The organism is Brevundimonas sp. UBA2503 (assembly GCF_002341485.1).
Taxonomy (GTDB): domain Bacteria; phylum Pseudomonadota; class Alphaproteobacteria; order Caulobacterales; family Caulobacteraceae; genus Brevundimonas; species Brevundimonas halotolerans.
Window position 1 is genome coordinate 37072 of record NZ_DDOD01000002.1, and the last position, 55304, is coordinate 92375.

The 55304-nt window shown below is 66.8% G+C and carries 53 protein-coding genes, 1 tRNA gene and 1 pseudogene (1 of these 55 running past the window's edge); 26 read left to right on the top strand and 29 right to left on the bottom strand.

Annotated features, from left to right (window positions below):
* A partial coding sequence (gene acnA, locus B4K74_RS00380) for an aconitate hydratase AcnA (protein ID WP_286691277.1) occupies nt 1–2052 on the top strand: 2052 nt, incomplete at its 5' end.
* Between the two features lie 52 nt (nt 2053–2104).
* Here acnA and B4K74_RS00385 read toward each other — a convergent pair.
* The 3 genes from B4K74_RS00385 to B4K74_RS00395 form a co-directional block, all read right to left on the bottom strand.
* Complete coding sequence (locus B4K74_RS00385; RefSeq protein ID WP_286691278.1) at nt 2105–2578, bottom strand: hypothetical protein; 474 nt, start codon at nt 2576–2578, stop codon at nt 2105–2107.
* Nucleotides 2578–3111 carry a hypothetical protein gene (locus tag B4K74_RS00390; RefSeq protein WP_123286270.1) on the bottom strand — a complete coding sequence of 178 codons (534 nt, stop codon included), beginning with the start codon at nt 3109–3111 and terminating at the stop codon, nt 2578–2580. The genes B4K74_RS00385 and B4K74_RS00390 overlap by 1 nt, the downstream gene beginning before the upstream one ends.
* Before the next feature lie 60 nt (nt 3112–3171).
* Nucleotides 3172–3938, bottom strand: a protein-coding gene (locus B4K74_RS00395) for an IS5 family transposase (protein WP_123286916.1) whose coding sequence is annotated in 2 segments (ribosomal slippage) — nt 3172–3626 and nt 3626–3938 — 768 coding nt in all. Because the reading frame shifts where the segments join, the coding sequence is not laid out codon by codon here.
* Nucleotides 3939–4028: 90 nt separating this feature from the next.
* On the opposite strand from B4K74_RS00395, the gene B4K74_RS00400 reads away from it, so the two are divergent.
* Nucleotides 4029–4310 carry a hypothetical protein gene (locus tag B4K74_RS00400; protein WP_164461895.1) on the top strand — a complete coding sequence of 94 codons (282 nt, stop codon included), beginning with the start codon at nt 4029–4031 and terminating at the stop codon, nt 4308–4310.
* A gap of 72 nt (nt 4311–4382) precedes the next feature.
* On the opposite strand, the gene B4K74_RS00405 is transcribed toward B4K74_RS00400, so the two are convergent.
* A complete protein-coding gene (locus tag B4K74_RS00405) occupies nt 4383–5270 on the bottom strand; it encodes a hydrogen peroxide-inducible genes activator (RefSeq protein WP_286691279.1) in 888 nt (295 codons plus the stop codon).
* Between the two features lie 174 nt (nt 5271–5444).
* On the opposite strand from B4K74_RS00405, the gene B4K74_RS00410 reads away from it, so the two are divergent.
* Nucleotides 5445–5999 carry a peroxiredoxin gene (locus B4K74_RS00410; RefSeq protein WP_123286223.1) on the top strand — a complete coding sequence of 185 codons (555 nt, stop codon included), beginning with the start codon at nt 5445–5447 and terminating at the stop codon, nt 5997–5999.
* A gap of 201 nt (nt 6000–6200) precedes the next feature.
* Nucleotides 6201–6734: a carboxymuconolactone decarboxylase family protein gene (locus tag B4K74_RS00415; RefSeq protein ID WP_286691280.1), complete on the top strand. Its 534-nt coding sequence runs from the start codon at nt 6201–6203 to the stop codon at nt 6732–6734.
* Here B4K74_RS00415 and B4K74_RS00420 read toward each other — a convergent pair whose 3' ends face one another.
* Nucleotides 6735–7268: a hypothetical protein gene (locus B4K74_RS00420; RefSeq protein ID WP_286691281.1), complete on the bottom strand. Its 534-nt coding sequence runs from the start codon at nt 7266–7268 to the stop codon at nt 6735–6737. It lies immediately after the preceding gene.
* Between the two features lie 44 nt (nt 7269–7312).
* Entirely contained in the window at nt 7313–8176 is an 864-nt protein-coding gene (locus B4K74_RS00425) for a glutamate racemase (RefSeq protein WP_123286228.1), read from the bottom strand.
* A 185-nt stretch (nt 8177–8361) separates the two neighbouring features.
* On the opposite strand from B4K74_RS00425, the gene B4K74_RS00430 reads away from it, so the two are divergent.
* Nucleotides 8362–10548 (top strand): M3 family metallopeptidase, encoded by a 2187-nt coding sequence (locus tag B4K74_RS00430; protein WP_286691282.1) that lies wholly within the window; start codon nt 8362–8364, stop codon nt 10546–10548.
* 72 nt (nt 10549–10620) lie between these two features.
* Here the strand turns inward: B4K74_RS00430 and ppc are convergent, their stop codons facing one another.
* The gene (gene ppc, locus B4K74_RS00435) at nt 10621–13344 is read right to left on the bottom strand and encodes a phosphoenolpyruvate carboxylase (RefSeq protein ID WP_286691283.1); all 2724 of its coding nucleotides are present in this window, start codon (nt 13342–13344) and stop codon (nt 10621–10623) included.
* A 307-nt stretch (nt 13345–13651) separates the two neighbouring features.
* Here ppc and ffh point away from each other — a divergent pair, with 307 nt between their 5' ends.
* From ffh to rimM, 3 genes are all read left to right on the top strand, one after another.
* Nucleotides 13652–15175, top strand: a complete 1524-nt coding sequence (ffh, locus tag B4K74_RS00440; RefSeq protein WP_123286219.1) for a signal recognition particle protein — start codon at nt 13652–13654, stop codon at nt 15173–15175.
* Nucleotides 15176–15204: 29 nt separating this feature from the next.
* Complete coding sequence (gene rpsP, locus B4K74_RS00445; RefSeq protein ID WP_123286218.1) at nt 15205–15789, top strand: 30S ribosomal protein S16; 585 nt, start codon at nt 15205–15207, stop codon at nt 15787–15789.
* Between the two features lie 191 nt (nt 15790–15980).
* A complete protein-coding gene (rimM, locus tag B4K74_RS00450; RefSeq protein WP_241153100.1) occupies nt 15981–16505 on the top strand; it encodes a ribosome maturation factor RimM in 525 nt (174 codons plus the stop codon).
* Here rimM and B4K74_RS00455 read toward each other — a convergent pair.
* The 3 genes from B4K74_RS00455 to B4K74_RS00465 form a co-directional block, all read right to left on the bottom strand.
* Complete coding sequence (locus B4K74_RS00455) at nt 16502–16678, bottom strand: YegP family protein (RefSeq protein WP_123286216.1); 177 nt, start codon at nt 16676–16678, stop codon at nt 16502–16504. The two genes, rimM and B4K74_RS00455, sit on opposite strands and share 4 nt — an antisense overlap.
* Nucleotides 16679–16788: 110 nt before the next feature.
* Entirely contained in the window at nt 16789–17607 is an 819-nt protein-coding gene (locus tag B4K74_RS00460; RefSeq protein WP_123286226.1) for an enoyl-ACP reductase FabI, read from the bottom strand.
* Between the two features lie 60 nt (nt 17608–17667).
* Nucleotides 17668–18849, bottom strand: a complete 1182-nt coding sequence (locus B4K74_RS00465) for a cation:proton antiporter (protein WP_286691319.1) — start codon at nt 18847–18849, stop codon at nt 17668–17670.
* A 175-nt stretch (nt 18850–19024) separates the two neighbouring features.
* Between B4K74_RS00465 and B4K74_RS00470 the strand changes: the two genes are divergently transcribed.
* Nucleotides 19025–19540 (top strand): hypothetical protein, encoded by a 516-nt coding sequence (locus B4K74_RS00470; RefSeq protein ID WP_286691284.1) that lies wholly within the window; start codon nt 19025–19027, stop codon nt 19538–19540.
* Nucleotides 19541–19544: 4 nt separating this feature from the next.
* Here B4K74_RS00470 and fabB read toward each other — a convergent pair whose 3' ends face one another.
* The 3 genes from fabB to B4K74_RS00485 all read right to left on the bottom strand — a co-directional run bounded on the left by fabB (nt 19545) and on the right by B4K74_RS00485 (nt 22040).
* A complete protein-coding gene (gene fabB / locus B4K74_RS00475; protein WP_286691285.1) occupies nt 19545–20762 on the bottom strand; it encodes a beta-ketoacyl-ACP synthase I in 1218 nt (405 codons plus the stop codon).
* Between the two features lie 80 nt (nt 20763–20842).
* Nucleotides 20843–21373 (bottom strand): 3-hydroxyacyl-[acyl-carrier-protein] dehydratase FabA, encoded by a 531-nt coding sequence (gene fabA, locus B4K74_RS00480; protein WP_286691286.1) that lies wholly within the window; start codon nt 21371–21373, stop codon nt 20843–20845.
* Nucleotides 21374–21452: 79 nt separating this feature from the next.
* The gene (locus B4K74_RS00485) at nt 21453–22040 is read right to left on the bottom strand and encodes an SH3 domain-containing protein (RefSeq protein WP_286691287.1); all 588 of its coding nucleotides are present in this window, start codon (nt 22038–22040) and stop codon (nt 21453–21455) included.
* A gap of 35 nt (nt 22041–22075) precedes the next feature.
* Between B4K74_RS00485 and B4K74_RS00490 the strand changes: the two genes are divergently transcribed.
* A complete protein-coding gene (locus B4K74_RS00490) occupies nt 22076–23062 on the top strand; it encodes a 2-hydroxyacid dehydrogenase (protein ID WP_286691288.1) in 987 nt (328 codons plus the stop codon).
* Nucleotides 23063–23123: 61 nt separating this feature from the next.
* Nucleotides 23124–25154: an alpha/beta hydrolase family protein gene (locus tag B4K74_RS00495; protein WP_286691289.1), complete on the top strand. Its 2031-nt coding sequence runs from the start codon at nt 23124–23126 to the stop codon at nt 25152–25154.
* Nucleotides 25155–25157: 3 nt separating this feature from the next.
* On the opposite strand, the gene B4K74_RS00500 is transcribed toward B4K74_RS00495, so the two are convergent.
* Together B4K74_RS00500 and B4K74_RS00505 are read right to left on the bottom strand one after the other, a co-directional pair.
* Nucleotides 25158–25892, bottom strand: a complete 735-nt coding sequence (locus B4K74_RS00500; RefSeq protein ID WP_286691290.1) for a HesA/MoeB/ThiF family protein — start codon at nt 25890–25892, stop codon at nt 25158–25160.
* A 49-nt stretch (nt 25893–25941) separates the two neighbouring features.
* Entirely contained in the window at nt 25942–26373 is a 432-nt protein-coding gene (locus B4K74_RS00505; RefSeq protein ID WP_286691291.1) for a BLUF domain-containing protein, read from the bottom strand.
* A 136-nt stretch (nt 26374–26509) separates the two neighbouring features.
* Here B4K74_RS00505 and hslV point away from each other — a divergent pair, with 136 nt between their 5' ends.
* The 7 genes from hslV (at nt 26510) to B4K74_RS00540 (ending at nt 31086) form a co-directional block, all read left to right on the top strand.
* The gene (gene hslV / locus B4K74_RS00510) at nt 26510–27091 is read left to right on the top strand and encodes an ATP-dependent protease subunit HslV (RefSeq protein ID WP_164461793.1); all 582 of its coding nucleotides are present in this window, start codon (nt 26510–26512) and stop codon (nt 27089–27091) included.
* Nucleotides 27092–27147: 56 nt separating this feature from the next.
* Entirely contained in the window at nt 27148–27555 is a 408-nt protein-coding gene (locus B4K74_RS00515) for a GxxExxY protein (protein WP_339784618.1), read from the top strand.
* Between the two features lie 87 nt (nt 27556–27642).
* The gene (gene hslU, locus B4K74_RS00520) at nt 27643–28953 is read left to right on the top strand and encodes an ATP-dependent protease ATPase subunit HslU (protein WP_286691293.1); all 1311 of its coding nucleotides are present in this window, start codon (nt 27643–27645) and stop codon (nt 28951–28953) included.
* A gap of 156 nt (nt 28954–29109) precedes the next feature.
* Nucleotides 29110–29820, top strand: coding sequence for a PAQR family membrane homeostasis protein TrhA (gene trhA, locus B4K74_RS00525; protein WP_286691294.1), 711 nt, complete (start codon nt 29110–29112; stop codon nt 29818–29820).
* Nucleotides 29821–29896: 76 nt separating this feature from the next.
* Nucleotides 29897–30547: a polyhydroxyalkanoate synthesis repressor PhaR gene (gene phaR, locus B4K74_RS00530; protein ID WP_286691295.1), complete on the top strand. Its 651-nt coding sequence runs from the start codon at nt 29897–29899 to the stop codon at nt 30545–30547.
* Nucleotides 30544–30933 carry a hypothetical protein gene (locus tag B4K74_RS00535; protein WP_123286203.1) on the top strand — a complete coding sequence of 130 codons (390 nt, stop codon included), beginning with the start codon at nt 30544–30546 and terminating at the stop codon, nt 30931–30933. Before phaR ends, B4K74_RS00535 begins: the two co-directional genes overlap by 4 nt.
* Before the next feature lie 27 nt (nt 30934–30960).
* Nucleotides 30961–31086, top strand: coding sequence for a hypothetical protein (locus tag B4K74_RS00540; RefSeq protein WP_260155554.1), 126 nt, complete (start codon nt 30961–30963; stop codon nt 31084–31086).
* On the opposite strand, the gene B4K74_RS00545 is transcribed toward B4K74_RS00540, so the two are convergent.
* Complete coding sequence (locus B4K74_RS00545) at nt 31087–31512, bottom strand: hypothetical protein (protein ID WP_123286202.1); 426 nt, start codon at nt 31510–31512, stop codon at nt 31087–31089.
* Between the two features lie 115 nt (nt 31513–31627).
* A complete protein-coding gene (locus B4K74_RS00550; protein WP_286691296.1) occupies nt 31628–32356 on the bottom strand; it encodes a glycosyltransferase family 2 protein in 729 nt (242 codons plus the stop codon).
* Between the two features lie 101 nt (nt 32357–32457).
* Here B4K74_RS00550 and B4K74_RS00555 point away from each other — a divergent pair, with 101 nt between their 5' ends.
* Genes B4K74_RS00555 through B4K74_RS00565 form a run of 3 tightly spaced genes read left to right on the top strand, consistent with a single transcriptional unit; the run spans nt 32458 to nt 35520 of the window.
* A complete protein-coding gene (locus B4K74_RS00555) occupies nt 32458–34137 on the top strand; it encodes an ArnT family glycosyltransferase (RefSeq protein ID WP_286691297.1) in 1680 nt (559 codons plus the stop codon).
* Nucleotides 34134–35084 carry a hydroxymethylglutaryl-CoA lyase gene (locus B4K74_RS00560; RefSeq protein ID WP_286691298.1) on the top strand — a complete coding sequence of 317 codons (951 nt, stop codon included), beginning with the start codon at nt 34134–34136 and terminating at the stop codon, nt 35082–35084. Before B4K74_RS00555 ends, B4K74_RS00560 begins: the two co-directional genes overlap by 4 nt.
* Before the next feature lie 31 nt (nt 35085–35115).
* On the top strand, nt 35116–35520 hold the full coding sequence (locus B4K74_RS00565; RefSeq protein ID WP_286691299.1) for a hypothetical protein: 405 nt from the start codon (nt 35116–35118) through the stop codon (nt 35518–35520).
* 50 nt (nt 35521–35570) lie between these two features.
* On the opposite strand, the gene putA is transcribed toward B4K74_RS00565, so the two are convergent.
* A complete protein-coding gene (gene putA, locus B4K74_RS00570; protein WP_286691300.1) occupies nt 35571–38729 on the bottom strand; it encodes a bifunctional proline dehydrogenase/L-glutamate gamma-semialdehyde dehydrogenase PutA in 3159 nt (1052 codons plus the stop codon).
* A 151-nt stretch (nt 38730–38880) separates the two neighbouring features.
* Between putA and B4K74_RS00575 the strand changes: the two genes are divergently transcribed.
* The gene (locus B4K74_RS00575; RefSeq protein WP_286691301.1) at nt 38881–39969 is read left to right on the top strand and encodes a glycosyltransferase family 4 protein; all 1089 of its coding nucleotides are present in this window, start codon (nt 38881–38883) and stop codon (nt 39967–39969) included.
* 5 nt (nt 39970–39974) lie between these two features.
* Nucleotides 39975–40595 (top strand): class I SAM-dependent methyltransferase, encoded by a 621-nt coding sequence (locus tag B4K74_RS00580; RefSeq protein ID WP_286691302.1) that lies wholly within the window; start codon nt 39975–39977, stop codon nt 40593–40595.
* A 12-nt stretch (nt 40596–40607) separates the two neighbouring features.
* Here B4K74_RS00580 and B4K74_RS00585 read toward each other — a convergent pair whose 3' ends face one another.
* The 7 genes and pseudogenes from B4K74_RS00585 to B4K74_RS00615 all read right to left on the bottom strand — a co-directional run bounded on the left by B4K74_RS00585 (nt 40608) and on the right by B4K74_RS00615 (nt 49993).
* On the bottom strand, nt 40608–41660 hold the full coding sequence (locus B4K74_RS00585; protein WP_286691303.1) for a substrate-binding domain-containing protein: 1053 nt from the start codon (nt 41658–41660) through the stop codon (nt 40608–40610).
* A gap of 37 nt (nt 41661–41697) precedes the next feature.
* On the bottom strand, nt 41698–42522 hold the full coding sequence (phnE, locus tag B4K74_RS00590; RefSeq protein WP_286691320.1) for a phosphonate ABC transporter, permease protein PhnE: 825 nt from the start codon (nt 42520–42522) through the stop codon (nt 41698–41700).
* Between the two features lie 174 nt (nt 42523–42696).
* Nucleotides 42697–43557, bottom strand: a pseudogene (phnD, locus tag B4K74_RS00595) (phosphate/phosphite/phosphonate ABC transporter substrate-binding protein); the annotation flags it as partial.
* Complete coding sequence (phnC, locus tag B4K74_RS00600) at nt 43554–44363, bottom strand: phosphonate ABC transporter ATP-binding protein (RefSeq protein ID WP_286691304.1); 810 nt, start codon at nt 44361–44363, stop codon at nt 43554–43556. The pseudogene phnD and the gene phnC, both read right to left, overlap by 4 nt.
* Before the next feature lie 108 nt (nt 44364–44471).
* Nucleotides 44472–45695 carry a DUF2254 domain-containing protein gene (locus B4K74_RS00605; RefSeq protein ID WP_286691305.1) on the bottom strand — a complete coding sequence of 408 codons (1224 nt, stop codon included), beginning with the start codon at nt 45693–45695 and terminating at the stop codon, nt 44472–44474.
* A gap of 24 nt (nt 45696–45719) precedes the next feature.
* Entirely contained in the window at nt 45720–47498 is a 1779-nt protein-coding gene (locus B4K74_RS00610; RefSeq protein ID WP_286691306.1) for a PAS domain-containing sensor histidine kinase, read from the bottom strand.
* Between the two features lie 221 nt (nt 47499–47719).
* Nucleotides 47720–49993: a TonB-dependent receptor plug domain-containing protein gene (locus tag B4K74_RS00615; RefSeq protein ID WP_286691307.1), complete on the bottom strand. Its 2274-nt coding sequence runs from the start codon at nt 49991–49993 to the stop codon at nt 47720–47722.
* A gap of 238 nt (nt 49994–50231) precedes the next feature.
* Between B4K74_RS00615 and B4K74_RS00620 the strand changes: the two genes are divergently transcribed.
* Nucleotides 50232–51299: a phytase gene (locus tag B4K74_RS00620; protein ID WP_286691308.1), complete on the top strand. Its 1068-nt coding sequence runs from the start codon at nt 50232–50234 to the stop codon at nt 51297–51299.
* Nucleotides 51300–51369: 70 nt separating this feature from the next.
* On the opposite strand, the gene B4K74_RS00625 is transcribed toward B4K74_RS00620, so the two are convergent.
* Both B4K74_RS00625 and B4K74_RS00630 read right to left on the bottom strand, forming a co-directional pair.
* Nucleotides 51370–51444: transfer RNA gene (locus B4K74_RS00625), tRNA-Gly, on the bottom strand.
* Between the two features lie 64 nt (nt 51445–51508).
* A complete protein-coding gene (locus B4K74_RS00630; RefSeq protein ID WP_123286187.1) occupies nt 51509–52291 on the bottom strand; it encodes an SDR family oxidoreductase in 783 nt (260 codons plus the stop codon).
* Between the two features lie 59 nt (nt 52292–52350).
* On the opposite strand from B4K74_RS00630, the gene B4K74_RS00635 reads away from it, so the two are divergent.
* Nucleotides 52351–52749, top strand: a complete 399-nt coding sequence (locus B4K74_RS00635; RefSeq protein WP_286691309.1) for a YkvA family protein — start codon at nt 52351–52353, stop codon at nt 52747–52749.
* Here B4K74_RS00635 and B4K74_RS00640 read toward each other — a convergent pair.
* Nucleotides 52746–53468, bottom strand: a complete 723-nt coding sequence (locus tag B4K74_RS00640; RefSeq protein ID WP_286691310.1) for a 2OG-Fe(II) oxygenase — start codon at nt 53466–53468, stop codon at nt 52746–52748. The genes B4K74_RS00635 and B4K74_RS00640 overlap by 4 nt on opposite strands.
* Nucleotides 53465–54466, bottom strand: a complete 1002-nt coding sequence (locus B4K74_RS00645) for an NADPH:quinone oxidoreductase family protein (RefSeq protein WP_286691311.1) — start codon at nt 54464–54466, stop codon at nt 53465–53467. The genes B4K74_RS00640 and B4K74_RS00645 overlap by 4 nt, the downstream gene beginning before the upstream one ends.
* Before the next feature lie 131 nt (nt 54467–54597).
* On the opposite strand from B4K74_RS00645, the gene B4K74_RS00650 reads away from it, so the two are divergent.
* A protein-coding gene (locus B4K74_RS00650) for an isoaspartyl peptidase/L-asparaginase family protein (protein WP_286691312.1) crosses the window boundary here: on the top strand, nt 54598–55304 show its 5' portion. It continues 169 nt past the right edge of the window; the window shows 707 of its 876 coding nt (coding positions 1–707); it begins with the start codon at nt 54598–54600; its stop codon lies off the right edge, out of view.

Here is a 55304-nt window from a genome sequence, read left to right on the forward strand (position 1 = left end):
CACACCACCATGATCAACGGCCTTTCGGTTCTGGGCTGGGGCGTGGGCGGTATCGAGGCCGAGGCCGCGATGCTGGGCCAGCCGATCCCGATGCTGATCCCGGAAGTGGTGGGCTTCAAGCTGACCGGTCGCCTGCCGGAAGGGGCCACGGCCACCGATCTGGTGCTGACCGTCACCCAGATGCTGCGCAAGCGCGGCGTGGTCGGCAAGTTCGTCGAATTCTTCGGCCCGGGCGTCAACGTCCTGACCATCGAAGACCAGGCCACCATCGCCAACATGGCCCCGGAATATGGCGCGACCTGCGGCTTCTTCCCTGTGTCGCAGGCGACGCTGGATTATCTGACCGCCACGGGGCGCGACAAGGCGCGCGTGGCGCTGGTCAAGGCTTATGCCGAAGCGCAGGGCCTGTGGATCGACGAAAGTTCCGAAGATCCGGTGTTCACCGATGTTCTGGAACTGGACATGGCCGAGGTCGTGCCGTCGCTGGCCGGACCCAAGCGTCCGCAGGACCGGGTCGAACTGACCAATGCTGCCCCGGCCTTCCAGACGGCGCTGGGCGAGGTGTTCAGCCGCGACGCCGACGCGCCGCGCGTCGCCGTCGAGGGTGAAAAATTTGACCTCGGCGACGGCGATGTGGTGATCGCCGCCATCACCAGCTGCACCAATACCTCCAACCCGTCGGTGCTGATCGCCGCCGGTCTGGTGGCCCGCAAGGCCAGGAAGCTGGGCCTGTCGGTCAAGCCGTGGGTGAAGACCTCGCTGGCCCCCGGCTCGCAGGTGGTCACCGACTATCTGACCGCCGCCGGTCTGCAGGACGACCTGAACGCCATGGGCTTCAACCTGGTCGGCTATGGCTGCACCACCTGTATCGGTAACTCGGGTCCGCTGGACCCGGCGATCTCGAAGGCCATCAATGACAATGGTCTGGTCGCCACCTCGGTGCTGTCGGGCAACCGCAATTTCGAGGGCCGCGTGAACCCCGATGTGCAGGCCAACTATCTGGCCAGCCCGCCGCTGGTCGTGGCCTATGCCCTGGCCGGTTCCATGCGCATCGACATCACGAAAGATCCGATCGGCAAGGACAAGAAGGGCAAGGACGTCTTCCTGAAAGACGTCTGGCCGACCAATCAGGAAATCGCCGACATCCAGAGGAAGTCGGTCACCCCGGCCATGTTCGCCAAACGCTATGCCGATGTCTTCAAGGGCGACCGGCACTGGCAGGGTATCGAGACCGCCGGTGGCCAGACCTATGCCTGGGACGACACCTCGACCTATGTGCAGAACCCGCCCTATTTCGACGGCATGACCATGGAGCCGGCGGCCGTCACGGATGTGGTCGAGGCGCGCATCCTGGGCATCTTCGGCGACTCGATCACCACCGACCACATCAGCCCGGCCGGTTCGATCAAGAAGAGCTCGCCCGCCGGGGCCTATCTGACCGATCATGGCGTCGATGCGCTGGACTTCAACTCGTACGGGGCCCGTCGCGGTAACCACGAGGTGATGATGCGCGGCACCTTTGCCAACATCCGCATCCGCAACAAGATCACGCCCGAGATCGAGGGCGGGGTGACCAAACACTTCCCGTCGGGCGACACCATGTCGATCTATGACGCGGCCATGCGCTATCAGTCCGAGGGCCGTCCGCTGGTGGTGTTCGCGGGCAAGGAATACGGCACCGGGTCGTCGCGCGACTGGGCGGCCAAGGGCACGCGCCTGCTGGGCGTCCGCGCCGTCATCGCCGAAAGCTATGAACGCATTCACCGGTCGAACCTGATCGGCATGGGCGTGGTGCCGCTGCAGTTCAAACAGGACGGCTGGACCCGTCTGGGCCTGACGGGCGAGGAGATCGTCACCATTCGCGGCCTGTCGGACGCCAATGTCGGCAAGCTGAAGCCACGTCAGGACCTGTGGGTCGAGCTGTTCCGCGCCGCAGATGGCAAGATGGCCCGCTTCCCGGTGCGCTGCCGCATCGATAATGCCACCGAGCTGGAGTATTTCAGCGCCGGCGGCGTGATGCCCTATGTGCTGCGGAACCTGGCCCGCGACTGACCTTTAGTCTGACCGCGATGGAAAAGGCCGGGGTTCGCTCCGGCCTTTTTCTTTATCCGCCGAACGCTTCGCGGCAGAGCTGGCGGCCGAACGCATCCCCCAGGGCGACGCGGCGGGCGCCGACGTCGTCTCTCCGGTCAGACAGGACCGCCGAGAGGGGGTAGCGCCCAACCACCCGTCCGCGCCGGTCGATCAGGTCGACACTGCCTGAGAGTTGCGCACGCCCATCCTCTCCGATCAAATCCGATCCGCGATCCAGCGCATGGATGAAGACCACAGCCCGCACACCTCGCTCGCCACGCGCGCAGGCCTCCGTCTGGCGACGAAACGCGGGAACGAACGCTTCGGAGAAATCATCCGCCGGGCTGTAGTAACTGCTCTTTACCTCGATCCGGTCGATACGCAGTCCGGTGGCAGTGAGAGGGTCGAGCGCAATATGGGTGTCAGGATCCCAATCCCAGAATTCGGACGTGCATCCGCCCAGAGCCAATGCTGTGACGATACCCGTCAGTCCCGCGTACCGCATCAGTTCGGCGTCGCGTTGTGCGGGCCGGGGCGGCGCGGGTTGCGGGAGAAGGCGGCGTCGCACAGGGCCCGACCGAAGGCCTCGGCCACGATCATCTGGCGGTCACCGAAGATGCCGGCGATGCGGCCCCCGGCGTCGACCTCGACGATCAGCGGGTAGCGACCCACGACCAGATTGTCCCGGCTGGGATCGACCAGTTCGGCCACGGCGCGGACCTGGTGCCGGCCTTCGCCGTTGAGGGCGACCTCCAGACGTCCGGCGCGGTGCACGTCCTCGACGTGAAGCCTGAGGTCGAGCGGCCAGGTGCCGTAGGCGCAGGTGCGCATCTCCTCTCCGACCTCGTCCACGAAGGTGTCGGAGAAATCGTCCTCGACCTGCAGCCAGTCGCTGGACATGTAGATGGTCCCGATCGAGGCGGTCTCGGCCAGGCCGGGCGGCAGGTCGAGCGGGGGGCCGCCCTCGACGACGGGAGCACAGGCGGCGCTGGCCAGAACGGCGAGCACCGAAGCGGAAACAAGGGCGGATCGGATCATTTCAGGAACCGGGGTTATGAAGGGCCTGAACCGCGTCATGACCCGGGATTTCGCCCGGACCTAGGCCGTAGACTCATAAACGCGCAGCCACAGTCGCATCGAGGCGAGTTGGACCATGGCGAGGAAGTTTTCGGCCAGCTTGTCGTAACGGGTTGCAACCCTGCGGAAGTGCTTCAGCTTGGAGAAGAAGCGCTCGATCAGGTTGCGCTCACGGTACAGCCATGTGCTGAAGTACGGTTTTGACCGGCGATTGGCCTTGGGCGGTATATTGGCGAACGCCCCTTTCTCGCGGAGAGATGCGCGGATGCGGTCGGCGTCGTAAGCCTTGTCCGCCAGCACGATTGTTCCTGCGCTGACATGATCGAGTAGATCGTCAGCCGCTTGCCCGTCGTGGCTTTGCCCAGCGGTCAGTCTAAGCCGGATCGGGAGACCTTGCCCGTCGACGACCGCATGGATTTTGGTCGTGAGCCCGCCTCGGGAACGACCGAGACAATGATCTCGATCCCCCTTTTTGCCGTCGCAGCCTGTTGGTGGGCGCGAACGGAAGTGCTGTCGATCATCTGAATGTCGCCGTCATGGGCGGCTGCGATGGTATCCATCATCCGGTCCCAAACGCCAGCCTTCCGCCACCGGATGAAGCGGTTATAGCAGGTAGTGCGCGGGCCATAACGCTCGGGCAGGTCACGCCAAGGCGCACCGGAACGCAGCACCCAGAAAATACCGTTCAGCACGCGCCGATCATCGACGCGCGGCACACCTCTAGGCTTGTTGGGCAGGAGCGGTTCGATCACGCGCCACTCAAAGTCGGTCAGGTCATATCGGCTCATATGGCCGCTGAATCAGAAACCTCAGCAAAAGAAAAGACAGAGCATTCCTGACTGAGATTGGTATGCTGCGACAACACCATGGATCACTCGATGCTGCCCGAACCTCTCAATACAGAACTCGCAAATCTGATGGATGAGTTGCAACGTCCCCCGAGCGGCGACGAACTGGCTGGCGGATGGCAACCGGCGCTAAAAACACGATGGGCAGACTGGTTTGTCGTATTGCGCAACAACCTCGAGGCGGGAGAAGAAACGCCTCCAGGGTGGGGTATTCTGCGAGCGATGGACTTCGATGGTGTATCAGATACCCCGCTGGCAAAGCGCGCAAGTCGGATTGGACGCCTCGTCGACGAATGGAAAAGCGCGAGGTAGCAGACCCATCAGTTTATGAGTTCACGGCCTAGTGTATTTTCAGCAATGAAACCGGTCGCTGAGCCCCGGAAGTCAGTCCAGTTTCAGGGCCTCGGCCAGCAGGCGGGCTTCGGCGGCGCGGCTGGAGCCGGTACGCCAGGCCACGACGATTTCGCGCGTCGGGGCGTCGGCGCTGATGGGGCGGACGACCACGCCCGGGTCATCGGCAAGACCGGCGCGCACGGCCATCTGGGGCAGGAAGCTGACCCCGAGGCCGGATGAGACCATCTGCACCAGCGTATGCAGGGAGGTCGCGGCGAAGACGTCCTCGCCGCGGGGGGCCTCGATATCGAACGCGGCGAGCGCCTGGTCGCGCAGGCAGTGGCCGTCTTCCAGCAGGATCAGGTCATCGGCGCGGAGCGACCCGGGCGGGATCGGCCCGGTGCCCGCCAACCGGTGGCCGATGGGGGCGGCGGCGAGGATCTCGTCATCGCCGATCCGGGCGTGGTCGATGCCAGGGGCATTATAGGGCAGGGCGATGACGGCAGCATCCAGCTGTCCCGCCTTCAGACCGGCGACCAGACGTGGGGTCAGGTCCTCGCGGATGAACAGGCGCAGGGCCGGATAGGCGACCTTCAACCCCGGCAGCTTGGCGGGCAGCAGGAAGGGGGCGACGGTCGGGATGAGCCCGAGACGGAACCGGCCGGACAGGGGCTTGCCCGCATTGCGCGCGGCCTCGACCAGATCCTCGGTGCGGGCCAGGACATCTTCGGCCCGGCGCACCGCCTCGGAGCCGACGGCGGTCAGCTGGACCCGGCCCCGGGTGCGTTCGACGACGGCCGCGCCCAGGATACGCTCCAGCTCCTGCACACCCGAGCTGAGCGCCGGCTGGCTGACGTGGGCGGCCTCGGCGGCACGGCTGAAGGAGCCGTGCTCGGCGAGGAGTTTGAGATATTGCAGCTGGCGCAGGGTGGGCAGCACGCGGAACACTCCGGGGGAACGGGACGTTCAGTGTACGCCTTCGCATAAGCGAAATCTATTCGCGGATGCGAAAGGATTGATTTGACTTCCGGGACCGCAGCCCCCAAGTCCCCGCCATGCGGTCGGCTCCCCCCGGCCCGTGACATTCTTTCATCCCAGACCCAAGGAGAGCCCATGCTCGGCGTCGGCGAAAAACTGCCTGCATTCAAGATCATCGGCGTGAAGCCCGGCTTCAACAGCCACGAAGAGAACGGCGTCTCGGCCTTTGAGCCGATCACCGAGACCAGCTTTGAAGGCAAGTGGAAGGTCATCTTCTTCTATCCGAAGGACTTCACCTTCGTCTGCCCGACTGAAATCGCCGAATTCGCCTCGCTGGCCCGCGATTTCGAGGACCGCGACACCGTCGTGCTCGGCGGCTCGACCGACAATGAGTTCGTCAAGCTGGCCTGGCGCCGCGACCACTCGGACCTGAACAAGCTGCCGATCTGGCAGTTTGCCGACAACGGCGGCAAGTTCGCCCGCGAGCTGGGCATTCTGAACGAGGAAGAGGGCGTCGCCCTGCGCGCCACCTTCGTCGTCGATCCGCACAATGTCGTCCAGCACGTCTATGTGACCAATCTGAACGTGGGTCGCGCCCCGGCCGACACCCTGCGTGTCGTCGATGCCCTGCAGACCGACGAACTGTGCGCCTGCAACCGCCCCGTCGGCGGCGAGACGCTCGCCGCGTAAGGCGGCGACCTGAGATGTGGAAGGCGGCGTTACATGATCGCCGCCTTCCGCGCTCGCTTCCTTTTTTGGGCGCTATGCTCGGCTCGCGGAGCCTCGCGACTTGAGCGCGGTCGCGCCCGAACTATCAATGTCCATATGCGGCTCAAGCAGCGAGCGACCGCGTCGCGAGCGGTAGCCGCTTCCCGAAGGGAAACCTCAAAAATGTCCCTCGATGCCCTGCGCGATCTGATCCCGGCCTATGCCAGGGATATCTCGTTGAACCTCAGCTCGCTGGCCAGCGAGACGGTGCTGAATGACCAGCAGAAGTGGGGCTGTTTCCTGGCCTCGGCCCATGCGGTCGCGACCGTGCCCGTGGTCCGCGCCATCGAGGCCGCGGCGGCCGACAAGCTGTCGCCCGAGGCCCTGAATGCGGCCCGCGCAGCGGCCGCCATCATGGGCATGAACAACATCTACTACCGGTCCCTGCACCTGATGAAGAACAGGGAATACGGGACCCTGCCCGCGCGACTTCGCATGAACGTCATCGCCAATCCGGGCGTCGACAAGATGGACTTCGAGCTGTGGTGCACGGCGGTGTCGGCTATCAACGGCTGCGGCGCCTGTATTGATGCCCACGAGGCGCCCTTGCGCCAGCACGGCTTTACCGCGCCCCAGGTCCAGGCCGCCCTGCGCATCGGCGCCGTGGTGCACGCCGCGAGCCGCGCGGTTGCCTCGGCCGAAGCGCTGAACGCCTGATCAGAGGGCGGCGGCGCGGGCGTCCATGTGGGCGATCCAGCGCGCAAAGCCGCCGCCGATCACGCCATCGACAAGCTCAGCCAGGGCACCGACGCCCGGGCCCTCTACAATAAAGGTCCAGGTCGGCGTGACCACGCCGCCGACCAGCGGGTAGGTGACGATCAGATCGGCCCGGGTCGCCATGTCGCGCAGAGGGCCGAACGGGGCGTGAAAACGGATCTCGCCCAATACGATTGAAACTGTTCTTCCGTGGTCGAACTGCGTGCCGTCGGGCATGGCCTCGCACCAGCATCCGCCGGGTGCCAGATTCAGACTGAGGTTGGCGGCACTGCCGGTGTAGCTGTGGGCCGGGTCCCACCACAGCCCTACCTCTGAGAACGCATCCGCCACTCCGGCAGTGCCGAGGCGGGTCTGGCCCTCGAACTTCAGGGTGAAGGCATTCTCGCTCCGCGAGACCACCTCGGCGGAAGCCGGGGCTGTCGTAAGGCCAAGGCCGATCAAGGCCACGGCAACAAGGGACATCAGCAATCGCATGGTCGTTCCTCCTGCACTCAGCCAAGCCCTGACCAGTCCAGCGGTCAAGCCTTCTCGAAGGTCAGGGGTTCGCCCCAGAAGCGTTCGACGCGTTCGCTCTGACCGCCGGGAGAGCCGGTCGTGAGGAACCTCAGCCGCCCCTGATCACCCAGCGCATATTCCGGATGGCGGGCGAAATAGCGGTCCAGCGCATCGGCGACGGCATCGGGCTGGCCGATGACGGGCGTGCCTTCGGGCAGGGCCTCGGCAAACAGGTGCGCGACAATGCCATAGTGGGTGCAGCCGAGGATGACCTTGTCCGGCCAGCGCCCGATGCGGCGCCGCAGGGCATCGACGTGATCGCGCACCGTGGTCCGCAGTGCATCCTCGTCGACACCCGCCTCGATCTGGCCCGCCAGACCGGGACAGGGTTCGGTGAAGACGGCCAGGTCCTCGCGCCGCTTGTCGATCTCGATCTCATAGACGCGGCTGTGGGCCGTGGCCTGGGTGCAGAACAGGCCCAGCACCTCGACCGCCGACTTGCGCTCGTCGCGGAACCGGTCGTCGGTCTCGCGGGCATAGGTCCACGGCAGGCCGGTCGCGGCCTCTATGGTCGGGACGATGATGCCCAGCACATTGACGGGCCGGCCGAAGGTTCGCGCGGCCTCTGGCACCCAGGTCTGCTGCAGGCGGCGCAGGGCGATGGCGGACGCCGTATTGCAGGCCAGAACCACGACAGACGCCCCCTCGGCGAACAGTCGCTCGCAGCCCGCGCGAGTCAGATCGACGATCTCCTCACCCTTCAGCCCCCCGTAGGGCGCGTGTTTCTGGTCGGCCAGATAGAGGAAATTCCGGCCGGGAAACCGGCGGGTCAGGGTGCGGTGGATCGTCAGGCCGCCCACCCCGGAATCAAACACACCAATGGCCATCAGGGCCCCTTCATCACGCGCGGGACGGGCCGGACCCGCCGTCATCCCTCATGCCCGGCGTGCCGGACCTGTGGCAAGCCCCGGAGCGGAAGGTCGCATCGGCCCGTCATCACAGTCGGTTCAGGTGACGGCGGGCGCGCCATGGCCTAAGCTGCGCTCCAACATCATCAAGGGAGCCATTTTTCATGGACAGACGCCAGCTTCTCGCCGCAGGGGGCAGCCTTTTTGCCCTCACCGGCTGCGCCAATATGGGTATGGGCATGGGCGGCGGATCGCCCGCCGGCCTGAGCCCCGAGGCCCTCGCCCGCGATGCGGAGATCGCGCGCGCCGTCCTGCCGCAACAGACCCCACGCGCCGAACTGCTGCAGAAGTGGACCGGCCCCTATGAAGGCGTGCCGCCCTGGCCGTCGGTGACCGCCGACAAGCTGAAGGTCGCCATTGTCGAGGGCATCGAGCTGCAGCGGGCCGAGGTCAACGCCATCGCCGACAACCCCGAGCCGCCGACCTTTGCCAACACCATGGTCGCCATGCAGATGGCCGGAGAGCCGCTGGGCCGTGCGCTCAGCCTGTTCGGGGTGATGAGCTCCAACATCGGCTCGCCCGACTATCAGGCCGTCCAGCGCGAGGTGTCGCCGCTGCTGTCGGCCGCCAGCGACGAGACGACCTTCAACGCCAGACTGTTTGCTCGCATCAAGGCCGTGGCCGACGGCGCCCGTGCCGCGGGCCTGACGCCCGAACAGACCCGCATCGCCGAGCGCAGCCGCGACAGCTTTACCCGTAACGGCGCCGCGCTGGATGCCGCCGGCAAGGCCGAGCTGGGCCGCATCAACTCGGCCCTGTCCAGCGCCTTCACCCGCTTTGGCCAGGCCGTGGTGGCCGACGAGAACACCTGGACCGTCCTGACCGACGAATCCCAGACCGCCGGACTGCCCGCGTCGAACAAGGCCGCAGCCGCAGCCGCCGCGCGTGACCGCGATCTGGAAGGCTGGGCGATCGTCAACACGCGCTCCAGCGTCGATCCCTATCTGAGCTTTGCCGACGACCGGGCCATGCGCGAGCAGGTCTGGCGCAAGTTCGTCAATCGCGGTGACAACGGCGGCGCCAACGACACCAATGCCACCATCGCCGAGATCGTGAAGCTGAGGGCCGAGCGCGCCCGCCTGCTGGGCTATGCCCACCATGCCGAATGGCGGATGCAGGACACCATGGCCAAGACCCCCGAGGCCGCCATGGACCTGATGATGCGGGTCTGGGAACCGGCCAAGGCGCGTGTCACCGAAGAGGTCGCCGACATGCGCGCCATCGCCGGTCACGACATCGAGCCGTGGGATTATCTGTACTATGCCGAGAAGGTCCGGAAGCAGAAATACGACCTCGATCAGAATGAGCTGAAGCCCTATTTCGAACTGAACGCGGTCAAGCGCGGTGCCTTCTACATGGCCGAGCGGCTGTACGGGTACACCTTCACCCCCGTGCCCGCCGGATCGGTGCCGGTCTTCCACCCCGACGTCGAGGTGTTCGAGGTCAAGGACAAGGCTTCGGGCCGGCACATCGGCCTGTTCTATTCCGACGACTTTGCCCGCCCGGGCAAGCGGTCGGGCGCCTGGATGACCAGCTATCGTCTGGGCTGGGCCTATGACGGGGGTGGCAACCAGCTGGTCTCGAACAACAACAACTTCATCAAGGCCGAGGCCGGCCAGCCGCTGCTGATCTCGCTGGACGATGCCGAGACCCTGTTCCACGAGTTCGGCCACGCCCTGCACTATCTGTCGTACAAGGTGACCTACCCGTCGCTGGGCGGCACTCCGCGTGACTATGTGGAGTATCCGTCGCAGGTCCACGAGCACTGGGTGCTGTCGCGCCCGATCCTTGACGGCTTCATGAAGCATGTCGAAACGGGTCAGCCCATGCCCCAGGAACTGGTCGACAAGATCGAGGCGGCGTCCACCTTCAACCAGGGCTATGCCACGGTCAGCTATCTGTCGTCGGCCCTGGTCGACATGGACCTGCACACCCGCGCCACCCCGCCGACCGACATCGATGCCTTCGAGCGGGAAAGCCTGGCGCGCTATGGCATGCCGGACGAGATTGTGATGCGGCACCGCCTGCCGCAGTTCAATCACCTGTTCACCTCGGACGCCTATTCGGCGGGCTATTACTCCTACCTCTGGTCGGAAGTGATGGACGCCGACACCTGGGCCTATTTCGAGCAGTCGGGTGACGTCTTCAATCCGGAAATCGCCAGCAAGTACAAGGCGATCATTCTGGCTGAAGGCAACACCACCGACCGGGGCGAGGCCTATCGCCGCTTCCGGGGTCGCGATCCGGACGTTGCCGCCCTGCTGCGCGTTCGCGGTTTTCCGGTGAACTAGACACTGACGCTAGCGCTCGCTGCTTGAGCGATGGAACGGGGCCGGGGGAGCGATCCTCCGGCCCTTTTTCTGTCAGCCGCTGTTCCGGAGCCCGGCGGCAATGCCGTTCAGGGCGACAAGGATGCCCTCGCGCACGGCGGGGTCGTCGTCCCCGGCGCGGCGGCGGCGGATCAGTTCGACCTGCACATGGTTGAGCGGCTCGATATAGGGCAGGCGCAGCTGGATCAGGCGCGCCAGTTCGGGCTGTCGTTCCAGCAGACTGGACTGGCCGGTCAGGCGCATGACGGCGTCATGGGTCAACTGCCATTCGGCGGCGATCCGCCCGTGGATATCATCGGCCAGCGCGCGGTCCGGCACGAGGCTGGCATAGCGGCGGGCTACGGCCATGTCCGACTTGGCCATGACCATTTCCATGTTCTGGATCAGGGTGGCGAGGAAGGGCCAGTCCCCGACCAGCCCCTTCAGCGTGTCGACCTCGGCGGCGTCGAGAGTGGCCAGCGCCGAGCCGAAGCCGTACCAGCCGGGCAGCATGACCCGCGACTGGCTCCAGCTGAACACCCAGGGAATGGCCCGCAGGTCCTCGATCCGCGTCGATGAACTGCGCGAGGCCGGGCGCGAGCCGATCTTGAGCTCGGACAGTTCCGAAATGGGCGTTGCTGCGCGGAAATAGTCGATGAAGCCCTCGGTCTCATAGACGAGGGCGCGATACGCCTGCATCGACGCCTCGCTGAGGCGGGAGATCAGACCGCCGTGGCGTTCGGCCGGACCTTCCCCGCTTTCCTTCCGCAACGACGCCAGCACCACGCCGCTGGTCAGGGCATCGAGGTTGCGCCGGGCCACACCGGGTTCGCCGTATTTGTTGGCGATGACCTCGCCCTGTTCGGTGACGCGGATGCGGCCCTCGACCGTGCCGCGCGGCTGGGCCACGACCCCGGCAAAGCTGGAGCCACCGCCCCGGCCGACCGCCCCGCCCCGACCGTGGAACAGCTGCAGGCCCACGCCCGCCTCGCGCGCGACATCGCGCAGCGCCCGCGAGGCGTGGTTCAGCTCCCAGGTCGAGGTGAGATAGGAGCCGTCCTTGTTGGAGTCAGAGTAGCCGATCATCACCTCCTGCACCCCGCGTGCGCGGGCCAGCGCCAGCGGCGCGGGCTCGGCCATCAGGGCCTTGAGGGTGGCGGGGGCCGCCTGCAGGTCGGTGATGGTCTCGAACAGGGGCACAGCTTGGATGGGGCAGACCTCCGGCGTCGCCGGGTCGAACAGGCCGACCTCCTTCAGCACCAGATAGACCTCGAGCAGGTCAGACGGGCTTTCGGTCTTGGAGACGATATAGGTCCGGATAGCATCCGGGCCGAAGGTCGCGATGGCGCGCGCGGCCGCCATCAGGATGGCGCGTTCCTTGAGCGTCTCGTCGGCATAGTCGCCGGCCCCCGGCACGAACAGCGGGCGGCGGCTGGCCAATTCGGCGCGCAGCAGGGCCATGCGCCCGGCCTCGTCGCGCGTGTCATAGTCATCGGCGACCCCTGCGACGCGGAACAGGTCGGCGACGACCCGCTCGTGCACATCGGCGTTCTGGCGCATGTCGATCACGGCCAGATGGAACCCGAAGGCCTCAACCCGGTCGATCAGACGCGACAGGGCATCATCGGTGAAGGCCCGGGCATCGGCGGTCTGCAGGGCGTCGCGGAGCACTTTCAGATCGGCGATGAAGGGTTCGGGCCGCCCATAGGGATCAGCAGCAAAGCCAGCGGGACGCGGTGGGGGTGTGCCGACCTTGGCCTGATAGTCCGCGGCCAGTCGCGCATAGATCTGGGTCAGCGCCCGGCGGAAGGGTTCGCCCTTGCGGTGGGGCGAGGTGTCGCCCGAGGCGTCCGACAGGGCGGTCAGTTCGGGGGTGGGCTCGACCAGTTCCTCGGACAGGCTGAGCTCCGCCCCCAGCGCATGAACCGAGTCGAGACAGGCCCCCAGCGCCGCCCGCGTCTGGGTGCGGAAGGCCGCGTCCATGACGGAGGCGTCGACATTGGGATTGCCGTCGCGGTCGCCACCGACCCAGCTGCCGACCGTCATGAAAGGCTTGAGCTGCGGCGCGTCCAGCCGCTTGCGCCAGGCGTTCAGGTGTTCCGGTATGGCCTCCAGGAACACCTGTTCCAGAAAGGAGACGACGGTGTCGATCTCGTCCTGCACCACGAGGCCCGAGGTGCGGACCAGGCGCGTGGCCCACAGCAGGAAGACCTGACGCCGCAGGGCCGGACTGGGCCCCTGCCCCTCGCCGCGCCCATCCAGCAGGGCCGACAAGGCCGCGATCCGGTCCAGCACGCTCTTGCGCCGAACCTCGGACGGGTGGGCCGTCAGCACCGGTGAGATCAGGCCCCGGGCGAGGATATCGACCACCGCCTTGCGGTCCGCGCCGCCGCCCGACAGCCAGGCCAGCGCCGCCTCGGGCGTGTCCGGGCGATCGTCGGTCGCGGCGCCCTGGCCCTCCGCCTCGCGGGCACGCCGGCGGGCCTCCCGATCCTCGGCGACATTGGCCAGCAGGGAAAAGACCGCAAAGCCATGGGTCAGGCCCACCGCCTGCTCCGAGCTGAGCCCGGCCAGCAGGCGTTCCAGCTCGGACACGTCGCGGGTATCGGCGCCGTCGCGGTGATAGGCGACCGAGGCGCGACGGACCGCCTCGATCCGGTCATACAGATCCTGACCCCCCGCCTCGCGGATGACGTCGCCCAGCACACTGCCCAGCAGGCGGACCTCTTCGCGCAGGCGGTCGGGGGGCGCGGTCTCGGCGGGCAGGGTGTCGGTCATGAGGGCTCCTTGAAGATCAACGATAGGCGTCCCGGGCCCATCAAGGACAGGCGGCACGCCCCTGCGTAACGGAATTTGTCCGGTTCCGTGCCCCCGGCGCGCCCCGGATTGGTGCCCGGCTTGCCCTTTTGGAGCTTTTCCGCCATACACCGCCGCTTCCGGCGCTTGTCATCCTTGCGTCTCCACCCGCACGACCCCTCCCGCTGGCGAGGACGAGGCGGGCGAGCCCCCTCTGCCGACGTGATCGTCGCCAGAGGCGTAGTCTCATGGAGCGAGGGATGGATCGGCGCCTTGACCGAGGAATCGAATGTTCGAGGCTCTGAACGAGCGACTGACAGGCGTCTTTGACCGGATCACCGGTCGCGGCGCCCTGTCCGAAAAGGACATTGCCGAGGCGATGCGCGAAGTGCGCGTGGCCCTGCTGGAGGCCGACGTCGCCCTGCCGGTGGTCAAGGACTTCATCGCCTTCGCCAGCGAAAAGGCCAAGGGCGAAGAGGTTATCCGGTCCGTCAAGCCGGCCGATCAGGTGGTCAAGATCGTCTATGACGGCCTGATCGAAATGCTGGGCGGCGAAGAGCCCGTCGGCATCAATCTGAACGCCACCCCGCCCGCCGTGATCCTGATGGCCGGCCTGCAGGGCTCGGGCAAGACCACCAGCTCGGCCAAGCTGGCGCTGCGTCTGACCAAGTTTGATCGCAAGAAGGTCATGATGGCCTCGCTGGACACGCGTCGTCCGGCCGCCATGGAACAGCTGGCCAAGCTGGGGGAACAGATCGAGGTCGCGACCCTGCCGATCGTGGTGGGCGAGAGCGCCGTCCAGATCACCCGCCGGGCCCTGCAATCGGCGAAGCTGCAGGGCTTTGACGTCCTGATCCTCGACACCGCCGGTCGCATCACCCTGGACGAGGGGCTGATGAATGAGGTGGCCGAGGTCGCGGCGGTCTCGAAGCCCGTCGAGACCCTGCTGGTCGCCGACAGCCTGACGGGTCAGGATGCGGTGCGCACGGCCAAGGCCTTCCACGAGCGGCTGCCGCTGACCGGTCTGGTGCTGACCCGCGCCGACGGCGACGGGCGCGGCGGGGCCATGCTGTCGATGCGGGCCGTCACCGGCCTGCCGATCAAATACATCGGTGCGGGCGAAAAGGTCGACGCGCTGGACGTGTTCGATGCCCGCCGGGTCGCCGGTCGCATTCTCGGACAGGGCGATATCGTCGCCCTGGTCGAAAAGGCCAGTCAGGACCTCGACCAGTCCAAGGCCGAGGCCATGGCCAAAAAGCTGGCCAAGGGCAAGTTCGACCTGGACGACCTCGCGGCTCAGCTGCAGCAGATGAAGAAGATGGGCGGCCTTCAAGGCATCATGGGCATGCTGCCCGGCGTAGCCAAGATGAAGGCCCAGATGGCCGACACCGGCGTCGATGACCGGATGATCGCCCGCCAGGAAGCCATCCTCAGCTCGATGACGAAAACCGAGCGCAAGAAGCCGGACCTGCTGAACGCCAGCCGCAAGAAGCGCATCGCCGCCGGCGCCGGCGTCGAGGTCCAGGACATCAACCGCCTTTTGAAACAGCACCGCCAGATGGCCGACATGGTCAAGTCACTGGCGCGCGGCGGTCCCAGGAAGATGCAGCAGATGGCCGCCATGATGGGTGGTCTCGGCGGCGGACCCGGCCAGCCTGACATGGCCCGGCTGAAGGCCATGGGCGGCGGCAAGATGCCGGAACCCTCGGCTGATGAAATGAAGGCCATCCAGGACCGGCTGTCCGGTCTGGGTGGTGGCATGCCCCCCGGTGGACTGCCCGGCCTGCCCGGTCTGCCCACCAAGAAATCCTGACCCCTTTTCCCTAAAGAAAGAGACTGAAAATGCTGAAGATTCGTCTGTCGCGTGGCGGCACCAAGAAGCGCCCCTACTATCACATCGTGATCGCCGATAGCCACGCCCCGCGCGATGGCAAGTTCATCGAACGCGTCGGCACCTATAACCCGATGCTGCCCAAGGACGGCGACAAGCCGCGCGTCACCCTGAAGGCCGACCGTATCTCGGAATGGCTGGGCAAGGGCGCGCAGCCGACCGACCGCGTCGCCCGCTTTATCAGCCAGAGCCAGGACGAAGCCCTGGTCGGCAAGGTCAAGTGGACCCAGTCGAACAACCCGAACAAGGCCCAGCCCGGCAAGAAGGCCCAGGAACGCGCCGCCGAGCGCGCCCAGCGCGAAGCCGACCGTCTGGAAGCCGAAGCCGCCGCCAAGGTCGAGGCTGCCGAAGCCGCTGCCAAGGCCAAGGAAGAGGCCGAAGCCGCCAAGAACGCTCCGCCGGCTCCGGAGCCCGAAGCCCCCGCCGAGGAAGCTCCGGCTGCCGAAGCTCCGGCTGAAGAGGCTCCCGCTGAGGAAGCTGCTTCGGAAGAAGCTCCCGCCGAAGAGGCCGCTGCTGAAGACAAGACCGAGGCCTAAGCCTCATCCGCTCACCCCGGCCCCCGGGTCCGACCAAAGGTCGGCCCGAGGACAGGCTTTGGCCGGGGCGCAGAGACAGGAAGGCGGTGTCCGCGAACGGGCACCGCTTTTTTGTTGGCGGCAGGCAGCGTAAGGGTCCGGGTCCCGGCATGAACCGGGACAATCGGGCGCCGGGTCAATCGGAGAATGGTGTGAGCGACGACAGACTGATCCTTGTGGCCCAGGTGGGCGGATCGTTCGGCGTGCGGGGCGAGGTGCGGATCACCACCTTCACCGCCGCGCCCATGACCCTGCTTGAGTACCGCACCCTGTTGCGCGCCGATGGCTCGACCGGCCTGACCCTGACCACCGCCCGGCCGGACAAGAAGGGCATCGTCGCCCGTGCCGCCGAGGTCGCGACCAAGGAGGACGCCGACGCCCTGCGGGGCCTGAAGCTGTTCATCCCGCGCGACCGCCTGCCCCCGCCCGAGGACGACGAATTCTATCTGGCGGACTTGATCGGACTGGAGGCCCGCGATGCGACCGATACGGTGATCGGGACGGTTCGGGCCGTGCAGAATTTCGGCGCCGACGACATGCTGGAGATCACCCCGGCTGGCGGCGGCCAGACCTGGTACCTGACCTTCACGCGCGAGGCCGTGCCGGAGATCCGTACCGCCGACGGTTGGCTGCGGGCGTTACGCCCCGCCGAGATCGGCGAACGCGAGCCAGACTAGCTGTTGTCTTCGACCGGGGCTGCCGGGCCGTTCTTCTTGATCGAGTCGATCGCGTTCTGGGCCGAGGCCCTGGACGCATAGCCCTCGGTCGAGAACATCACTTCGGAATTGTATTTGAAGCGGACCCGAAACTCTCCGGCCTTGTCCTTGTAGATTTCGAACGTGTGCGCCATGCCGGGCGTCTCCCTGATGCGATCCAGCGGAAGCGGATCCGTCTCAGGCTGGCATGCCGTGGCCGCAAGGCCAACCACAGAAATGGCCGGTTTTTGACAGGACGCCCGCTTCAGTCTTCGGCGTCGCCCAGACCCATCATGTGGAAGCCGGCGTCGACGTGGACGACTTCGCCCGTGGTCGAAAAGCCGAGGTCCGAGCACAGCCACAGGGCGCAACCGGCCACGCCTTCCATTGAGGTGTCCTCCTTCATGGCCGACATGGCGCGGCCCTGAGCGATCATGCCGCGACCGCCGGAGATACCGGCCAGCGACAGGGTGCGCATGGCCCCTGCCGAGATGGCGTTGACGCGAATGCCCTTGGGCCCCAGGTCGCGGGCGATGTAGCGGGTGGCGGCCTCCAGACCGGCCTTGGCCACGCCCATGGTGTTGTAGTTGGGGATGGCCCGCTCGGCGCCCAGATAGGTCATGGTGATCATGGCCCCGCCGTTCGGCATCAGTTTCGCGGCGCGTCTGGCCACATCGACGAAGCTGAACACCGAGATGTTCATGGCCAGCAGGAAGCTGTCGCGCGTGGTGTTGTCGACGAAGCTGCCCTGCAGCTCATTCTTGTTGGCGAAGGCCACCGAATGGACGACGAAGTCGATCGTACCGAAGGTCTTTTCCAGCTCGGCAAAGGCCGCGTCCATGGAGGCATCGTCGGTGACGTCAGCCTGAACGATCAGCCTGGCGCCGACGCTTTCGGCCAGCGGACGCACCCGGCGCTCCAGCCCCTCACCCAGATAGGTGAAGGCCAGCTCGGCGCCCTGGGCGGCCAGCTGCTGGGCGATACCCCAGGCAATGGAGTTGGAATTGGCGACGCCCAGGATCAGGCCCTTCTTGCCCTTCATCAGGTCGCCGGTGGGGAAGGTCCAGCCGCTGTCGGAAGCCATGGTCATCTCCTCGGAAATCAGGGCGGGAGGGTTAGCAGGGCCTCCGCCGGGGGGAAAGGCTCAATGCGTCGTCCGCCAGCGCCGCAGCCGCTCAAGCAGGGGGGTGGCCGTCACCCCATGGATGACGATCGAGGCGAGGATGACAAAGCCCAGAATGGCCCATAGCCGCTCGCTGGAGCCGAACTCACCATGGTTGATGCCATAGGCGACATAATAGACCGAGCCGATCCCGCGGATGCCCAGAAAGGCCATAAGCAGCCGATCCCTGAAGGGATGAGGCGAGCCGATCATGGCGATCACTCCCGCCACGGGCCGCACGATCAGCAGGATGGCCAGACCGATGGCGGCGTCCGTCCAGGTCAGGGATGAGAGCAGGCCATTGGCCAGCGCCCCGCCGAACAGCACCAGCAGCAGCATGATCAGCAGGCGTTCGAACTGATCCGCGAAATGGTGCATCTCCTTGTGGAAGTCGTTGTCACGCTCCCAGGCCCGGATCGTGACGCCGCAGACGAAGACGGCAAGGAATCCGTAGCCGTGGGCCACCTCGGCGACCGCATAGGCGATGAAGGTCGCCGCCAGCGCCACCAGCCCGTCACCCAGCCGCGACAGCCCGGCCTTTTCGCTGGCGAAGATCAGCCAGCCAAGCCCCTTGCCGACCAGCCAGCCGATCCCGGCCCCCGCCAGCAACTTCCAGAAAACCTTGACGGTGACCCAGTCCGTCCACCCCGCCGAGGTGGCCAGCCCGCCGACCGAGGCCAGAATGGCCAGATGGACGAAGGGAAAGGCGAGGGAGTCGTTCAGGCCCGCTTCGGAGGTGAGGCCAAAGCGCACCTCGTCCTCGTCGCCGGACTTGGGCGGCCCCACCTGGACATCGGCGGCCAGCACCGGGTCTGTCGGGGCCAGAGACGCCCCCAGCAACAGGGCCATGGCCAGTGAAAAGCCGAGGCCGTACAGGCCCAACGCCATAACACCGAGGATGGTCAGGGGCATGGCGATGGCCAGCAGCCGCCAGGTCGAATTCCAGCTGCGCCAGCCCACCTTGCGGTCCAGCTTCAGACCCGCACCCATCAGGCTGATGATGACCACAACCTCGGTCAGGCGTTCGGTGATGGTATCCCAGGTCCGGGGATCGGGGTCGAACCCCAGCCAGCCGAGACTGAAGACCGCCACACCCAGCAGGACGCAGACAATGGCCAGCGTCAGCGGCGTCTTCCTCAGCCCCACCGGGGCCCAGGACACCATCAACACGACAGCGCCGAGGCCGAGCAGGAACAGGATGTAGGGATCAGGCGGCGCCAGGGGGGAACTCCGGATAAGCGCGACGGGTCGTCAGGTTTACAATATTGGCCGCTTCACGCGCCCTCCGCTAGAGTGCGGTCAGAGGGGCCGTTGGCCCGCTACAGAAGGCCCCAGCGTCATGCGCGTTCCCTTCCTGACTGCATTTGGCATCCTTGGCGCGGCCCTGCTGGCTGCGGGGACGGCCGCCCCGCCCCGCCTGCCCATGGCCATTGAGGTGCTGGCCCTCGACAGCGCCACCTACGAACAGGGCCGTTACGTCGAGCGTCTGGTGGAGCGGGCGGGCGAACCGTCGGCCTGGTTCGAGTACCAGCCCTCGCAGTTCGAGCCGGAAAGCCTTGAGCGCTGTATGGACAGTTCGATCAGCGGGGCCGAGGTCTGTGTCCGCTACCAGATCGCCGAACAGGACCTGAAACAGGTGCGCCCGGTCCACGTGGTCGTCCTGGTCGGGCCGGGCGAGGGAGGCACGGCCCAAGCCCGTTGCATCGGCATCGGCGGACAGCCGCACTCGGACGAGCGGCAAACGGCGGCGCTGAATCCCGCCTCAGTACTCTATGCGGGCACAGCGCAGTTCGACGAAGACCTGAATGCCCTCGCCGGATGCATCACCGCAGCGGGCGCCGAAAGCGGCTGGTAGCCGGTCAGACCTTCGACAGGATCAGGGTGCCGTTGGTGCCGCCGAATCCAAACGAATTGGACATGACGTGGGTCAGTTCGCCGTCGTGGCGCTGCCGCAGGATGGGCATGCCCTCGAACTCGGGGTCGAGATTTTCGATGTGGGCGCTTTCGGCGGCAAAGCCGTTCTGCATCATCAGCAGGCAGTAGATGGCTTCCTGCGCACCGGCCGCACCCAAGCTGTGGCCGGTCAGGGACTTGGTCGAGGAGATCATCGGCATGCGGTCGCCGAAGACATTGCGAACCGCGCCCATCTCTTTGGAATCGCCGACCGGCGTCGAGGTGCCGTGCGGATTCAGATAGTCGATGCGCGGATTACCGGCCATCTCCAGCGCGATCTTCATGCAGCGCTCGGCGCCTTCGCCCGACGGGGCGACCATGTCGTAGCCGTCGGAATTGGCCCCATAGCCGGTGACTTCGGCGAGGATGGTCGCGCCGCGTGCTTTTGCGCGCTCATACTCTTCCAGAACCACGATGCCTGCGCCGCCGGCGATGACAAAGCCGTCCCGGGCCGCATCATAGGCGCGCGAGGCGACCGAGGGCGTTTCGTTGAAGTTCGAGGACATGGCGCCCATGGCATCGAACAGGTTCGACATCGACCAGTGGATGTCCTCGCAGCCGCCGGCAAAGACCACGTCCTGCTTGCCCCAGGCGATCTGTTCGGCAGCCGCGCCGATGCAGTGGGCGCTGGTCGCACAGGCCGAGCTGATCGAATAGTTGATGCCCTTCATCTGGAACCAAGTGGCCAGCACGGCCGAGGGTCCGGAGGCCATGGCCTTGGGCACGGCGAACGGGCCGATCCGCTTGGGTGCGCCCTTGTCGATGGTGATCTGGGCCGCTTCCAGAATGACGCGGGTCGAGGGACCGCCCTCGCCGACGATCAAGCCGATCCGCTCGTCCTTGATCTCGTCCGGAGTCATCCCGCTGGAGGCCAGCGCCTCCTCAAAGGCGACGTGGGCCCAGGCGGTGCCGTCGGCCAGAAAGCGCGAGGCGCGGCGATCGACAAGCTCGGTCCAGTCGCCGATTTTCGGCGGAGCCCAGACCTGGCTGCGGAATCCATGAGTGGTGTGATCCGGGGCGGCGACCACGCCCGAACGGGCCTGTTTCAAGGAGTCGGTGACCGCGGCGGCGCCGGTCCCGATCGATGAGACAATCCCCAATCCTGTAACTACGACGCGCCGCATGCTGTTTTCCTGATCCTGTCCGTTATTCCGCCGCGTAATCCGCGATCCTTCCAGCCTGTCCTGTGGGGTGATGGCCCCGACTATTCGGCCTTGGTTTCCTGGCCGCCGAACAGGCCAACGCGCATGTCCGTGGCTGTATAGATAGGCTCGCCATCGGCTTCGAGAACCCCGTCGGCGATGCCCATCACCAGACGGCGGTTGATCACCCGCTTCAGGTCGATCTTGTAGACGACCTTCTTGACGTCCGGCTGCACCTGACCGGTGAACTTGACCTCGCCCACGCCCAGGGCGCGCCCCTTTCCGGGACCGCCGATCCAGCCGAGGTAGAAGCCAACCAACTGCCACATGGCATCCAGACCCAGGCAACCCGGCATGACCGGGTCGCCGATGAAGTGGCATTTGAAGAACCAGAGGTCGGGATGCACGTCGAGCTCGGCCTCAACATAGCCCTTGCCGTGCACGCCGCCGTCATCGTTGATCCGGGTGATGCGGTCGAACATGAGCATGGGCGGGGCTGGCAACTGGGCATTGCCCGGGCCGAAAAGCTCGCCCCGGCCAGAGGCGAGCAGGGCCTCATAGTCATAGGAAGACGGGCGTTCTGACTGGCTCAAGGGGGCCTCCGTATGCTGAGCGGCGGGCGTGACACGTGAAATCGCCCCGGTCAACCGGCAAGGGTTCCGCGAAAGGCGCTCAGCGCCGGCGAGGGGCGGGCCCGGCGGGGCGGTTGGCTTCGCACAGGGGGGAGGCCTGGGTGCCGAACACAGCGGCCTCACGGACCCAGCCCCGGACGCGGCCCGAGCGGACCTCGCACCAGCCGTCCTCGCAGTCGATGATGGGTACCAGGGCATGGGGCGACAACCGGGCACGGATGCTCGCATCCTCGCGTCGGGCTGAGCGAACCTCGATCGCCGCGTCGCCGCGGTTCAGCACCGTCCGGCGGCCCGAGGTGGTGCTGCGGTGAACCCAGACCAGCGAGCCCTCGGGATCGCAGATCTTGCGCCACTCAAAGGTCTCGGCCACCACCTGCACCGGCAGGCCCGCGACCTGATAGGTCCACAGAATCTGGTGATCCAGCCCCGGCCCCTTGCGGGCGTGGACCTGATCCGCCTTGAGGGTGATCCAGCGGGGCACGGGATAGCTGCTGGGGGTCGGCCGCCCGTCAGGCCGGACAGCCTGTCCCGAGAGCATCACGAACAGCCCAAACGCCGCCGCCGTGACACCGGCGATACGGCGTCCCCTTTGGCCTTGGGTCAGGGGGCTGCTAGACACCCTTGCCATCCCGCTTCGATCCTCCAGTTCCAAAGTCCCCGCCAATGTCGAGCCGCAGACTTAAGGTCGTGTTAACCAGACGCCTGCCGGACGCGGTGGAAACGCGCATGCGCGAGCTGTTCGATGCCGAGCTGAACCTGAAGGACGAGCCCTTCAGCCGCGCGGCGCTGGAAGACGCCATCGGCCGGGCGGAGGTTCTGGTGCCGACCATCACCGATCGGATCGACGCCGATCTGCTGTCGAAATCCGGTGGGCAGTTGAAAATGATCGCTAATTTCGGGGCGGGCGTGGATCACATTGATGTCGAGGCGGCGGTCGGGCGCGGGCTGATCGTGACCAATACGCCGGGGGTCCTGACCGAGGATACCGCCGATCTGGCCATGGGGCTGATCCTGGCGGTCAGCCGACGACTGGTCGAGGGCGCAGGCGTTGTTCAGAAAGGGGAATTCTCGGGCTGGACCCCGACCTGGATGTGCGGCCGCAAGCTGTGGGGCAAGCGACTGGGCATCGTCGGCATGGGCCGGATCGGCCAGGCCCTGGCCCGGCGCGCGCGCGCGTTCGGCATGCAGGTGCACTATCATAACCGCAAGCCGCTGAGCCCGATGATCGTAGAGGATCTCCAGGCCACCTGGTGGGACGACCTCGACGCCATGCTGCACCGCATGGACATCATTTCCCTCAACTGCCCGGCGACGCGCGAGACGCATCATCTGATGGATGCCTGCCGGCTGGCCCTGCTGGCGCCGCACGCGATCCTGATCAATACGGCGCGGGGCGAGCTGATCGATGAGGCGGCGCTGGCTGAGGCGGTCGGCCGGCGCGCGCTGGGGGGCGTCGGCCTGGATGTGTTCGAACAGGAGCCCGTCGTTCACCCCGGCCTGCTGAACCGGGCCGAGGTCGTGCTGATGCCGCATCTGGGCTCGGCGACGCTGGAGTCGCGGCAGGACATGGGCGATCGGGTGATCGCCAACATTATGACGTTCCAGAATGGACACAGGCCCCCCGACCGCGTCATTCCGGCGATGCTGTAGCGCTTGACGGGTTGTGGCCCGCGTGGTCGATTTCCCCGAGTTGTGTTGCGGGGGAAAATCGATGAAATCCAGAGACGTGACGACCCTTGCGGTCGTGTCGCGGCGGGCGCTGCTGACGATGGCTGCGGGGTTCGGTGGCGCGGCGGCCATGGGACTGCGGCCTGACGTCACCCGCGCACGGACCACCCCCTATCCGATCGAGGCCTTTTTCACGACGGCCCGCACACGCGCGGCGACCCTGTCCCCCGGCGGCACCCTGATCGCGGTACTGGACCAGCTGGGCACCGAGGACGAGCCCCATGGCGTGATCGACGTTCTGGATGCGAGTGATCCGGAAGGCGCGCGCAAGCGAATCGATCTGGGGCCGACCAAGGTCGAAAGCCTGGACTGGGCCAATGACGAGCGGCTTCTGGTCAGGCTTGCCGTGACGACAAAGATCGCCCCGCAGTCCATCTCCGGATCCAACCGACGGACCGCCGCCCGGGAGATCACCTCGAAACGCCTCATGTCGGTCAGCGCCGTCACGGGCGAGATGGCGGTCATGTTCCAGGATGACCGGCAACGCCTGCGGGCCTCGCGCGATCTGGGCAGTGTGGTCGATCTTCTGCGCAGCGATGACGACCATGTGTTGATGGCGGCATGGGAGCGAGACGGGGTTCTGGGCCTGCACAAGGTCAATGTCGCGACCGGTTCGGCCGAAAGGATCGAGCGCGGCAGCTCCGGCACCATCGGCTGGGAGACCCAGCAGGGCGTGCCGGTCATTCGCTACGACATCAACCCGCGCGGCACGGTGTTGACCATTTCCGGCCGCGCGACCAGCAGCGGCGCCTGGAGGCCTATCCGCCGCAACCGGATCGGTGACCTGCCCGAGTTCAGCTGGGTCGGCGAGACGGAGACGCCGGGCACCATTCTGGTGACCGCCCGCGCCGAGGGCGAGGACACGATGGTGGTTCGGGAAATGAACCTAGAGACCTTTGGTATGGGGGCGGCCCTGTCCCATCGCGCCGGGCGCGACGTCATGCATGGCGTCGTTGATGCCGCCGGGCGCTATGTGGGGGCGGCTTTCTATGGCGAGCGGCTGGAATATGAGTTTGCCGACGCGGCCCTGGGGGCGCACCACCGCGCCCTGAACGCCTTTCTGGACAATGACTGCGATGTCTATCTGAACGATCTCAGCCGCGACCATAACCGGATGGTGGTTGGGGTCACCGGCCCGCGCGAGCCGGGCGCCTGGTATTTCTATGACCGGGAGGCCCGGGCCATCGTCAATCTGGGCGCCGTGAGACTGCTGGATTTCGACCGGCTGGGCCTGACCGACACCCTGTCGGTCACGACGCGCGACGGCGCCAGCATAGAGGCCTATCTGACGGCGCCTCCGGGCGGTCAGCCGGGGCCGCTGGTGGTTTTGCCGCATGGCGGGCCCGAGGTGCGCGACCTGCGCAGCTGGGACCGGCAGGTGCAGGTTCTGGCGGCGCAGGGCTGGTGGGTGCTGCGGCCCAATTTCCGGGGCTCGGGCGGCTACGGCATGGCCTTTGCCCGCGAGGGGTGGACCCGCTGGGGCGACCGGATGCAGGAGGACGTCGAGGACGCCATCGATCAGGCCATCGCCCTCAAGGGGCTCGACGCCAGCCGCGTCGCTATCATGGGCACCAGCTATGGCGGCTATGCCGCCCTGATGGGCGCGGTGCGCAGACCGGATCTTTACAAGGCGGCGATCGCCATCTGCGGTGTGGCCGACCTGCCGGAAATGCTGGCGTGGGAGCGTCGCGAGGACGACACCCCGGACCGGCAGGTCTATAATTTCTGGGTCAAGCGGATCGGCGATCCCGAGACGATGGGACCGCAACTGGTGGCAGCCTCACCCAGTCGGCGGGCGACCGAGATCACCTGTCCGGTGCTGCTGGTCCATGGCGTCGATGACCCGATCGTGCCGGTGATCGAATCCCGGCGCATGAACGAGGCCCTGATACAGGCCGGCAAGGCGGTGGAGCTGATCGAGGTCGAGGACGCCGGCCACGCCGACTGGCCTGCGGAAAAGGAGCAGGAACTGCTGGAGCGCTACATCGTCCTGCTGAAACAGGCGTTTGCCTGATCTTCAGCTGCAGACGGGACAGGCCGGATCGGCCGCGATCCGCACGGTGCGGGTCTGGCCGGTCAGGGCGTCGTGAATCCAGAGGCGCCCGGTCAGGGGTTCGCCCGCGCCGGTCAGCCGCTTGAGGGTTTCCAGCGCCGTCATACTGCCGACCAGACCGGCCAGGGCGCCGACCACGCCAACCCGGGCACAGGTTTCGGCATCGGGCGGCACGTCGGGCACCAGACAGCGATAGCAGGGCCGACCCTTGAACACGGCCACCTGGCCGCTCCAGGCGCCCAGCGCGCCCGAGACCAGCGGCACCCCGGCCGTGATGCAGGCGGCGTTCACGGCCATCCGCGTTGCGAAATCGTCTGTCCCGTCGATGACCAGATCCCATCCGGTGATGCGCGCATGTGCCGTATCCGCCGACAGGCGTTCCGCAAAGGTCCGGACCTCGACATGGGGATTGAGGGCGGTCAGTCTCCGCGCCGCGACCTCGACCTTGGGTCGGCCAATATCGGCCGTCTCGAACTGGATCTGGCGCTGCAGGTTCGAGAGCGAGACCGTGTCATCATCGACAAGACCCAGGATGCCGACCCCGGCTGCCGCCAGATAGAGGGCGGCCGGACCGCCGACGCCCCCCATACCGACGATCAGCACACGCGCGGCCTTCAGTCGCTGCTGGCCGGGCCCGCCGACATCAGCCAGAACCAGGTGGCGGGCGTAGCGTTCGATCTCGTCTTCGGAAAAGGTCACGGCCCTGTTCTAGGCTGCAGAGTTCGGCGAGGCGAGCCGGATTGTTCGCCTATCTGCCCGTGCCGGTCCGCGCAGCTTCGGGCGCGTCGTCACCGCGGGCGCACCGGGCCAGAAGATCCTCGGCGCGACCCACCGGAATCTGACCTTCGGCCAGAGCCAGAAGGTCGAGTCTGGCCGGCCCGTTATCGAAATGGCAGTGGGCCATGGGCACGTCGAACAGGCGCTCAGGGACCGGGCGGTCGGCCAGGATCGACAGATTGGTGTGGCGGGGGTCGGTCCTTAGGCGGCCCAGCAGGCGATCAACATCGGGCCGCGAGCCCTCAATGACCTGGACGACCAAGCCGTCTTCAATCGCCATGGCGCCAGTCACGTCGTCGCGACGGTTGTTGGCTTCCGATACGCCAAGAATCTGGGCGATCGACAGGACGGTTTTTCCGAACGTGCCGGTCACCTCGCTCACATATGTGATGCGATGGAGCATAAATTTGCCTTTGGTTCACTCAGTATGGAATCGTTGTCCACTGTAACGGGTTACATTGGCAACAATGTGACCTTCATATCCGTGTTACATTTCAGGCCGTTGTCTTGCCAGGGGTGAAAGGTGGCCCCATTTCGGCATGATGAATTATTCTGACGCTCTCCCCGCACCTCCCCAGTCTTCCGGGCCCGGCTGGCACGGCACCACCATCCTCGCGGTCCGCAAGGGCGGAACGACCGTCATCGCCGGTGACGGTCAGGTCTCCATGGGCCCCACCATCGTCAAGGGCGCGGCCCGCAAGGTGCGGACCCTGGCCGGGGGGCGCGTTGTCGCAGGCTTTGCCGGAGCGACCGCCGACGCCTTCACCCTGCTGGAGCGACTGGAAGCCAAGCTGGAGCAGTATCCGGATCAGCTGGCGCGGGCCTGCGTCGATCTGGCCAAGGACTGGCGTACCGACCGCTACCTTCGACGGTTGGAAGCCATGCTGCTGGTCGCGGACAAGACCTCGATCTTCACCGTAACGGGCGTCGGCGATGTACTGGAGCCGGAACACGGGGTGGCGGCCGTCGGGTCCGGCGGAAATTTCGCCCTGTCGGCGGCCCGGGCCCTGATCGAGAATACCGACCTTGATGCCGAGGCGATCGCCCGCAAGGCCATGGCCATCGCCGCTGAGGTCTGCGTCTACACCAACGGCAACCTGACCGTGGAGCGACTGGAGTAGTTTGGCCGCAGGGGCTTGCCCGAGCGGCTGCTGGTTCAACACGAAGGTCACAGAGGATGCACGAAGGACACGAAGGGCCCGAGCCACTGCCTGCCGAAGTCGAGCGCGTCGGGAGTGTCGTCGTGGACGCCGCACTGACAGTGCACCGTGCATTGGGGCCGGGCTTGCTGGAATCGGTCTACGAGGCCTGCCTCGCCGAAGAGCTCCGGGGTCGGGGACTCCGCGTTGAGCGTCAGATTGGCGTGCCCGTCGCCTACGGCGACATTCGCGTGGATGTCGGCCTGCGGCTTGATCTTCTGGTCGACGATCTCGTCGTGATCGAGATCAAGGCGATCGACGCCTTGGCTTCGATCCATACGGCTCAGGTTGCAACCTATCTTCGCTTTTCGGGTCGCCGGCTCGGCTACCTGATCAACTTCAACACGACATTGATCAAGAACGGACTTCGGCGGGTCGTGCGTTGACCTTCGTGATCTTCGTGGCTCCTTCCTGTCCTTTGTGATGAACCTTCCCCTCTCGCAAACGTCCCTCCGCCCACCCATCTGAGCGCCATGACTGACCTGTCCCCCCGCGAAATCGTCTCCGAGCTGGACCGCTTCATTGTCGGCCAGGCCGATGCCAAGCGCGCCGTGGCCCTGGCCCTGCGCAATCGCTGGCGCCGCAAGCAGGTGGCCGAGCCGCTGCGCGACGAGGTGACGCCGAAGAACATCCTGATGATCGGGCCGACCGGCGTGGGCAAGACCGAGATCGCCCGCCGGCTGGCGCGGTTGACGGGCTCGCCCTTCCTGAAGGTCGAGGCGACCAAATTCACCGAGGTCGGCTATGTGGGCCGGGACGTCGACCAGATCCTGCGCGATCTGGTCGAGGCCGCGCTGATCATCGTCCGTGACCGCCGCCGGGACGAGGTCCGGGCCCAGGCCGAACGCGCGGCCGAGGACCGGATTCTGGACGCTCTGGTCGGGGCGGGCGCGCAAAAGGCCACGCGCGACGCCTTCCGCACCCGCCTGCGCAAGGGCGAGCTGGATGACAAGGAGATCGATCTGGCCCTCGCCGACACTTCCTCGCCCATGCCGGGGCTGGACCTGCCCGGCATGGCCCCCGGCGGCAATGTCGGCATGATCAATCTGACCGAGATGCTGGGCAAGATGGGCGGCCCGCGGACCAAGACCGTCCGCCTGTCGGTCAAGGCCGCCCATGCGCCGCTGATCGCCGAGGAGTCCGACAAGCTGCTCGACAATGACAGTCTGGCGCGCGAGGCGGTTCAGCTGGCCGAAACCGAAGGCATCGTCTTCATCGACGAGATCGACAAGGTCGCCGCAAGGCAGGATCGAGGCGGCGCCGACGTCAGCCGCGAGGGCGTGCAGCGCGACCTGTTGCCGCTGATCGAGGGCACGACGGTCGCCACGCGCTACGGCCCGGTGAAATCGGATCATGTGCTGTTCGTGGCCTCTGGAGCCTTCCACGTGTCCAAGCCCAGCGACCTGCTGCCCGAACTGCAGGGGCGCCTGCCGATCCGGGTCGAGCTGAAGGCCCTGACGCGGGAGGACTTCCGACGCATCCTGACCGAGCCCGAGGCCAATCTGATCCGCCAGAACCAGGCCCTTCTGGCGACCGAGAATGTGACACTCGAGTTCACCGAGGACGCCGTCGAGGCGATGGCCGACGCCGCCGTGGGGGCCAACAGCGCCATCGAGAACATCGGCGCCCGCCGGCTGATCACCGTGGTCGAACGGGTGCTGGAAGAGACCAGCTTCAAGGCCGCCGACCTGTCGGGCCAGACGATCCGCTTTGACGCGGAGGCGGTCCGCGAGCGTCTGGGCGACCTGACCGGAGACAGCGATCTGAGCCGATACATCCTTTAGGGCCGCGCAGGGCCCGGTGTGGCGCAACTGCCGCAGGGGGAATTCTTGTCGCCCGGACCGGAGCGGATTCAGGGTCGAGTCATTTCATCGCCCTAGTGTCGGCCACAGTGACTGTCTCGACGCGTCTTCTGCAACGGCCTGAAGAAAGCACGGCCCATGACCCGGACACTGCCCGCCCTGATCCGCCGCCTGATGCAGCCTGACGAGCTGGACATGGCCGAGCACTATGAGACGCGCGGCGAACGTCTGGCCGATCTGTGGGTGCATCTTGTCGGACTGGGACTGGCCGGGATCGGCGGTATCGTGCTGGCCGTCATGTCGTCGTTCTCGGCAGCCGGCGCGGGCCTGATCATCGCGACCGCCGTCTATGCGCTGTGCCTGATCGCCATGCTGGCGGCCTCGACCGTCTATAATCTGACCCAGCCCGGCCCGGCCCGGCCCCTGCTGCGGCGGCTGGACGAGGCGGCCATCTTTCTGATGATCGCCGGCAGCTATACGCCCTTCACCACCCAGAGGTTCGAGGGGGCCTGGTCGACCGGCTTTACCCTGCTGATCTGGGCGCTGGCGCTGGCCGGTGTGGCCGCCAAACTGGTCCTGCCGCGCCTTTCCGACGCCATCTGGAGCACCGTCTATGTGATCTTCGGATGGCTGGCCGTGCTGGCGCTCAAGCCCATGCTGGACACGGTGCACCCGGCCGCCCTGACGCTGCTGGTGATCGGCGGGCTGGTCTATACGTCGGGCGTGTTCGTCTTCATCAGCCCCAAGGTGAAGTTCCGCCGCGCCATCTGGCACGGATTCGTGGTCGCCGGGGCCGGTGTGCACTGGGCCGCCATCCTGGTGGGCGTGGTGCTGGCGCCTGCGACCTGACCCCCGCGCGGTCGAGGCTGGCGTAAAGCGTCGGGCCGCGCGATAGTGACCCCGGTTTCACCACAAGGACATCAGCGTGACGGATGCCAAGCCCGGTGGCGACACGGTCGTCATCAAGAAGTATGCGAACCGGCGGCTCTACAATACCGCCACATCTTCCTATGTGACGCTCGACGATCTGGCCGCCATGGTGCGCGAGGGGATCGACTTTGTCGTCTATGACGCCAAGACCAACGACGATCTGACGCGGACCATTCTGACGCAGATCATCTTCGAGGAAGAAAGCCGGGGGGAGGCCCTTCTGCCCGTGCAATTCCTGCGGCGGCTGATCGGCTTTTACGGCGGGCAGATGCAGGGCGTGCTGCCCAGCTATCTGGAGATGTCACTGGATTCCTTCTCCAAGCAGCAGGAGCAGTTCCGGACCCAGCTGAACCGCGCGTTCGGCACCGGCGCCGGCGCGGGGCTGATGGAGGATGCCGTTCGCCAGAATATGGTGATGTTCCAGAAGGCCATGACCCTGTTTCCGGGCTTCAACGCCTATGCGCGCTCGGGAGCGACCGAAGAGACCCCCGAGGCGGCCCCAGCCCCGTCCCGACCCGCCGCGTCCGGCAACGACCCGGCGCTGGACGAAATGCGTCGCCAGATGGACGAGATGCGTGCCCAGATCGAGCGGCTGGCCGAGGGCAGCGCCCGGGGCGGCAAGAAGGGCGGATCGGATCCGGCATGACCGGGCGCATCCCGCCTGTCGGTCCGACCCCGCCCGTCACGGGCGTCGTGCCGGATCGGCGTGAGGGTCGACGTCGCGAGGACGAGCGTCGCCAGGCCGATCGCCGGGCCGAGGGCCGCGCCCTGGTGCCCCGGGAAACCCCTGCCGGGAGCCCGGACGAAACTGCCGATCCGGCGGCAGGCCCTGCCGCCACGCCGCCCCCCGTCTCCCCGCTCGGGACCGGCGCGTTCGAGGCCCAGATGCTGGGCCAGACCGGGGCCCGCAAAGGGCTGAGAGGCGGCCCACCCGTCCTGGATGCCGCGCGTTCGGCCTATCTGGGCAATGAATATTCCGGGGCGAAGGACCGTCGCCCGCTACCGGGCAAGACCGGCAAGACCGAGGTCTGACGACCAGCCCACCCTGCGGCATGACCCTTGCTGGATGCGGGACCCCTGTCCCGTATCGGAGCCCGGATCATGTCTCTGGCCAATCTGTTCTCGTTCACCGCCCGCGCCACCGATGTGATGATCGTGGCCCTGGTGTTCAGCGTCTTCGGCTGATCAGGCGCCGCTGAAGTCGAGGTCCTTGCGGGCCGCGATGATCGTCACGATGAAACCGGCCAGCACATCCAGCATGACCATCACCGTGATCAGGAAGAAGGTCGATGTGGCAAAGGTCGGGATCAACAGGAACTGCACCAGGCAGACCACGAACAGGATCATCGACAGGGCGTGATTGACGATCGCCACCTTCTGGCTGGAGGTGGATTTCAGCAGCTCAAAGAACAGGAAGATCAGGCCGAGGAACAGGATCATGTCACCGACGCCGACGTTCCACCGCACGCCCGAGGTCATGGGCAGGGAAAAGACCGCCTGACGCAATGACGGATCGGCGCCCAGAGACGGGTCGCCCCCCAGCAGCCCGGTCAGAACAACAACATTATAGAGCAGCCACGGCACGACCAGAAGCGGTACAGCAATCCACATGGCCTATCCCCTCGTCGTCCGGCGCGCGGACCTTTGATCCGACTCTGGAGCCGGTTAACCTTTACGCCAGTCTAACCCTGTTCCTTCGGCTGCGCCATCGGGGGCAGGGCAGGAGTCAGACTTCGGTGACCCGTCCCGGGTTTCTTGACCGCGATTTCAACCACATAACGCCCAGAAGGTCCGAAAGGCTGGCCATCAGCCTCTCCCAGTTGGTGTATTTGGACCGGCCGGAATCGCGCGCCCGGTGAGTAATGGGCAGATAGCGGTTCTGGTAGCCCTCGCGGATCATCAGGGCCGGCAGATAGCGGTGGATGTGATCGAAATAGGGGAGCCGCAGGAAGACGTCGCGCCGGAAGGCCTTGAGACCGCAGCCGGTGTCGTCGGCATCGTCGCCCAGCAGGCGCTTGCGGATGCGGTTGGCCCAGCGCGAGGCCCACAGCTTGGCGCCCGTATCCTGACGCCGCTGACGAACACCGCCGACCAGGGCGACCTCCGGCGGGGCGGCCAGCAGGGCATCGACCAGTTTTGGCGCCTCGGACGGCGGATTCTGGCCATCGCCATCCAGGGTCACCACCACCTCACCGCGCGCCGCAAGAATGCCGGTGCGCACGGCGCGGCTCTGGCCTGCATTGGCCCCGTGCGACAGCACGCGCAGCGCCGGGAATCGGGCCTTGAGGTCCTGCAGGATGGTCAGGGTCTGATCACGGCTGGCGTCATTGACCAGCACCATTTCATACGCCCGGCCGGAAAAGGCCTCGGCGATTTCGGTGACAAGGGTTTCAACCGCCCCCGCCTCGTCATGCACGGGAACGACTACGGAGATGCGGGGGAGCTCGGCTGTCATGGCCGCTGTCTAGCCCGTTTTGCGGCGAAGGGGGAGGGCGGGCGCTCACGGTCGCGAGAGACGGCTGACGCGATCCGAAACCGCGTGATAGAAGCGGGACCATGACCGGTTTCGATCTTGCTCATCGACTGCGCGGCTGGCGCGGTCTGGCCCTGGCGGCGCTTGTGGCGCTGGTCGCGGGTCTGCCCAGCCTGATGCTGCTACCGCCGCTGGATCGCGACGAGAGCCGCTATGCCCAGGCCACCTCGCAGATGCTGGAAACGGGCGACTATGTCGACATCCGCTTCCAGGACGAGCCGCGCTGGAAGAAGCCGATCGGCATCTATTGGATGCAGGCCGCTGCGGTGGCCGTGACCGGCAGCGCCGAAGCCCGCAACATCGTGCCCTATCGCCTGCCGTCCCTGCTGGGCGCCATGATCGCCGCCATCGCCTGTGCCTGGGTGGGTTCGGCCGTGTTCGGCACCCGCACCGGGGTGCTGGCCGGGGCCATCATGGGCGCCTGTTTTCTGCTGTCGACCGAGGCCGGGATCGCCAAGACGGATGCCGTTCTGGTGGCCTGTGTGACAGCGGCCATGGCGGCGCTGATGCGTATCTATCTGGCGGTGCGGGCCAATGACCCGCCCAACCGGGGCCACAAGCTGATCTTCTGGGGCGCGCTGGGCCTGTCGATTCTGGTCAAGGGCCCCATCGGCCTGATCGTCATCGTGCCCGCCGTCCTGGCACTGTCGCTCTGGGACAGGGACATTCGCTGGCTGCGACCGCTGGGCTGGGGCTGGGGACTGGCGCTGGTGGCCCTGATCGTCGGACCGTGGGCATTGGCCATCACGGTTGCGACCGACGGCGGCTTCTGGCGCGAGGCCATCGGCGGCGATCTGGCGCCCAAGATCGCCGGCGGCCACGAAAGCCACGGGGCGCCCCCGGGTGTCTATCTGCTACTCCTGCCGCTGTTGTTCTTTCCGGCGACCCTGCTGCTGCCGGCGTCGATCTCGACCGCCTGGCAGCGGCGCACCGAGCCGGCCATCCGCTTCCTGATCTGCTGGCTGGTGCCCGCTTGGCTGATCTTTGAGCTGACCCCGACCAAGCTGGCCCACTATACCCTGCCGACCTTCGGCGCGCTGGCCCTGCTGGCGGCGGTCGCCCTGACCCGGCCCATCGGGACGCTGTCGCGGCGTCTGGGCGCGGTGCTGGGCCTGGTCGCCGCCGGGCTGATCGTGGCCATAACCATCTATGGCGTGTCGAACTTTGCCACCTCGACGGCCCAGACCTGGGCGGCGGTCACCATGGTCACGGCTGTGGCGGCGGCGGCCATCGGCGGCTTCCTTCTGCTGAACAAGGCGCCGGTGGCGGGACTGATCGCGGCGCTGGCGCTCGGCATCTTCAGCCACGCCGCCCTGTCTGGTACCATCCGCCAGCTGCGTCCACTGGCCATCGCCCCGCAGCTGACCAAGGTTCTGGAGCAGGCCAATCTGCATCCGCGTCAGGGGCTGACTACCAGCCCGGTGGCCATCACCACCTTCCATGAGCCCAGCTTTGTCTTCCTGACCGGGCGGGCGACCCAGCTGACCGATGCCGAGGGCGCGGCCCGGGCGCTGGCCGAGGGACGCCCGGCCATTGTCGAGGCCCGCGATGCCGAGGCCTTTGCCCAGGCCGCCGCCCGACTGGGCGTGACCGGCCGTGCGGTCGGGGAGGTCAGCGGCCACAACTATTCGACCGGGGATGATGTCAATCTGACCGTCTATGCCCCGCCCGGCAGCGAGGTCGCCCCCGGATCGGCCCGATGAGCCGCCCCATCCAGATCGTCGAGGTCGGCCCGCGCGACGGCCTGCAGAACGAGAAGGCGGTGCTTGAGCCCGCCGTCCGGGCCGAGCTGACCCGCAGGCTGGAGGCCGCCGGTGCCCGCCGGATCGAGGCTGTCAGCTTCGTCCATCCCAAATATGTGCCGCAGATGGCCGGGGCCGAAGAGGTCATGGCCGCCCTGCCCCCCGAGGCGGGCCGCAGTCGCATCGGTCTGGTTCTGAACGGGAAGGGCTATGACCGGGCGATCACCACGGCCGTCGATGAGGTCAATATTTCGGTCGCCGCCACCGACGGCTTCGGCCTGAAGAATCAGGGACTGGACCGGGCCGGTCAGCGCGCCATGGTCGAGGCTATCGTCGCCCGCCGCCACAATGCCGAGCCCGCCTCCCGGTCGCTTGACGACTGGGAACCACAAGAACGCGCCGCCCCCTCGCTGTCCGTGACCTTGTCGTGCGTCTGGGGCTGTCCGTTCGACGGGGAGGTCAGCGTGGACCAGGTCGCCGATCTGGTCGGGGCCTATGCCGCCCTGGGCATCCGCGAGATCGCCCTGGCCGACACCATCGGCGCGGGCGACCCCTGGGCGGTGACGACAAAGGTCGAGGCGGCAAGGAAGGCCGCGCCAGACTCCACCCTGCGCCTGCATTTCCACGACACCCGCAACACCGGCCTGGCCAATGCCCATGCCGGAATCGAGGCCGGGGTCGATGTGCTGGACGCCTCGGTCGGCGGCATCGGCGGCTGTCCGTTCGCGCCCGGCGCCACCGGCAACATCGCCACCGAGGATCTGGTCTATATGCTGGAGCGGGCCGGGTTCGACACCGGCTATGACCTCGATCGCCTGATCGAGACCGCCCGCTGGATCGGCGACAAGATCGGCCGCCCCGCCCCCAGCGCCCTCAGCCGCGCAGGGCGATGGCCGACCCGGGTTTGACACTCCGTCAGCACGGGCAGAGATTGCCGCCATGGGTGTTCAGGAAACCATTGCTGTCTGGGCGGATCGCGAGCCGACGCTCGACGAGGAACTGACCGCGCTGGGAGAGGAGCCGGTCGAGATGGCCAATCTGCCTCCGGAATGGACCGGCGTTCTGGCCGTCGTCTTCATCTCGACGGCCATGGGGCAGCACGGACCGCGCGTGAAGCTCTACCTCAAGCCGGGGCGCGGTCAGCCCAGTGCGTCTATTTCCATCGGCCCGAACCCGCGCGTGCTCGCCTCAAGTCTGGATGAGCGCGACCTCAGCCGACTGGCCCCCAAGGCCCTCGAATGGGTGGCCCTGAACCACGAGGCCCTGACCACCTTCTGGTTCGAGGGCGAAAGCTGGATGGACGACCGGGTGACGGCGTTCAAGCAGGGGCTGAAGCGGGTTTAGGAAACACCTGCACAGGCCTTGCAGAACGGCCCTCCGCAGCCGTGGTCGTCCTACAAATTCATCAGCGCCGGGTCGCCGCCCTGGGCTGCGATATTGTTGCTGATGGCTTTCTCGGCGGCATAGCGGATCAGGCTGTTGGGGCCGCCGGCCTTGGGGCCTGTGCCCGACAGGCCCTCGCCGCCGAACGGCTGGACGCCGACCACCGCGCCGGTCATCGAGCGGTTGATGTAGACATTGCCGGCGGGGACCAGACGGATGACCTGATCGGCAAAGGCCTCGATCCGGCTGTGCACGCCCAGCGTCAGGCCATAGCCGCGCCCGGCCAGCTTTTCTGTGACCGACTTCAGCTCGTTCGGGCCATAGCGATAGATGTGCAGGATCGGGCCGAACACCTCCTTCTCAAGGAAGTCCGGCGTGGGGATTTCGGCGATGACGGGGGCGAACAGATCGCCGCGTGCGGCCTCCTCCGGCAGATTGCCGCGGGCAAGGACCTTGCCCTCCTTTTCCAGTCGGGCGACGTGATCCTCGAGGATCTTGCGGCTTTCGGCGTCGATCACCGGGCCGACGTCGGTGGCCGGGTCGGCCGGATCGCCGACCACCAGGGCGTCCAGCGCGCCCTTCAGCCCGTCGATCAGGATCTGGGCCCGGTCCTTGGGCACATAGAGGATGCGCAGCGCCGAGCAGCGCTGGCCGGCCGAGCCAAAGGCCGAGACCAGCACATCGTCGATCACCTGTTCGCGCAGGGCCGTGGTGTCGACGAACATGGCGTTCAGCCCGCCGGTTTCGGCGATGAAGGGCAGGATCGGTCCGGGCCGGGCCGCAATGGCCTTGTTGATCGCCCAGGCGGTTTCCGTGCCGCCGGTAAAGGCCACGCCGTCGATACCGGGGTGGGAGACCAGTTTGGCCCCGACCGTTTCCCCCTTGCCCGGCAGCAGGGCCAGGAGGTTCGGGTCCAGACCACAGTGGTGGAAGACGCGCACGGCCTCGGCCGCGATCAGGGGCGTCTGTTCGGCGGGCTTGGCCACCACGGCATTACCGGCGGCCAGGGCCGCTGCGATCTGGCCGGTGAAGATGGCCAGCGGGAAGTTCCACGGGCTGATACAGGCGAACACGCCGCGCCCGTGCAGGATCAGCTTGTTGGTCTCGCCCGCCGGGCCGGTCAGGGCTTCCGGCCCGCCGAAGTCCCGCTCGGCCAGCATGGCGTAATAGCGACAGAAGTCGGCGGCCTCGCGCACTTCGGCGACGCCATCGTTCAGGGTCTTGCCGGCCTCGCGGCTGAGCAGGGCCACCAGACGGTCGAGGTCGCCTTCCAGACAATCGGCCATGGCGCGCAGCACATGGGCGCGGGCATGACCGCCCTTGCGGTCCCAGGCGATCTGGGCGCGGCCGGCGTTGGCGATGGCGGTGTCGATGTCCTCGGGCGAGGCCTCGGACACATGGCCGAGAATGTCATCGCGCCAATAGGGGTTGGTCACGTCCTCGGCATTGATGCCGGCCTGCATGCGGCCGTTGATGATGGGGCCGGAGGTCAGTTTTTCACGGTCCACCAGCTCCAGCGCCTGGAGGTGGGTGTCGCGGTCTTCCTGGCGGGAATAGTCGCGGCCGAGCGAGTTCAGGCGGTCACCATACATGTCTCTGGGCACCGGGATCTTGGGGTGACGGTCGGGCTGGGCCTCGACCAGGGAAATAGGATCGGTCGCCACGGTGGCGGCGGGCACGCGCTCGTCCATCAGCACGTGGACGAAGGAAGAGTTGGCGCCGTTCTCGAGCAGACGTCGGACCAGATACGGCAGAAGTTCCTCGTGCCCACCCACGGGGGCATAGGCCCGGACCACCGGGCGGTCTGCCTTCCAGGCGGCTTCGGCGGCGTCATACAGGGCCTCGCCCATGCCGTGCAGACGCTGGAACTCGACCTTGACGTCTGCGCGTCTGGCCATGCGGTGCACGGCCGTCAGCGACACGGCATTGTGGGTGGCGAACTGGCCGTACAGATGCGGGGCGGCGTCGATGATCCCCTGGGCGCAGACCAGATAGTTGAGGTCGGTCGCGGCCTTGGTCGTATAGACCGGATAGTCGGGGCGGCCCATGACCTGGGCGCGCTTGATCTCGGTGTCCCAATAGGCGCCCTTCACCAGACGCACCATCAGGCGACGGCCCGAGGCGCGCGCCAGCTCGGCGACGCGCGTGATCACTTCGGGCCCGCGCTTCTGATAGGCCTGGACCGCCAGACCGAGGCCTTTCCACTCGCCCAGATCGGGATCGTGGGCCAGCCGGTCGAGCAGTTTGAGCGAGATGACCAACCGGTCGGCCTCCTCGGCGTCCATGCAGAAGTTAAGGTCGTATTCGGCGGCGATCAGGGCCAGTCGCTTGACCCGGGGATACAGCTCGTCCCAGACGCGGGGGCTTTGGGTCGCTTCATAGCGGGGCGACAGGGCCGACAGCTTGACCGAGACGCCGTGGCCGGTTTGGGGCCCCTTTGATTCGGGGCGCTGGGCCCGGCCCTTGCCGACCGCATGGATGGCGTCGGCATAGATTTTTTCGTAGCGGGCGGCGTCGGCGACGGTGCGGGCGCCCTCGCCCAGCATGTCGAAGCTGCACAGCCACTTTTCGCGGTTGGCCCGCTTCAGGGCGCTGTTGATCGAGCGGCCAACGACGAACTGTTCGCCCATCATGCGCACGGCGGCCGCGACCGCCTGACGGATCACGGGCTCGCCGACCCGTCCAGCCACCCGCCTGAGGAAGGCCGGCAGATCCCGGCGTGCATCCTCGTCGACCTCGACCAGCTTGCCGGTCAGCATGAGGCCCCAGGTGGAGGCATTGACGAACAGGCTTTCGGACTGACCCATGTGGCTGGCCCAATCGGCCGAGCCGATCTTCTCCGCGATCAGCTTGTCGCGCGTGTCCTCATCGGGGGTTCGCAGCAGGGCCTCGGCCAGACACATGAGGGCCAGACCCTCGCGTGTGCCCAGCGAGAATTCCTGCAGGAAGCTTTCGACCACGCCTTCCAGCCGGTAGTCCTTGCGCGCGGACTCGACCAGGGCGACGGCCTCATCGACGACCCGCGTGCGCTCCTCGGCCGACAGGGGCACCCGGCCCAGCAGCTCGCGCACGGCGGTGGTCTCATCTGCGAATTTGGCGCGGTCCAGCGTCTCCCAGTTCTGGGACAGGGTGGATTCGTCGAAGGGGGCGGAGGTGTCGTTCGAGGCCATCCGGCCCCCTTAGCGACTTCTTTCACCGAGCGGGAGGGGGGCGTGTCCAAGTCTTTGCCGCCACGCTTGGGGATGATCCCGGCTCGCCATCGCCCACGCTTCGGGGTAAGTCTCGATCCCCGACAGAGACAAAGGCTGCAGCGGCCCCTCCATGCGCATCATTCTGGCCACCGACGCCTGGGAGCCCCAGGTCAATGGCGTCGTCCGAACCCTGACCCGAACCGTGGCGGAATGTCGCGGCATGGGCCATGAGGTCGAGGTCATCGAACCCAGCCAATTCAAGACCATCCCCTGCCCCACCTATCCCGAAATCCGGCTGGCACTGGGGGCAGAAGAGGAAATCCGGGAGCGCCTGAGGGCATTCGAGCCCGATGCCGTCCATATCGCCACCGAGGGGCCGATCGGCATCGCCACGCGCCGCATCTGTGTGGAATGGAAACTGCCCTTTACGACCAGCTATCACACGAAATTTCCGGAATATATCTCCGCCCGTTTCCCGGTCCCGGTGCAGGTTGGCTATGCCTATATGAAGTGGTTCCACAAGCCGTCCGGGCGGCTGATGGTGGCCACGCCGACGCTGCGCGACGAGCTGCTGGAGCATGGATTTCGCAACGTCTCGCCCTGGTCGCGCGGTGTGGATACCGAGCTGTTCAACCCGGATCTGCCGCGCATCTACGACGAGCTTGGTGGTAAGGACTGGCCGCGTCCCTTCTGGCTGAATGTCGGCCGGGTGGCGGTCGAGAAGAATATCGAGACCTTCCTCGAACAGGACCTGCCGGGCACCAAGATCGTGGTCGGTGACGGTCCGGCGCGCGCCGAGCTGGCAAAGAAATATCCCGAGGCCAAATTCCTCGGCGCCCGCTTCGGCGAGGAGCTGGCCCGCTGCTTCCGTGACGCGGATGTGTTCGTCTTCCCCAGTTGGACCGACACCTTTGGTCTGGTGATCCTGGAAGCGATGGCCACGGGCACGCCGGTCGCGGCCTTCCCCGCGCATGGGCCCATTGACATCATTCCGGGGTCGGGCGCCGGCGCCATCGACGACGACCTGAGGGTCGCCTGCATGGCCTGCCTCGATCTGGATCGGGCCGATGTGCGCGCCTATGCCGAGAAGTTCAGCTGGCGCGCCTCGGCCGAACAGTTCGTCGAGAACCTTGAGCCCTATCCCGAGCCGGAGCGGGGCCGTTTCTGGCGCCGACTGCGCCGTATCACCCGCCTGCGCCGCCGATCCCAGGCGGCATGACGACCATGACCGGAGACAATGAAAAACGGTTCTCCGGGGTCTATGAGCAACGTCTGTGGGGATCCCGGGAATCGGCTTCCGGGCCGGGGTCGGAACGCGCCGCACCGACCGTCTTGCTCGCCCTGCATGTGCTGGACACGGTGATCCGCGAGCATGGCATTCGCTCGATGGCGGACATCCCGTGCGGGGATTTCAACTGGATGCCAGAGTTACTGGCTGCGCATCCGGACGTGACCTATGTCGGCTATGACGTCGTGCCGGCGCTGATCCGGGACAACCGCCTCAGCCACCCCACGCACGAATTCCGCTCGCTGGACATCACGCTGGCCGCCCCGGAACGCACCGACCTGATCTTCAGCAAGGACCTGCTCAATCACCTGTCGGAGGCCGATGTGTGGGCGGCGCTGGAGAATATGGTGGCCTCGGGCGCGGACTGGCTGCTGGTCACCACCAACCGGGGCTTCGAAAACGTCGATCTGGAGCCGACCCAGCCTCATGCCTCGCGGCACCTGAATCTGGAGGCGCCGCCCTACAGCCTGCCGGAGCCGGTGTCGGGCGATCATTATCTGTTGCTGTACCGGATGGAAGACGTCGCGCGGCGGCTGGCCGAACGCGCGACGTCCTGATCCCTCGGCCGCCTATTCGGCGGGACGGGTCATCGGCGTGTGGGCGCGGGCGATCTCACGCTGGGCGGCCAGTTCGGCTTCGGGAAGCGGCACCAGACCCCGGTCCTGCAGATAGCCACCCGGGCCAGACGCAGCGTCCGAGACGAACTCGGCGATGAACTGGTCCAGACCCGGCGTCACGCCGATGTGGGCCTTTTTGATGTAGATATACATCGACCGGCTGATCGGATATTCGCCCGACGAAATGGTCTCGAGCGTCGGATAGACGCCGTTGACGCTGGCCGCCTTCACCGATTCCGAATTCTGATCGAGGAAGGAATAGCCGAACACCCCGACCGAGCCCGGGGTGCGGGTCAGGGTCTGGACGATGGCATTGTCATTCTCGCCAGAGTCGACCCAGACCTGATCTTCTCGCAGGGTGTGGGCCCGGGTCTCAAACGCGTCCTCGTCGGTTTCCGACAGGGCCGCGAGGGTCGGATTGGCCATGGCCGCCGGGGCCATGCCCAGCTCCAGCCAGGAGTCGCGCGTGCCCGAGGTCGGCGGCGGGCCATAGACCAGAATGCGGGTCGACGGCAGGCCGGACCGCACCTGGTCCCAGCTGGTGTTGGGGTTGGCGACAAAGCCGTCCCCGCCCGGGACATCCTTGGCCAGCGCCAGATAGAGGTCATCGCCCTCGAAGGCGAAGTCGGCGCCGGTGCGGGCGGTAGCGATCACCAGTCCGTCAAAGCCGATCTTGAGCTCGATGATTTCGGTGACGCCGTTGGCGGCGCACAGGTCATATTCCGACGCCTTCATCCGGCGCGAGGCATTGGCGATATCCGGCGTCTGGGCGCCGATGCCCTGACAGAAGGCCTGGATGCCCCCGCCGGTGCCCAGCGATTCGACACGCGGCATCGCTCCACCGGTGTTGCGGGCGAAATTCTCGGCCACGCGGGTGGTGAAGGGGAAGACCGTCGAGGAACCGGCGGCCCAGATGCCGTCACGGGTGGACGATCCGCCCTGATCGCCACAGGCGGCGAGGGCGAGCGCGGAGGCGGCGACCAAAGTCAGGAAGCGGAGACGCATGAAAAAATCCTCGTATACGGATGAGAGTCTGACGTCTTTAAAGCAGACGTTTGCGCATGGCTTGTGACAGCATGTCGATCAGGGTCACGGCCACGATGATGATGATGGCGATGGTCGAGACCGTATTGTAGTCGAAGGCCTGCAGGCTCTCGAACAGCACCTGGCCGATGCCGCCCGCGCCGATCAGACCCAGCACGGTGGCCGCACGGCTGTTGGATTCGAAACGGTAGAGGGCAAAGCTGGTCCACAGGGGCGCGACCTGCGGGATCACCCCCCAGGCGATTTCGTGCAGGCGTCCGGCACCGGTCGCCTTGACCCCGTCGATCGGGCCGGCGTCGATCGACTCGACCGCTTCCGAGAACAGCTTGGCCAGAACGCCCGCCGTGTTGAGGCCGATGGCCAGCACCCCGGCCAGCGGCCCAAGACCCACGGCGACGATGAACAGTGTGGCGCTGACCAGATCCGGGATCGACCGCAGCAGGTCCATGAAGCGGCGTACCGGCCAGACCAGCCAGGGCGGTGACAGGTTGCGCGACGCCATCAGGCTGAGCGGCACGGCGATGAAGACGGCGAGGAAGGTGCCCCACAGGGCGATCTGGACCGTCAGCCACATCTGACCGACCAGCAACTGCCAGTTCGAGAAGTCCGGCGACAGGAAGTCCCGGCCATAGTTCCGCATATTCTCGGTATTGGTGAACAGACTGCCGAGGTTGGGCATGTCCACGCGGCCGAAGCTGGCGATCAGGATGATGGCCAGACCGCCCCAGAGCAGCAGGTCGAGCGACCATGCGGCCGTCGACTTCTCGGGCGGCGGCGGCACGGTGGCGGGGTCGCGCGACGTAGGCGCAGCCTGGCGACGCATATTGGCCAGAAGGGCGAAGAGGATCAGCAGGCCGACCAGACCGAACGGCCCCCACTGGCGCGCCATCTGGACCAGATTCAGGGCTTCGGGCGGAGCGACCTCGGGGGGGGTGCCCTCGCGGCGGGCCTGATCGGCCTTCATTTCACGGATCGGGTTCAGATAGCTGTTATCGGCAGCGCGGAACTGGGAATAGTTCAGCCCCTGCATGATCCGGCGCTGGCGATCCGCCTCGGGACCAAAGCCCTGGCCATAGCCGGTGAAGAATTCAGCGATCTCGGCCTTGAGCCAGCGGGGCAGGTCGCCCTTGACCAGAATGCCCGATTCCGGGATCGGCGGCGATTCCCAGATGACCTCGATCTGGGAGGCAATTTCGGGATTCTGGCGGGTCAGGAAGACCGTATTGACCGAGTTCGACGTTGCGACATCGACCTGACCATTGGCGGTGGCAAACGAATTGGCCTGGTGGTTCGCCGAGCGCACCGTGGCGAAACAGGCGCGCGGATCGATGTTTCGCGGGCTGAAGAAGTAGGTCATGGGCGCAAGCGTGCCCGAGGTCGACTGGGCATCGCCGAGACCGAAATCCAGCGTCCGGTCACAGGCGACGATGTCCTCGATCGTGATGCCGGAGCCCCGCCGCACGATCAGGGTCGAGGTGTAGGAATCCTTGCCCTCGACGTCGACGGTCCGGGCGATGACCTCGGCCCCCGCCCGGTCGATGGCCTGCACGGCGGGCAGGGCCGAGAACCAGCCGATCTGGGTCTGGTCGGCGCTCATCGCCTCGACCAGCACCGAATAGTTGGAGCCAAAGATCGGTTCGACCGGAATGCCGAGCTCGCGCTCAAGGTCGTCCAGAAGCGGCGTCCACAGCGGGCCGGACGACGCCTGACCCTCGGCCGAGAGGATCGAGAAGACCAGCTTGTCCGGGGCGTCGGGCCGGGTCGGCGCGGTCTGGGCCTGCGCGGGCAGGCCGAGCACGACGACGGCAACAGCCGCAGCAAGGGCGGGAGCCAAACGGGTGAAGAAGGCGCGGATCATACCTTGGCCTCCCAGAACGCATCCTCGAACTCGGGGCCGTAGATGTCGACCAGCCGGTCGTGGTCCAGCCCGGTGGCGGGGCCGTCATAGACCAGCTTGCCGCCCTTCAGCGCCACGACGCGGTTGCAGTAACGGATGGCGTAGTCGACCTGGTGCAGCGTCACCAGCACACCCATCCCGTCGCGAGTGTTCAGCTCGACGAGCATCTCCATGACCTTGCGGGCCGAAACGGGGTCCAGCGAGGCGACCGGCTCATCGGCCAGAATGGCGCGAGCACCCTGGACGATGGCGCGGGCGATGGCGCCGCGCTGCTGCTGGCCACCCGACAGGGTGTTGGCGCGCTGGGCGGCATAGTCGGCGACGCCGACGCGGTGCAGGGCCGCCATGGCGCGCGTGCGGTCTTCCTGCGGCCACAGGCCCAGCAGGCCCTTCCACGCGGGAATGCGACCCAGCGCGCCCAGCATGACGTTGCTGAACAGGCTCAGCCGGCCGACCAGATTGAACTGCTGAAAGATCATGCCCAATCGCGAACGGGCGCGGCGCACGGCCCCGGTGGTCCGGCCATTGACCTGGACCGTCTCGCCGAACACCTCGATGCGGCCGCCGCGATCGATATCGACCAGACCGGTGATGGAGCGCAGCAGCGTCGACTTGCCCGAGCCGGAGGGACCGATCAGGGCCACCATCTCGCCGGGCTGAACCGACAGGGACACGCCATCCAGCGCCTTGAAGACGCCGAACGTCTTGGACACGTCTTGCACGGAGACGAAGCCGGTGGATTCGGCGGAAGCAGCGGAGGAATTCATGAGCGGGCTGTTCGTGGTTAGACGGACGCCCGGGACGTGGCGCGGCCTGCGCACGGGCAGGTCTTAATGGCAGGCGGCGGCCATGCCGTCCAGACCGGACAGGACCGATCAGACCTTTACCGCCTCGATTTGCGACCGGTCGGCCCGGGTCGACGGCCCGCTGCGAACCCGCTCCAGCTGATCACGAGCCATGCGGCGCGCCGGTTCGCGGAACGGGCCCGGATTCGCCGCCAGACTGGCCAGCACCCTTCGCAGACGCACCGCCGCGCCGACGTCGCCTGCGCCGTAGCGGGCCGTGGTCGCCAGCACGTCCTCGAGCAGATCCGCAGGATCAAGCGCCGGGGCCAGAATACGGTCACAGCTGACCGGATCCGGATCGGTCCTGGCCTGCTCCCATTCGTCCAGCAGCCTGAGGCCCGCGGCTACCACTTGAATGGCTGTGCCGGGATCATTGATTCCGGGCGACAGGGCGCGGGCCGCGATCTCACCCAGTACGATCAGGCCATAACGCGGGTCCTGATCAAACGACCGACTGTGCCCCACGGCAAAGGCCCCCTGCCAATCTTCGAGGGCTTCATCGGTCAGGGCCTTCACCCCGACCCGGGCCAAGGGCTCACCACGTCGCACCAGCGTGCCGGGCATGGCGAGGATTTCCACGCGGCAGTCCGCATCCGCGGCCAGCGCCTGAAGGCGTTCAGGGTCGACATTCTGGACATAGCCGGTGCGCGAGGCCGCAATCGTTGCGCCAGACTCGATCCTGCCCTCCACCCCACCCAGAAACGGACGGGCCGCGCGGCGGCAAAGGGCCTGTCGGGCCTCGGCCTCGACCCGCTCGATCATATGTCCGACGCGGGCCAGCTGCGCCAGGGTGTTGATCCACGCCAGCAGCCGGAATGCCACGAGACCCACGACGGCCAGGCTGGTCAGAAACAGGATGGCCCGGCCGCCGGCCCCGTAATATTGCGCATTGATCGCCGTGACCGCGACGATCGCATAGAGGAAGGCGCCCACGAAGGTCGACAGGGCCTTTTGCGTCCGGTCATCGGCCGTCACGAGGGCGGCGACACGCGGCGTGGCAGAACTGGAGACCGACGTATAGGCCGTCACCATGGCCCCAACCGAGAAGGTGGCCACCGCCAGCAGGCTGGAGGCCAGAATGGTCAGGATTTCCTCAACCGACTCATTGCCGAGGCGCTCGGCCATCTCTGAAGGCACGAACGGGGAGCCCCAGGCCGCGATCAGGGCCGCGCCGACCCCGAACCCGGCATAGGCGGTCGCCCGCACCCACAGCTGACGGGTCAGCTTGCGCCAGTAGAACAGCCAGCGGTTCATGAGGGGGAGCGCGCGTGCATCTGTCTAGCTTGCCTGACTTTGATCCGGCGACACAAGCTGATCTGCGGGCGCTTCGGGCAGGGACAGGCTGACCTCGGCGCCGCCCCCCGGCGCGCGGTCGATCGACATCCGGCCCCGGACCTGCCGGGCAAAGGCATGGGCCTGGGCCAGACCCAGCCCCTGGGCGCCTGGCTTGGTCGAAAAGAACGGCTCGACCGCCCGGGTGCGGGCTTCGTCAGAAAAGCCGGGCCCGCTGTCGCGCACCGACAACAGCCAGCCGCCCTCCATCTTGGGCTCCAGGCGCACGGCGACCGAACCCTGCCCTGCGACCGCCTCCAGCGCATTGGCGACCAGCGCGCGGACGGCCCCGTCAAAGATCACGGGATCCAGCCGCACCGGTGCGGGCTCGGACGGAACCTCGACCATCAGATCGACGCCGGGGCCGACCTGGGTCCGTAGTTTCGTTTCCAGACCTTTCAACAGGACGGCGACGTCCATCACCTGAACGGGAGACTCGTCCTCGCCCTCGCTGAAGGCACCCAGACGGCGGGTCAGATGTTCGCCGCGCTGACCGGCCGCCAGCGCCGCTTCGCCGAGACGACGGATGCGGCTGGGGTCGTCGGCCTGCTTCAGCATCATATCGAGCGCGCTGGTCATCACCCCGATCAGGGCGTTGAGGTCATGGACCAGACCTCCGGTCAGGCGGCCGACGTCGGCCAGTCGCTGGCTGCCCTCGAGCTCAAAACGAGCCTCGGCCTCGATCCGGCGCAGGGCGTCGCGTTCACTGTCCAGTTCAGCCCGCGCGGCGGCCAGTTCGGCCTCGAGTTCGCCCTGGCGGGCGGTCGCGGCATCCAGCTCGGCCGGGTCGATCTGTGGGACCTGCTCGACCGACGTTTCGGCTTCGGGTTCGCGCCGCTCGCCCGCCAGCAGCAAGGCATCGACGCGTCCATCATCGTCGGTCAGGGGCAGCATCCGCCAGCGCACCTCACCCGCATCGATGACAGGGGTATCCTCGGGCGACGCCACAAGGCCGGCACGGATCGCCTGATGCGCCGCCGCGCGGTCCGCCTCGGCCAGGAAGACATCCATGAACGACCGGCCCACGGGGGCGTCGGCTCCATGCGCCAGACTCTCGGCGACGGGATTGACCTCCCGCACCTGTCCCTCTGCATCGACGACGACCAGCGCGCTGGAGGCGGCCTCGAACACGCGCCGGACATAGCCCGGATCGGGGGTGACAGCCGGGGCTGTCTCGATCTGGGGCGTCGTCAGCCCCTCAGTCTCGACAATGGCGGCCATAGAGCCGACCACCTGTCCGTATTCATTCTCGATCGGCATGGCGGTGACCGAGACCAGCATGGTCCTGCGGGTCGCCGGATTGGCCAGAAGATGCTGGAATCCCTTGACCGTCTGGCCCCTCAGCGCGCGGGCGCTGGGCAAAAGGTCCGGCGGCACGGGCCGTCCGTCAGGAAAGGTTATGCCCCAGGTCGCCGAATGGAACCGCAGCCCCAGTAGCTCGGCGTCACGGCGCCCCAGCAGCTGGTGGGCGGCGCGGTTGGCATAAACGAACTTGCCCTGGCTGTCGGTCTCGACCAGGGCCACGGGCACGGCATTGAGGGTCTCGAACAGGCGCTTGTCGGCGCTCTCGGCGGCCTTTTGAACCAGATCCAGCTCGGACGAGGTCGTAACGTGGCGGACCCTGTGGGTCACGGCAAACCATGCGCTGAACAGGGCGACACAGACCGAGACTGCCGTCACGGCCCAGAGCACCAGGGTCCAGTTCACCTCACCTTCCAGAAACATTGACGGCCTTGATCCCGATTTGAAGCAGTTGCGCGGTTAAGGCACGACACCGTGCAAGAGGCGAACCGGTTCCGCACCCGCTCCCCCGCAAGGCGACTAGACCGCCACAGCAGCCGGGTCCAGCGACCCGCGGTCACGTTCCGGAGAGATCACTGATGATCCACAACAAAAGGGGCCGGACGTTTCCGCCCGGCCCCCGTCATTCCTGCAGATCGCTATTCCTAGAAAGCGATGCGCATGACCAGCTGATAAACCGGGCCGGCGGCCTCGGTCTCGATTTCGTACTCGTCGTAGTCGCGGGCCAGTTGATCGCCGACGCTGTCGAACTTGTCGAACACTTCGTCTTTCGACGAGTCCAGCAGGTTGGAGCCGGTGAGACGGACGACGATGTTCTCGCCGATCTGCTTCTCGATGAACACTTCGAGGTCCGCACCATACGAGGTCAGGACCTCTTCCGTCAGGACGCGATCCTCGGCGTCGCCCTGCTTGCGGTAGCTGGCGCCGAAGGCTGCGCCCCAGGTCGGAAGATCCTGGGTGAAGCCGGCCGAGAAGACGAAGTCCGACTGGCCGTTGAAGCGGCGCTCGCCGGCGAAGTCCATGATCTCGCTGTCCAGCCACGAGTAGTTGAGGAAGACTCCGGTCGATTCCATCCCGATGAAGTCCAGCGGGGTCGAGAGGTCGAACTCCAGGCCATAGACCTTGCCGTCGCCGACATTGTCGACGGTGTAGATGAAGGTGCCGGGACCCGCCGAGCCTTCAACGCCCGTGTTGGTCTCCTCGATCAGGTCGGTGATGTCGCGATAGAAGGCGTTGATGCCGACGACGCCACGACGACCCAGACGACGCTCGAAGCCGAGGTCGAAGCCGACCGCAGTTTCGGGCTGCAGCTCCGGATTGCCGACGAAGTCACTGTCGCCGAACTCTTCTTCCAGCAGCGCGGGCGACAGGCGATCAAAGTTCGGACGACGCACGGTGCGCGCGGCCGAGAAGATCACCCGGTCCGTGTCATTCAGTCGCCAGCGCAGGCTGAACGAGGGCAGGAACTCGCCATAGTCATTCTCGGTCACCTGCTGGGCGGCCGGAACCGTCCGGTCGGTGATGGTGACGTCGGTCGCCTCATAGCGCAGACCGGCTTCCCAGCGCAGGGCGCCGGAGTTGCCCGACACCATGACATACGGGTCGATACGATTTTCCTCGATGCTCGCATCGCCGCCCAGAACCGGGCTGGACGCGCCGAACGGCGGCACGGCGGGGCGCGGCGCGGGCGCATTCGGCACATTGAAGCGAATGCGCGGCGTCTCGGTGATCAGGCTGTCGCGTGTCTTCCAATTGGCCTGGACGCCGAACTCCAGCTCCATGTCGCCGGACAGCTCGATCTTGTGCTCGATCGCGGCCTTCCATTCCTCGTCCTGGATGTCGATGGTCTCGGAATCGAGGGTGAAGCGGTCCTCGTCAGGGAAGGGCGTGCCGTCGCGCAGATATTCGGACTCGGCCTCGAACTCGTACTGCTCGTCGTCGATGGTCGCATAGCCCAGCTTGAAGGTCGTCTCGCCGCCGAACATCTCGCGCTCATAGCGGCCACGCAGCGACAGGTTGTCGGTGCGGATGTCGAGGTCGTTGTCGTTGACCACGGCCAGATTGGCCCGGGTTTCGACGCCCCCCTCATACTCGAGGGAATCCTCGTCCTGGAAACGGTCGGTGCGAACGAAGACGCCTGAAAGGTCCAGCATGCCGCCGGCCAGCGGCACTTCGTACGAGGCGTTGAAGGCATAGTCCGTGCCGTCGCGGACGTCGGTCTGGACCTCGGTGTTGTCGATGGTGCCACCCGGCTCGTCATAGCGGATGCTGTACTTGTTCTTCGGGTTGCGCCGGTCCTGGACATTGGCCCCGACCAGCAGGCGGCCCTCGCCGACCTGACCACCCCAGACGGCCCCATAGGTGCCGCCGAACTCGCCATAGTCGCTGTCCGGGAACATCAGGGCGCCCAGACGGATATAGCCACCGTCCAGCGACAGGGCATCGCGCAGGACGATGTTGATGGTCCCGGCCACGGCGTCGCCCGACCGGTTGGCCGAGGAGGAGCGGACCACTTCGACGCGCTCGATCAGTTCAGCGGGGATGCGGTCGACGAAGAAGGAGCGGTCGACGCCCGAACCGGGCACTTCCTCCCCGTCGATCAGGATCTTGGTGTACCCGGGGTTGAGGCCGCGCAGGCGCGCGCCATCGGACTCGAGCACGTCGGACAGGAAGGTGACCGACGGCACGCGGCGCAGGGCGTCGCCCACGGTCAGCGGCTCGAACCGCTGGAAATAGTCGAGGTCGTAGGACAGGGTCGGCACAACGGCATCGGTGCGGTTCCGCATGGCCGGCTGACCGGTCACGATCACATCCTCGACGGCCGTAACCGGACCCTCGTACTCGGCGTCCTGGGCGAAGGCGGCGCCGGCCGCCAGAACGGGCGCCAGTGCGGCGCCCACGAGAAGCTTCAGTTTCATGACTATGTCGTCCCCTTGGGCGGACGTTGTCTCGTCCCTGCCCTGAGATCGCCGTTAGCGCTTCGCGGAGACGCTACAGTGACGCTTTATGCAAGCTCGGTTGACGCCGGGGTCACACTTCAAAGACGGCTCGCCTGTATACCGACGGTATGTCACGGTTTCGCAACCAATACATACATTTAGCTTGCCGTGCGCGCAGGAGGCGCTAGAGGGCGGGCATCTGCAGCGGAGCTTTGCCATGCGCCTGACCCCCTCGCTTCTGATTGCCGCCTCCGTCCTGGCCCTCTCGGCCTGCGCCATGACCGAAGATCGCGGGCCGCAGGGCATTTTCGCGCCCGGAGACCCGGCCCGCTCCGTCATGGCTGCCGTCGAAACAGTCTTGACGACCGATCCGGAAGTGGACGCCGACGACCCCGCCCTGTGGGCCGACCCGCGCGATCCGGCGCGGGCTGTGATGTTCGGCACCGACAAGTCGGACGGCCTGTACGTCCACAACATGGACGGTTCGGTCCGCCAGTTCCTGCCCTCGGGTCCGGTCAACAATGTCGACCTGCGTGTTGGCTTCCCGACCTCGGTCGGTGAGCGGGTGCTGGTCGCGGCCAGCAATGATGCGCCGGGCGCCAATGGCGTGAATCTGTATCTGTTCGATCCGGCCACCCTGACCACGGCGGACTATGGCTTCCTGCCCACGGCCTATGAGCCCTACGGCTTCTGCATGGGGCGGCGGGGCGAGGCCTTCTACCTGATCGTGACCACCAAGGCGGGCACCGTCCACCAGATGTCCGTTGCCGACGGCCCGAACGGGCCGGTTATCGGGCCAGAACGGGTCCTGACCCTGGCCAGCCAGCTAGAAGGCTGCGTCGTCCATGACGCCGCTGACACCCTTTATGTCGGCGAGGAAGACGTCGGGGTCTGGCGTTTCGACTTCGACCCGTCCGGACCGTCCACCGCGACGGAGATCGCCCGCGTCGACCGGATTCGCATTCGCGACGACGTCGAGGGGCTGACCATCATGCGGGACCGCGGCGCGGAGTATCTGATTGTGTCCAGCCAGGGCGACAGCACCTATCCGGTCTATCGGATCGAAGGCGACGCCCACGTCTACGTCGGGCGGTTCGCCATCGTCGACGGGCCGGGGATCGACGGTGTCACCTCAACCGATGGACTTGACGCTTTCTCGGGACCGATCGGTCCCTTCCCCGAAGGCGCGGTGGCCTTCCACGACGACATCGACTCCCCGAGCCCCGGGCAGCAGAACTACAAGATCGTCGACTGGCGTGTGATCCGCGAGGCCCTGGGACTTTAGGACCCGGTCTCGCAAGGCCGGACAGAAACGAAAAGGCCCCACCGGAGCAGGGCCTTCTGGTCGGTTCGACTGGAGCGGGCGAGGCGATTCGAACGCCCGACCCTCACCTTGGCAAGGTGATGCTCTACCCCTGAGCTACGCCCGCACTCTCAGTCGAGAGCGGGGCGTATAGCCGAGGCAGGGCAGGGCCTGCAAGACCCTTTTCAGAATTACCGCGGCGCGAGGCGGATGGCGCCATCCAGGCGGATGCACTCGCCGTTGATGTAGACGTTCTCGGCCAGATGCAGGGCCAGCGCGGCATAGTCGGCCGGGGTGCCGAGGCGGCTGGGGAAGGGGATGGCGGCGGCCAGGGCGTCCTGGATCTTCTGGTCCATCCCGGCCATCATCGGCGTCCACATGATGCCGGGCAGGATGGTGTTCACCCGCACGCCTTCCTGGGCCAGATCGCGGGCCACGGGCAGGGTCATGGCATAGACGCCGCCCTTGGAGGCCGAATAGGCCGCCTGGCCGATCTGGCCGTCCTGGGCCGCCACCGAGGCCGTATTGACGATCAGGCCGCGCTCGCCGTCGGCCATGGGCTCGGTCGCCACCATGCCCAGCGCCGACTGGCTGAGCACCCGGAAGGTGCCGAACAGATTGATGCGGACGGTGCGCTCGAAGGCGGCCATGTCATGGGCGCGCAGCTCGCCGGTGTCGCGCTTGCGGCTGACGGTCTTCTGGCCGGTGGCGATGCCGGCGCAGTTGACGGTCAGGCGCTCCTGTCCGTGTGCCGCGCGGGCCTTTTCGAAACCGGCGGCGACATCCTCATCCGAGGTCACATCGACCTTGCAGAAAACGCCGCCGATTTCGGCCGCAATCTTTTCTCCCGCCTCCTCGTTCAGGTCGAACAGGGCGACCTTGACCCCTTTGGCCGCCAGAGCCCGGGCCGTGCCCTCACCGAGGCCCGAGGCGCCGCCGGTGACGACTGCGGAAATGGAGGCGTCGAGTTTCATGGGAAGTCCTTTGTCAGATCGGGATTGAACCGGAAGGGGTCTGTGACGATTTAGAGGTCATGGTCCGTCCTGCCAAACCCTCATCCGCCGAAATCGCCCGGGGCAAGGCCCTGATTGCCCGCATCGACAAGGTCGATGAGGTCAGGGTCGAGCGCCGCTTCTGGCCCAAGCTGCGGCGCAGCGTGGCGCGTATCCCGTTCGCCGACCAGCTCCTGAGCCTGTATTTCGCCGCGCGCGATCCCCAGACACCGACCCGGGCCAAGGGGATGATGCTGGCGGCGCTGGCCTATTTCGTGCTGCCGGTGGATGCCATTCCCGATGTTCTGGTGGGCATCGGCTTCACCGACGATGCGGCCGTGATCGCGGCGGTGATCGCCATCCTGTCGGCCCATATCCGCTCGAGCCATCGCGAGGCCGCCCGTCAGGCGCTGGCGCAGATGGCCCGGAGCGAGGATTAACCGCCCGGCGGGCGCGTCCGCCACCAGCCGGTGATGGAATAGCGCGGGGCGCCTGCGAACGGCGCCACCATGGATACGGCGTGGTCCTGGGGCACCTTGAACAGGTTCAGCGTGCCGAACGAAGGCGTGAAGGTCTCGGTCACCGCCCCGTCGCCGTCGAGGAACATCAGCAGCCCGCCCCATTCCGCCCGCCAGCGCGGCGACAGGTTCAGCACATAGGCATAGAGCCGCCCGGCATCCTCATGTGCGTCCGTATGGCCATTGAGGAAATGGCCGGGCAGATAGCGCGTCGACTGGGCATCGACATAGGCGATCCGGTCATCGCCGGTCAGGCCGCGCGCGAAGTCCAGAAACGGGTCCGCGTTGAACAGGGCGTGCAGCTCGAACAGGACTGGCGGCAGGGGCAGGCCCATGGCGCGCGCCTGTCCCAGCTTGATCCGGTCGAAGATGAACTGGAAGCCCTCGGTCGCCTCCTCATGGGCCATGGCGTAGAGGCGGGCCTGTTCGGTCAGCGGCTCGGCCTCGAACACGGCGACCGGGACGTCGGCGTTGTAGGGGTTCTGGATGGCGCGGTTCCAGACCATGTCGGGCCCGGTCAGGGCGTCGTGCAGGACCCCGGCCCCCTCACCCAGCAGACCGGCCACGCGCGCGCGGCCGGTGGCGGCCAGCCGATCCGCCGCGCCCGTCAGATCAAGGTCCGGGGCAAGGGCGAGGGTCACGGCCCGACCGTCACCACGATCTTGCCCATGGCCGAGCGATCACCCAGGGCCTGGATGGCCTCATGCGCCTTGTGCAGGGGGAAGGTGCGGCTGACGCGCGGGCGGATCTTGCCCTCGCTCCACAGCGTCATCAGGTCGGCCATATTGGCGGCGTGGCCCTTGGGATCGCGCATGACGGCGGCGCCCCAGAAGACGCCGATTACCGCCACTGACTTGAGCAGGGTCAGGTTGAGGGGCAGGGACGGGATCCCGGCCGGGAAGCCCACCACCAGATAGCGACCGCACCAGTCCATGGCCCGGAGCGCCGGCTCGGCATAGTCGCCGCCGACCGCGTCATAGACGACATCGGCCCCATCGCGCCCGGTAGCCAGTTTCAGCTCGCCGGACAGCTCCTTCTGGGCCGCCTTGTCCATGGGGCCCGAGGGGTAGATCAGGCCGTTGTCGGCACCCAGCTCCAGCGCGAACTCGACCTTGTCGTTGGTCGAGGCGGCGGCGACGACGCGCGCGCCCATGGCCTTGCCCAGTTCGACCGCGGCAGCGCCCACGCCACCGGCGGCGCCCAGCACCAGCAGGGTTTCGCCCGCCTGCAGCTTCGCCCGGTCCTTCAGGGCATAGTAGCTGGTGCCATAGGTCATGATCAGGGCGGCGGCGGTCTCGAAGTCCATCGCCTTGGGAATGGGGATGACGCTGGCGGCGGGGACGGCGATGCGCTCGACCAGTCCGCCCCACCCGGGCACGGCAATGACCCGGTCGCCCTTGTGGATGCCCTTGACCCCCTCGCCGATCGCCTCGACCACGCCCGCCACCTCGGCACCCGGCGCGAAGGGTCGCTGGGGCCGGAACTGGTATTTGTCCTCGATGATCAGGGTGTCAGGGAAGTTGATGCCCACGGCCCGGACCTCGATGACCACCTCGCCGGCCTTGGGGGTCGGGTCCGACACCTCCTCGACCACCAGGGTTTCCGGGCCACCGGGGGCCTTGGACAGGACTGCGCGCATGGAGAACCTTTCGGGGAGACGGATGCCGGACGACCGGGGCGACTTGCCACCCCGGCCCGTCAGACGGTAACGCTCCGGCCCCACACTCCACAAGACACGAACCGGCCTGTCCGGCGCCCGGAGGCGTATAGATGACCCGACCCGCCCTGATCCTGCACGGAGGCGCCGGTGCCCGGCGTAGCCGCGACTATGCCGCCGAGCGGGCCGACATGGTCGAGGTCGTGCGCGTCATGCAGGCCCGGCTGGAGGCGGGCGAGGCCGCGCTGGACGTCGCGGTCGAGGCCGTCTGCCGGCTGGAAGACTCGGGCCTCTATGTCGCCGGGCGCGGGGCGTCGCCCAATCTGGACGGGGACTATGAGCTGGACGCCAGCCTGATGGACGGGGCCACGGGTCGGGCCGGGGGCATTGCCGCCCTGCAGGGGTTCCGCAATCCGGTGCGGGCCGCCCGGGCGGTCATGGACCACACGCCGCACGTCCTGCTGGTCGGCGAGGGAGCGCGGCGGTTCTGCGAGGAACAGGGGCTGGAGACCGTGCCCGGCGGCGACGACTGGTTCACCCGGGCCGGACAGGGCGAGGACAACCATCCGCCCGGGACGTTGGCGCACGGCACGGTCGGCTGCTGTGTGCTGGACACGCAGGGACGGTTGGCGGCCGCGACCTCGACCGCCGGAGTATTCGGCAAGCTGCCGGGCCGGGTGGGCGACACCCCCCTGCCCGCCAGCGGCACCTGGGCGGACGGCCATGCGGCGGTCTCGTCCACCGGCCAGGGCGAATACTTCATCCGCACGGCGGCGGCAGCCCAGGTCGCCTGGCGGGTCGCCTCGGGCCAGACGGTGAC

Bases quoted from the DNA above. Each gene is read 5' to 3' on its own strand.
- B4K74_RS00385 (WP_286691278.1), bottom strand. From the start codon at position 2,578: ATGCGGTACGCGGGACTGACGGGTATCGTCACAGCATTGGCTCTGGGC.
- B4K74_RS00390 (WP_123286270.1), bottom strand. From the start codon at position 3,111: ATGATCCGATCCGCCCTTGTTTCCGCTTCGGTGCTCGCCGTTCTGGCC.
- B4K74_RS00400 (WP_164461895.1), top strand. From the start codon at position 4,029: ATGCTGCCCGAACCTCTCAATACAGAACTCGCAAATCTGATGGATGAG.
- B4K74_RS00410 (WP_123286223.1), top strand. From the start codon at position 5,445: ATGCTCGGCGTCGGCGAAAAACTGCCTGCATTCAAGATCATCGGCGTG.
- B4K74_RS00415 (WP_286691280.1), top strand. From the start codon at position 6,201: ATGTCCCTCGATGCCCTGCGCGATCTGATCCCGGCCTATGCCAGGGAT.
- B4K74_RS00420 (WP_286691281.1), bottom strand. From the start codon at position 7,268: ATGCGATTGCTGATGTCCCTTGTTGCCGTGGCCTTGATCGGCCTTGGC.
- B4K74_RS00425 (WP_123286228.1), bottom strand. From the start codon at position 8,176: ATGGCCATTGGTGTGTTTGATTCCGGGGTGGGCGGCCTGACGATCCAC.
- B4K74_RS00430 (WP_286691282.1), top strand. From the start codon at position 8,362: ATGGACAGACGCCAGCTTCTCGCCGCAGGGGGCAGCCTTTTTGCCCTC.
- ppc (WP_286691283.1), bottom strand. From the start codon at position 13,344: ATGACCGACACCCTGCCCGCCGAGACCGCGCCCCCCGACCGCCTGCGC.
- ffh (WP_123286219.1), top strand. From the start codon at position 13,652: ATGTTCGAGGCTCTGAACGAGCGACTGACAGGCGTCTTTGACCGGATC.
- rpsP (WP_123286218.1), top strand. From the start codon at position 15,205: ATGCTGAAGATTCGTCTGTCGCGTGGCGGCACCAAGAAGCGCCCCTAC.
- B4K74_RS00455 (WP_123286216.1), bottom strand. From the start codon at position 16,678: ATGGCGCACACGTTCGAAATCTACAAGGACAAGGCCGGAGAGTTTCGG.
- B4K74_RS00460 (WP_123286226.1), bottom strand. From the start codon at position 17,607: ATGGCTTCCGACAGCGGCTGGACCTTCCCCACCGGCGACCTGATGAAG.
- B4K74_RS00465 (WP_286691319.1), bottom strand. From the start codon at position 18,849: ATGGTGTCCTGGGCCCCGGTGGGGCTGAGGAAGACGCCGCTGACGCTG.
- B4K74_RS00470 (WP_286691284.1), top strand. From the start codon at position 19,025: ATGCGCGTTCCCTTCCTGACTGCATTTGGCATCCTTGGCGCGGCCCTG.
- fabB (WP_286691285.1), bottom strand. From the start codon at position 20,762: ATGCGGCGCGTCGTAGTTACAGGATTGGGGATTGTCTCATCGATCGGG.
- B4K74_RS00485 (WP_286691287.1), bottom strand. From the start codon at position 22,040: ATGGCAAGGGTGTCTAGCAGCCCCCTGACCCAAGGCCAAAGGGGACGC.
- B4K74_RS00490 (WP_286691288.1), top strand. From the start codon at position 22,076: ATGTCGAGCCGCAGACTTAAGGTCGTGTTAACCAGACGCCTGCCGGAC.
- B4K74_RS00495 (WP_286691289.1), top strand. From the start codon at position 23,124: ATGAAATCCAGAGACGTGACGACCCTTGCGGTCGTGTCGCGGCGGGCG.
- B4K74_RS00505 (WP_286691291.1), bottom strand. From the start codon at position 26,373: ATGCTCCATCGCATCACATATGTGAGCGAGGTGACCGGCACGTTCGGA.
- hslV (WP_164461793.1), top strand. From the start codon at position 26,510: ATGATGAATTATTCTGACGCTCTCCCCGCACCTCCCCAGTCTTCCGGG.
- B4K74_RS00515 (WP_339784618.1), top strand. From the start codon at position 27,148: ATGCACGAAGGACACGAAGGGCCCGAGCCACTGCCTGCCGAAGTCGAG.
- hslU (WP_286691293.1), top strand. From the start codon at position 27,643: ATGACTGACCTGTCCCCCCGCGAAATCGTCTCCGAGCTGGACCGCTTC.
- trhA (WP_286691294.1), top strand. From the start codon at position 29,110: ATGACCCGGACACTGCCCGCCCTGATCCGCCGCCTGATGCAGCCTGAC.
- B4K74_RS00535 (WP_123286203.1), top strand. From the start codon at position 30,544: ATGACCGGGCGCATCCCGCCTGTCGGTCCGACCCCGCCCGTCACGGGC.
- B4K74_RS00545 (WP_123286202.1), bottom strand. From the start codon at position 31,512: ATGTGGATTGCTGTACCGCTTCTGGTCGTGCCGTGGCTGCTCTATAAT.
- B4K74_RS00550 (WP_286691296.1), bottom strand. From the start codon at position 32,356: ATGACAGCCGAGCTCCCCCGCATCTCCGTAGTCGTTCCCGTGCATGAC.
- B4K74_RS00555 (WP_286691297.1), top strand. From the start codon at position 32,458: ATGACCGGTTTCGATCTTGCTCATCGACTGCGCGGCTGGCGCGGTCTG.
- B4K74_RS00560 (WP_286691298.1), top strand. From the start codon at position 34,134: ATGAGCCGCCCCATCCAGATCGTCGAGGTCGGCCCGCGCGACGGCCTG.
- B4K74_RS00565 (WP_286691299.1), top strand. From the start codon at position 35,116: ATGGGTGTTCAGGAAACCATTGCTGTCTGGGCGGATCGCGAGCCGACG.
- putA (WP_286691300.1), bottom strand. From the start codon at position 38,729: ATGGCCTCGAACGACACCTCCGCCCCCTTCGACGAATCCACCCTGTCC.
- B4K74_RS00575 (WP_286691301.1), top strand. From the start codon at position 38,881: ATGCGCATCATTCTGGCCACCGACGCCTGGGAGCCCCAGGTCAATGGC.
- B4K74_RS00580 (WP_286691302.1), top strand. From the start codon at position 39,975: ATGACCGGAGACAATGAAAAACGGTTCTCCGGGGTCTATGAGCAACGT.
- B4K74_RS00585 (WP_286691303.1), bottom strand. From the start codon at position 41,660: ATGCGTCTCCGCTTCCTGACTTTGGTCGCCGCCTCCGCGCTCGCCCTC.
- phnE (WP_286691320.1), bottom strand. From the start codon at position 42,522: ATGCGTCGCCAGGCTGCGCCTACGTCGCGCGACCCCGCCACCGTGCCG.
- phnC (WP_286691304.1), bottom strand. From the start codon at position 44,363: ATGAATTCCTCCGCTGCTTCCGCCGAATCCACCGGCTTCGTCTCCGTG.
- B4K74_RS00605 (WP_286691305.1), bottom strand. From the start codon at position 45,695: ATGAACCGCTGGCTGTTCTACTGGCGCAAGCTGACCCGTCAGCTGTGG.
- B4K74_RS00610 (WP_286691306.1), bottom strand. From the start codon at position 47,498: ATGTTTCTGGAAGGTGAGGTGAACTGGACCCTGGTGCTCTGGGCCGTG.
- B4K74_RS00615 (WP_286691307.1), bottom strand. From the start codon at position 49,993: ATGAAACTGAAGCTTCTCGTGGGCGCCGCACTGGCGCCCGTTCTGGCG.
- B4K74_RS00620 (WP_286691308.1), top strand. From the start codon at position 50,232: ATGCGCCTGACCCCCTCGCTTCTGATTGCCGCCTCCGTCCTGGCCCTC.
- B4K74_RS00630 (WP_123286187.1), bottom strand. From the start codon at position 52,291: ATGAAACTCGACGCCTCCATTTCCGCAGTCGTCACCGGCGGCGCCTCG.
- B4K74_RS00635 (WP_286691309.1), top strand. From the start codon at position 52,351: ATGGTCCGTCCTGCCAAACCCTCATCCGCCGAAATCGCCCGGGGCAAG.
- B4K74_RS00645 (WP_286691311.1), bottom strand. From the start codon at position 54,466: ATGCGCGCAGTCCTGTCCAAGGCCCCCGGTGGCCCGGAAACCCTGGTG.